Genomic DNA, 57,671 nt, shown 5'->3' with positions numbered 1-57,671 from the left:
GGCGTGAGCCAGAGATTCCGTGCGATGGTCGCCAATGATGCTGTGCAGTGCTTCCAAGTTGCGAATGGACAGCGATGCTGTCACGGCTACGCCAAATAGATCACGAAGCCAACCGCAAATATTTGTCCAGCGTACCGTGCTCACAGGCGCCAGCCAATCATGCAGCCACTCCGCATGCGGAGTGCCTTCTGGCAGCCGTACTTCCAGAATACGTCGCAAGCGATTGTCATCACACTCTCCGACGTGTACTAGCACATCGCATATCAGACCAGCCAGCCAATCCTCCGCCTCGGACGCTGGTGTGCCGCCATCGGCATAGATTGGAAGCGGCGCGGTACGTCGCGTCGGTTTGAGTGCTGGTATGGCTACTGGCTGCTGTACTTCCAACGCATCCCAGGCATCCAGCACCAACCTTTGCGTGCGATATTCACCGAACTCCTTTAGCTCTTTGTTCTTGAGTACCCGGAAGGTCTCGCTGGGGTAGTCTTCCCCCATGACGTCGGCTGGGTCGAGGATGTAGCGGAGTTCATCGCGAGTTAGACCGTAGAGTTTGGCGTAGTAGGCGTCGAGTTCGGCGCGCAGGATAGCTCGGCGGCCGGGGGCGAAGGCAAAGGGCTGCCCGCAGTATCCCAGATCTTGCGCCCAGGCGGCGAGGTCGTGGGTGGTATAGGTGAGTTCTAGGACGCGCGGGATGATAAAGTCGAGGCCGGCTTCGGTGTAGTGGCCTGGCGGCAAGATGGGAAACTGCTTCAAATAGCCGTAAGTCAGGTGCGTGCCACCCACTTTCACACGGGCACAGTAATCAAGCACCAACGAGCAGAAATTGCCCAACAAGACGGCTGTCAGGCGTGCATCCGCCGTAGTGGTGAAGAGTGGCATGGTGTGCCCCACTCCCACCCTCGGCACCACCGACGCAACCACTGTCCGTTCTACAGAGCGTAATGCAATATCCCGCCAACCCATTAACCACTTTGCTTCCCATTGCCAGGTAACTCGGCCATCGCGGTCGCATTTGCATAGGCGCTCTTCTACCTCGGCACGACTAACCCAGTAGCGTGGTGTCACGGTGAAGTCTGACGATGCCTTTTCGACATTAGTGATATCGCGGCTGTTACCGTCCTCCGTGTAGGTGGCCCAGCGGTGGTCGAACTGATGGATGAGTTTGGCCTCGAAAAGCGGCAATCGATCGTGGGCGGGCTCATTCTTGAACAGATGGCTGTCGTTCGCCATGTGGAACATGGTCATGAACGAGATGCCCCACGGGTTTTGCGCAAGCGTTGTCTTGGCCTGCTTGCCTTCCCCTTCGGTCACCGCATCGCGTATCAACACTGGCGCGGCGCGATAGAGCTTTTTGGTCAGTTCCGCATCGCGCTCGCTGCGGAATACCGGGCAAGTCCGCGTATTAGGGTTGATGAGGCGGAATTCATCTGGTGTGAGGGTGAACCATTTTGCTGGCTCGTAGAGATCCTCAATCGTCTTTGCATCAAAAAGAAATTCTGCTGCAACGGAATTTCCTAAGGTCAGCAAACAGAACGACTTTCTATCGTCTGTTGCCTTGAACCACGCACGTACCTCATAAAAGCTAATCAGCTTTGCTAATCGTCGCGCGCTGGTTAGATAGCCAAAGTAAGCCTTGGTGCTGTCGTCGGTGGCGATGCCAGTGGGCACGATGAAACCAGCACGGCCGCTGTCGGCATGGATTTGCAGAATTGTTTCAGCAAACAGCGCGTAGGTGTTCACATCGCCTACGCCCGTAAGCGGATAGCGACCTCCGTCGTCGCCTTTGACGTGGGCAAACAGGCTAGCGGCTTCCGCCGTGCGGCGGGCACTGATGAACTCCCGATACAGGCGTTGTTCGGCAGCATCTTCTTGCGTCTCATGGACCAGCTCGGGGTAGAGGTGGCGCGCCAGCATGCCTTCGCTGAGCCACTGGATGCGTTGGGCGCGCTCGGCCTTGTTACGTGCTCCCGCTACGTCGCGGTGACGGGTGGCGAAGAATTCTTCTTCTTGCAGCTTGATGCGCTCCCATGGCGGGTTGCCCAGAACGCAGTCGAAACCGCCTTGCGCAAACACCTGCGGAAAGGCCAGTGGCCAATGGAACACACGAGCTTCCGCGCAGGCTTGCCGGGCGGCTTCCAGCGCGGCCTGCTGATCGGCAGGCAGAGTACTGCCCAAGAGGGTCAAATAAAGTGTGGCCGTGGTGGGGATGGCCTGAGCATTACCTTCGGTTTTGGGCAATAGGTAGGCCCCCAGCAGCAGATCGGCGGCCTGCGCCAGCAGACCGGTGCGGGCGGTATGCAGGTAGCGCTCGTAGGCTTGAGCCTTGGCGGCGATCTGCTCGGTGCTGTCTTCGGACAGAGCTTCCAGTGCTCGCAATGCGGAGAGGCCATTGTCGTGTCGCTGCACGAACTCGGTCTGGCCGAAAGCATGTGCGGTGCGTTTCTTCTCCAGGTCTTTGAGCGCGGCGGCATTGATCTTAACCAGTGTCTTGCACAAGTCTTTGCTGTCGCCGCTAAGGGGCTTGAAAGCGTCCTTGGCAATACCATGTTCAAGCGCTTGCAGATCAATCAAGCCGAGCAGGGCATCGCCGACTTGCAGGTGGTGATCGAGAAAGCCCAGCGGACGGCCTTCTTCGTAGCCCTCCAGCCACAGGGCCATGCGCGCCAGTTCGATGGCCATGGGATTGCGATCCACGCCATAGATGCAGCGGGCCACCACTTCGCGCAGAGCATGGCGGTAGTCCTGGGGCTGGATGGCGCCTTCTTGCCCGCCCTCGAGGCTACGCAACTGGGCTAGTTTTTCCGCCAGACGACGGGCGGCGGCGAGCAGGAAGTGGCCGCTGCCGCAGGCGGGGTCGATGACCCGGATGGCGAGCAGTGCTGCTGTGGGGTTGGCCGGGTTGGCGGCCAGGCGTTGTTCGATGACTGGTTCCAGTGCACTCTTGATCAACTCCTGCACCAGACTATCGGGTGTGTAGTAGCTGCCGGTGAGTTTGCGGGCGTTGCCAGCTGTACTACCTTCCTCGGTGCGGCCGACAAAATCGAAAGTGCGGGCTGGCAGATCGATGGTGGGCACCAATTCCAGCAGGCTTTCATAGACGCTGCCCAACTCTTCCGGCCCCATGTTGCGGTAGTCCACCGGGGTCAGGCTGTTGCCCTTGCCCTGGGCGACCACCGCCCATCGTAGGTGTTTTAGGGCGGAGAGCAGATGGGCGTTATCCAGGCTGGCAGCATCCAGGTCGGGGCATTGCTCGGGGGTGAATAGGCCGCCCAATGCAGGCAGCGCCAGGCGAGGCTCGCCCTGGGCCAGACCGCGGAAAACGATGCGGATGGCCTGCCATTGATCATCGTACCGGGTGCGGGCACGGCGCTTGAGGCACAGCTCGCGCAGTCGGGCCAGGGCGTAGCCTTCGGCATAGGCGCGGCGGGCGGTCAGAGATTCGCTGCTGTCATCCTGCGGGTGCAGCACGCCACGCTCTTCGACGGTGAAGACGAAGATTAGCCGGTAAATCAGGCGCAGCAGTTGCTGGAAGTAGGCGTCCTTGCTTAGCGCGCCATTGTCTAGGGCAGTGCGCAGGGCTTGGTTGCCAGGGTGTTGCAGGAAGCCCGCACCTAGTGTCAGCAGGGCTTGTTCAACACCGTGGCGCAGGCCTTCGCGCACACGGGTGCCCTCAATCTGTCCGGCTTCGCGCCATTGTTCCCAGATACAGATGCCCTCGGCCCCGTCGGGAGAGCGGAGGTGCGGGGCGCGGCTGGCATGCAGCAGGCGCCAGACGTTGGCGAACTCGGCATAACGCTGGCCGCCGAGCAGGTCGGCTAGATCTACTTCGAGAAAGCTGGGGCGGGTCAGCGATGCGGCGTCGCGCAGCAGACGCAGTTGCTTACCGTTGCTGGCGATGCCCCAGAGATGCTCCGGGCTGGCGCTGAGTAGCTCCTGCATAGTCTGAAAAGGAGCTTTTTTGCGACTTCCGCTGCCGATGACGGCAAACTGTGAGTCGGCTTCATCCAGCCCGAGGCTATGCGGTGCGACCAGCACCGGGAAGTATCCGGCCGTGAGGCTGACTGGGTAGCACAGTTCGCCTACCTGCTGCGCTTGCGCAGGTTGCAGGGTGGTATAGCCGAAAGCGTCGCGCAGCAGTTCATGGATAAAAGCAGTGGTGAGCTGTGCAGCATCGAGGTCGGCGCGCTCCATCTGTGCGGCGAAATGCTGCCACTGGGCGCAAGCGATCTGGAAGGCGCGACTGTATTCATCCTTGAGCTTGACGCCCTTAGGCGTGCCGTAGTCGGTCTCAAGCTGGGCGCTGGCCCGGCCCTGGGCGGCTTTTTCCAATTGGTCGGGCAGAAACAGCCCGCCTTCAAGCCTGAGGGTAGGCAAGTTCAGCATGGCCTGGGTTTTGCGAATGCGTTTCATGGTTCTTCTTCTCTAGGCCAAGGCTTACAACGAGTCAGGCAATAGCACATATACGCCCATCACATCGACCGGCAGACAGGGGCTGACGCTGTACTGGCCGACGTCGCGGGTGGCCTCACGCACGCGTTGGTGGTCGGCCAGCAGGGCGTCGGCCCGCTGCAAGGCGAGCGCTTGCAATTGCTGCGGGTGCGCGGCGAGGAAGTCGAGCGCGGTGCGCACTTCGCGCTGTACGGCCTCCGCAGACAAGTTGCCACTAGGCGTACATTCGAGCAGGCGGCTCACGCCGTCGTCGACCAGCCATTGCGGAGCTTTGCGGCCCCGTACGGCCAGAGCCACGGTTTCCTCGGCCATCATCTGGAAGGGTTCGCGGCGGCGTACGTAACTGAGCTGGTGGCGCAGTCGCAGTAGGTAGAGGGTGGTAACGACTTCGACGTCTTCAGTCAGGGTGGCGGCGCAACGGGCGGCCAACGGGTTTTCGCTACCAAGCGCACCTTCCAGCAGGTGTTGGGCCAGTAGGCTCACCAGCGGGTGGCTACGGTGAAGTTCGCTGAGGTCTAAGGTCAGAGGCGCGATAATGCCTTCATCGGCCAGGCGCTGGCGCAGGGTTTCGGGCAGGTGCTGTAGCATGACGCGTGCGGCCTGCTTGCGGCCAGCCTCCAGCGGCGCCCCCAGCCGCACGCAGGCGCTTTGCAGGAAGCGCTGCACGTCGATCTGAGTGCCCAAGGCTTGCTGCTGCTTGTGCCACTCGGGCAGCACTTCGTCGGGGCGAATACGGCGCTGGGCGAACACGGTGCGGTTGGCCTTGGCTTTTTCTAGGGCGTCTTGCCATTGAGCTTGCAGTGGCTGCAATTCGACGTTGGCTTCAATAAATAGATCAGGCGTATAGGGCGTTGCCATTCGTTCGCGGCGCATAAGGGCGGCCTTGATCAGCGCCTGATTGATGCGAGCTTCGTCTTCGGGCAGCGGAACCAGCACGCCCAGCTCCTTCTGGATGGCCTCGCCTTTCTTGAGGATGACGTTGAGAACAAAGCCATCCACCGGGTTGTCCTGCCCGTACAGCATGGTGCAGCGCACCTCTTCGGCCTGTTGACCGAAACGATCGACACGGCCTTCGCGTTGTTCGTGACGGGTGGGGTTCCACGCCAGGTCGTAATGCACAACGGCGGTGAACAGATGCTGCAGGTTAATGCCTTCGGAAAGGCAGTCGGTAGCGACCAGGATGCGCTGCTCGGCATCCTCCATATCGTCCACACGCTCACGGCGTTCTTCAGGTGTGAACTCGCCGGTCACAGCCTGGACAGTGGCCTTAGGAAAGGCGGCCTTGAGACACTCGGCGACATAATGGGCAGTGGCGATGTAGCGGCAAAACACCACAGGGTGGTAGCCGCCCTTAATCAACTGGCCAGTATGCTGAATGAGCGCGGCCAGTTTGGGGTCGCCCGCTTTGCCACTGAGGCGCTGTGCATCGGCTATCAGGGTTTGCAGGCGGCTGGCATCCCGCATCTGGGTTTGTACCTGGGCAGGCGGCTCCAGGTCGTTGCTGGAGAGGTCGTCGGCTTCGCCATCGTGAAGACGTTCGTCGCTGAGGAGGGAATCATTCGGTAAGGCACCTTCAAGCCGGGTTGTTAGTGCCTTGACAGCAGCAGCGGGCGATGAAGCCACGCAGCGCAGCAATGCCAAGGTGGCGTACCAAATGAGACGGGCTGCGCCCTGTTGATCCTGCTGCTCAACGGTTTCGGCCAGTTCGCGGCAGTAGTCCTGAACGGCGTCAAAGAAAGCCCCCCATTCACCGCTGAGCTGGTAGGTGAGCTCGGTTTTCATCCGGCGGGGAAAGCCACGTCTGTCATCGGTTTCGGCCTGCCATTCAGCAATGTCCTTGCGGCGGCGCTGGACGAAGTGGCGGGCCAGCTCCTGGCGCAGCGGGTCGGAGGTGGTCATGCGACCTTGCAAGGCAGCAAAACGCGGGTCTAGCAGCGACAGCAGGTTGTAGAAGGCGGTTTCGTCGCCGGAGTGTGGCGTGGCGGTGAGCAGAATGAGGTGGCGCTGCTCATCTTTTGCCAAGCGTTGCAGCAATTCAAAGCGCAGTTGTTTGCCCACGCCGCTGCTGGCACAGGTGTGCGCTTCGTCAACGATGATGCATTCGGGGGCGGTGGCGAGGAATTGTTCGCGGTGACGTTCGCTTTTGATGTAATCCAGGCTGACGACGACTATCGGATGGTGGTCGAATAGCCGCCCGCCATGTGGCAGATCGCGCTCGATACGGGCGGCGGAAGCCGAGGTTAGCGCCACAGCCTGAAGGTTGAAGCGGGTTTCCAGCTCGCTTTGCCATTGCTCGACCAGATGCGGCGGGCAAAGGATGGCCAGGCGGCTGATTTCGCCGCGATCCATCAGTTCACGAGCGATCAGGCCGGCTTCGATGGTTTTTCCGATACCCACGTCGTCGGCAATGAGCAGGCGTACGGTGGAAAGGCGTAGCGCCATCAGCAGTGGCACGAGCTGGTAGCCGCGCGGTTCTACAGCAATATTGCCGAAAGAACGGAACGGTCCGGCTCCGGCGCGCAGGGTCAGGCGCAGCGCATCACGAAGCAACAGCGCAGAAGCGTGGTTGCCGGCGCGCGCGGGATCGGGCCACACAAAGGTGGCGGGTTCGATGGGAAGCAATTCCAGCTCAGGGATCAAAGCGATGCTTTCGTCATCTGCACAGCTCAATGGGCGCAGGCGCAACCAGTCACGACGGGAGTCACTTTGCACCACCCATTCGCGGCCACGGGCGCGCACCAGGTTGCCGGGCAGGAAGTTGTGTTCGAGGGCTGTCATACGCCTTTATACCTTGGAACCGAACACATCAGCGTGCACGGAAAATTGTTGTGACCAGCGTGAGGCATCCGAAAAGTCGAGTACCTGCCAGCCTTTGTCCTGCAATACGCTAGTGGTCTGCTCATCCACTGTGGACAGAAACACCAGGGCACGGGATGCCTTGTATTGGGCGGCTGCGATGGCTGCTCCATTGTTGACGGGCACGTTGAGCGCATCGGGTTGCAATGTGCCTGCCTGCTTGAGGGCGATCAGCCAAGCATTGAGTGGCTCGTCGGCTGACGTACTGGAGGCCACAGCGATCGTGCTGTCCATCACGGGCTTTACCTGGGCGTTGGCCAGCGCCACTAGCAACTTAAGCACATCGGCGTTGCGGCGGTTAATGTGCTCGTGGTCGGGCTGGTTGAAGTAGGACAGTAGACACTGGTAACAGCCGGCTTCGCATTGATGATTGCCGAGCTCATTACTACGCTCAAGTGACGGCAGGTCGTCCAAGGCCCAGACGCCGTTCTGAGGGGCGCGATAGTGGATTAGTTGCAGCGCCTTGTCTGCCACCAGGGCCAGATCGGCGGGACTGTTCGCCAGGCGGGTGAGGACGCCCGCACCGCCTTCGGCCGCTTCATAGAACAGCAGGGCACGACGCTCATCGGATTTCGGCAGAGGCTCGGCCACCAATTCGGACTCCTCGATCTGGAAGGTCATTTCTATGCCGCGCTTGAGCACAGCCTGCAGCGTAGCCATGGCCTCCAGCGATAACTCATGCAGAGGCGCGAGGATCAACAAATTGCGGTGATCCTCGACGAAGGGAACGATGCGCTGGCTGGGCACTTTCTCCATCAAGGCATCACCTTCGCCCCTGTCGTCTTCGGCGCCCGGTGCATCCTGCTTGCTCCACGTACCGGTTATGGGGTTGATGTAGAAGCCCAGTTGCTCCTTGTCCTTGCGCCTGCGCCAGCCACGGTTGATGCGCCAGATTTGCGCGGCGGGAGCATATGTGAGCTCGCCCAGCACGTCACCTCCTTGTTGGATCACGGCCTTCTGCTGCTGGATACGGCCATCGGGGCCGGGCAGGAAGCGGTAAGTGGTTTGCAGCTCGAAGCCCTGGCGCTGACGTTCCTCGTCGTTGATGGAAATGCGCTCGGTGGCTACTGTTTCCACGGTTTCGATGCGGTAGAGCTCGCGCACCCAATCGTGTTCGGTGAGCAAGGCTTCGCAGTTTTCGCAACAGTTAACCAGCGGCTGCTCGCCGCCAGGCTCACCGAGATGACCATAGCCACACCGGCTGCACACCAGCGAGGCAATAGTAGACAGTTGACTGTTACCGGAGATGTGATCCGTATTGCCGACGTTGAGCTTGGCGCGCACTACGCGGTACATGCGGCCCTGGTGGTAAATGAGGCTGCGTGGGCCGAACTCGGATAGGGCGAGAAAGCGCGGGCGGCTGACCATGCTACCTTCGTCATCCTTGCCATTGGCAGTCTGGCCGCCACGAGCGGGAATCCAGGCCATCAGAGGTAGGCGCGGGAAGTTGTAGCCGGGCAGGAATCCTTGGCTAGCAAGGTAACGATAGGTGTAAAAGTCGTTGTTCTGGCCGTTGCCGGACTTGAGCAGCACGGCGTACTGGCGAGCAGCATCACCATAGCGGCGCTGGGCATTCTGGCGCTCCGTGTGCGAGGCGCTATGACTCTTGACGATGCGGTCGGCCATGTCCATCTGCTGGCGTGTGGCATCGAACAGTACGCGCCAGCGCTCCAGTGCCCCAGAGAACGCCTGCGCCGCGTTGTCGATGACCTGGCGCACATAATCTTGGGTAAACCAGGAGCTGCTTTCGAGCGCCCCTGTGAGTTGGTCGATGACCCGTCCCGCGCTAACCAATGCCCGCTGTTGGACTGCAGGTGAACTCAACGCTTCGTACAGAGGCTGTTTCAGTGGTTTGCCGGACTGATCGAGATCCAGCATGGGCGCGATACTGTCATCTAGTGGCACCTGGGTACTGGCCAACCAGACCGCTTGCAAATGGCTGTCGATGAGGTCTCGGTTGGTCAGGTCAAGGGTTGGTGCTCGCACAACACCGTGCACCATCTGCTCGGCGTTGTGAAAGAACCACTGATCATGCGGACTGAGCGCCGCACAGTACGTAATGACCAGGGCCTGTTGCCCCGAGCGACCGGCTCGTCCGCTGCGCTGGGCATAGTTGGCGGGGGTCGGCGGCACATTGCGTAGGTACACCGTGTTGAGCGCGGAGATATCCACGCCTAGCTCCATGGTGGGCGAACAGAACATCACAGGCAGACGCTCCAGGGGCGCATCGTGAGCGGGGTTCTGTGCCCAGTCCTGTCTATCTTTTTCCGTGTAGCGGAAACGCTGTTCCAGCAGTTGTCGGCGTGGCGCATCCACTTGGGCCGTGTGTTCCTGAGCCTCGAAGTCGAACAGTGGATGCGAGGGTTGTTCCAGCAGGTCGGCAACGCCAAGATATAGAGCGCGAAAATACTGATTGATACGACTGCTGTCAGCTTGCGGCTGATCGGCAATCAAGCACCAGTCCAAGGCTGCCGCGTTCAGGCGCCAGCCGGAGAGCTGGGCGTCGATGGGCTGGCGCTGCACATAGCCATAGTCCTTCGCGGACTCCAGCAGGGCTTCGATCAGCCCGACCCATTCGGCATCCTTCCAGTGTGCGACGTCACTGGCACAGGTGCTGTCGCGCCAGAAGGCGGCGGTCTTGATTTGACGCAGCAGGCGGGAACGCGGGCCGCCCGTCACCAGGTCGGTACGGGGGCGGCCTTTGTATTCAGGTCGCTTACTAAGAATGAGGTAGCGGCCGGTATCGAGTTTCTCGTCGGGAGCGAAAGCCCAACGCTCACTTAGATAAGTGTGGGCGCTGGTGCGTGCCTTGTCCTGCTCGACCGGGTCAAGATAACGACTTTCTAGGCACAGGTTACGGCGGAGGGTCTCGAATAGCAGCTCGTATAGACCTCTCCGTTGCGCCGTCGTCAATTTGGCCAGAATGTTGTTGCCGGTAAAGATACTGGCGTCAGCGCAGAAAGCATCCAGATCACGATAGCGAATCTGTAACAGGCCGATCTGGTCCAGATTTGGGTTGTTGAAACGCCAGCCGCGACGCAAATCACGCATCAGCCGATAGGCGATGATAAAGCGCAAGGTGCGTTGCGCTTCCTGCCGGGCCAGCCCCATAAGCTTGGGAGTACGCAGATACTCCATCAAGGCCGCTTCATTGATTCGGTGAAAGCCCAGAGCTTTAAATACGCTTTCGGCCAGGTGCTCTTCATCAAGCTGGCCGCCACTACCCTGGAGTGCACCGATTAAACCTGCGCGTAGTGTCAACAGGAAAATGAAGTCGTTAAAATGCCCCGCCTGCAGGGCGGCATCCTGACGGTTGTCTGTGAAACCGAGCAGCTTGCGCGGGTCGGGTTGACTTGGCGACGGTGCGGGAAACGCAAAAAGCTGTTGCAAGGCCGCTAAGGCAATCATGGTAGTAGCAGAGGAACGACCTTCGCCGGATAGGCTGGAGAGACGGTTAGCATCCTTACCATGGGCTTCGTGCGTTATGCCGCAGTACAAGCAGAAGCGGAACTTGCCAGGAATGAACCAGAACTCAGTTCCAGAACCCTTTTGCCCTTTGGCATCTACAGTGACCATATAGGGAATTGCACCCTGGTAGTCACGTTTAACCTTGGGCACGCTGCGGCTTTGGTCGATCCAGTTTTCCGGCAGATCGTCCTGCATACCACCATATTGCTGCCCAGGTACCAGAGGACACAGAAAGCCATAACTGGCATCGTCCTCTGCCGCGATGTCGTCGATTTCACGCGAACTAAAGCTGACAGAGTGCTGAGAGTGCCAGACAGGCAGATATTCTTGACCACAATCGCGGCAGAAGTGGGCGGGATAAAGGAGCACATTCTCGTGCTGGCGCCCTGGGGCGAAACGCTGAGCATCCAACGTGATATGACGTTTGCCGCGTGCCTCCAGAGTGGTGAGCACCTTGCCAGGACCGCTTATAAACTGGTGAAGTTTGAATGCAAAGGGCGGCCTGCCCTGCGGCGTGCGCACGTCATGGGCAGCCACGAGAAAGCGCTGTAGAGCGGCTCGCGCAGCGTCAGGCTGGCAGCCTCCATCTTTAGCAAGGTGGCGGCTGGCTTCTTCCAGCATCATGGGCCGCGCGCGACGAGGAGGCTCGTCAACGGGGAGTTCGATACCTAGGTTCAACTCAACCCAGATGGATAGCGGATCGTTGCGAAAGGCTTCGAAGTCGGCCCAAATATCCTGCTCACGCGTAATAGCGGCTGATAGCTCAGTACGGATAGCGTTGACATCTTTGAGCGGGTTAGTGACCCGTTCCAAGGTCTCGCCAATGACATCATGCTCGCTGATCTGGGTACCAAAAAGCTTGCTGGCCACTTCCGCAACCACACGGTTGCGGTCGGCCTGGCTGCCGGAAGTGGACATGGTGGCCGAGGTGCCGATGCAGACCAATTGGCTAGCCTTTAGGCGCTCGCGCAGGCGGCGCACAAGCAAGGCAACGTCCGCCCCCTGACGACCACGATAGGTGTGAAGTTCGTCCAGGACCAGGAACTCAAGTCCTTCACAGTGTTCCACCACGCGACGGTCCACTTCGTCAAAGCGCGTGAGGATGTACTCCAGCATCATAAAGTTTGTCAGCAGAATATCAGGCGGGTTATCCGCGATGGCGCTGCGCTCAGCCTTGCTTTCCTGGCCCGTGTAGCGCCTCACGGTAAAGGGGTGAAGATCTGGCGCATACCCATGCAGAAATTTGTCGAGCTCTTCCAGTTGACTGTTGGCCAGAGCGTTCATCGGATAAATAACGATAGCCCTAGTGCGTGCTTTGCTGTCGGCTTGCTTCGCTTTGAGAATGCGATCAATTATCGGGATGAAGAAGGACAGGGACTTCCCCGACCCCGTACCGGTCGTGACGACATAGCTTTGACGCCCTTGACCTTTGGCCAAAGCTTCCAACTGGTGCTTGTAAAGATGCAGGGGCTGCGGCGAACCTTCGGTTTTCCCGACCTGAAATATCTCCGCACAGGCAGCGTGCAAAATGCCCTGGTCCACCAATTGCTGCGCTGTGCCTTGGCGTTGATAATTTGGATTGATCTGCACCAACGGCTCAGGCCAGTAGCGACCTTGAGTGTATTGATGCTCTACCTCTGCTTGGATATCGGGTGCTGCGATGCGTACGAAGCTGCGGGAAAAATTGCCATAGCGTTCAATGAGCTGGTCGCGGAATTGAAAAACGTTATCCATGGTGAGTCCTCACTGATCCGTCTTGCTGCTAGTGGCCAGAAACGCCGTACTAGCGTAGATGCCTGCCGAGATGCGCTTCCATTTTGCACCGCGCCCCTTGCCGGTCGGCTCAATCAACCTCTCTGACTTGATGGCCCGAAGCACAAGCCGCACCATATACCGGCTCACGCCGGGACAGGCATTTCGATGACGTCAAATGTGCGGCGACCAGCCGCACATTCTGCCGCGACGTGATGTCGTTGTTTGAGTGGTTCGAGGAAGCGTGGGGAGGTACTCGGGAGTGAGCGGTTGCATGGTAACGTAAGCAGAGGCACGCAAAAGTGCAAATCATAGGGTGCAAATGGGGTATTGTCTCGAAAATACCTCATAAAATTTGGCACAAGTGCCGCTGCCTGAGGAATCTTGAGCGAAATGCCCATCCTCTCCGGCAGTGATCACCCCTGCCATGTCGAATCGAATACGCTAAGTGACTCTCGACTCAGGTCTCGGTAACCAGGCCGTCACTACATATGTAAGGAGTCTTTGGCTCTTGCACATCTGCATTTCAGGCTAAACGAGCGATACCTGTCCCCTATTCCTACAACACAGGGAAGAAAAAGGGCTGACGACCTCGCGATTGGCCGCTGCGAAACGACTCCTGATAGTTGACTAAGAAAGATCACTATTCAACATTCCGCCTCAATCCCCTTACAGCGCATTCCAAACGGTATTCCACGAGAAATAAGAAACTGAAAAACCAATAATTTTCATAGGCCTATCAAATCATTTCAGATTACCCCGGCTCAAGAAAGATGTGACACGAGCCCCTACGACTCTCTTTTTTCGCACCGAGTCTCCAGCTCTTTGTTCGCGCTGCTTCCCCCAGTTATCTCGCCCAGTGAACCTGCCGCATCCCCCCAAAAAATCCACGCCCCCCTCACCTTTTTCATTGCACCCCGCAGCTATAAATCCTACCGTGCATGTCGTTTTTGGATATGGAGGCTAAGGATATGGCCCAACTCTTCCCCGCACTCAGTGCCTGCCGCTTCGACGCCCCAGGCGAAAAACGACTCGCCGAACGACTCGAAAAAAAGCTCTCAGACGACTGGTTGTGCTGGTTCAACGTGCCAGTCGGGCCAAAAGGCCTGCAACCTGATTTCGTCCTCCTGCACCCCAAAATCGGGCTGCTAGTGCTTGAGGTCAAAGACTGGAAAATCACTTCGCTGATCTCGATGACGGCCAGCGATGTAAAAAAATACGATGACGGCCAGGAAAAAACCGTCATCAACCCGCTGGCCCAAGCCCGCAAAAATGCCTTTGAAACGGTCCAGGCATTGGAAAAAGACAGCGCCTTAACCCAAGGTGTTGGGGCTTACCGGCCTGGCAAACTCATCATGCCGTACAGCTGGGGGGTGGTACTCACCGAGATCACTCGCAAAGAGTTCGATGCAAAGAAGCTCGGCGCAGCGATGGAAGGCACGCGGGTAATCTGCAAAGACGAAATGTACGAAACTGCAGACAGCACGGTATTCGAACAGCAGGTGTGCAAGATGCTCGTACATCAGTTCCCGGTGCACTTGCAGCCGGAGCAAATTGACCGAGTGCGCTACCACCTGTTTCCCGAGATTCGGTTAAACCCGGCACGTGCTCAGTTCGGGTTGTTCAGTGAACAAGATGCTCCCCTTCCCAGCCTGCTTAAGGTGATGGACCTTCAGCAAGAGCAGCTGGCACGTTCCATGGGCGATGGCCATCGGGTGATCCACGGTGTCGCCGGTAGCGGTAAAACCATGATCTTGGTCTATCGCTGCTTGTACCTAGCCCGCGTAGCTACCAAACCGGTTTTGGTCTTGTGCTTCAACAAAACGCTTGCCGCGCGTTTGAGCCAAGTACTGCAACAGCACCGTCAGGACCACAAGGTTACGATTATGGGCTTCCATGCCTGGTGCCACGGTTTACTGACCAATGCAAAGCTAAGTCTTCCTGAAATGAAAGGGGCGAAGTTCGTTCAAGCATTGGAAGAAGAAGTGCTTCGGCACATGGAAAGCGGCGCCCTAGCCCCAGAGCAATACGCCGCCATCCTCATTGACGAAGGGCACGACTTTAAACCCGAGTGGTTTCGCTTGGTCGTCCATCAGGTGGATCGCGAGCGTGAAGACCTGTTGGTACTGTATGACGACGCTCAAGCCATCTATCGCGGCAAGACGACGGGCACGGCCAAAATGGCGTTCAGCTTTGCCAGCGTAGGCATCAAGGCCTCTGGCCGGACCACGGTGCTGCGTACCAATTACCGCAACACCCTAGAAGTACTCTCGGTGGCCCATGCTTTCTCCAAGGATCTGTTAAGCGCACGTGATGCCGAAGACGATCATGTACCAGTGCTTGCACCTCAAAGTGCGGGGCGTCGGGGTGATATCCCACAGCTTTTAAGCTTCTCTCAGCCAGCACAAGAAGCACAGTGCCTGGCGATGAGGTTAAGGGCAGAACATGAAAACGGCAGAGCCTGGGAAGACATGGCGGTGATTTACCGACATACCAGTCAAGCCATCTGGGTTGAGGAGGCGCTAAAAGCGGCAGGTATTCCGTACACCAGTGCTAGGGTGATCTCTCAGCGTACAAAGCTCTATGCCGAAAACTCGGTAAAAGTCGTCAGCATGCATTCCAGCAAAGGGCTGGAGTTTGGTTTTGTGATGATCCCGCGCCTGCATGAAATGCCAGGAAAAGGTGAGGATGAGGCCGACGAGATGCGCTTGCTGTACGTGGCGATGACACGGGCAGTTGATCGCCTGGTGATGAGCCATCAAGGCCAGTCGGGGTTCACCGAGCGCCTTGGGGAGGCGGTGGCCCAGGTAAAAGCCAGCCTTTAGGCAGCTGCTTAAATCAGTACCACATTCACCATGCGTGAAGGAGCCAACGTAAGTGCCCGCCATACGGCGGGCACTTCACAATCCAGAAATCGCCTTACCAGCTATAACTCAACTTAGCCGTAACCTCCCGCCCCGGGTTGTAATAATTCGCCGTCCCCGACCCCACCACATGCTGCTCATCAAACAGATTGCTCACATTCAGCGCAAGGTCGGTCCCCTTGGCAATCTTGTAATTCAAAGCCGCATCAAACAGCGTGGTCCCATCGCTTTTCTTGGTATTGGCCGCATCCATGTAATAGGCCCCCACATACCGCGCCCCCAGCCCAACGCTCACGTCAGTATCAGGAATGCTGTAGTAGCTCCAAAGCGAGGCAGAATGCTTCGGCGCCGTGGTGAACTCTTTACCCTTCAGCGACGAGCCGTCATACAACGACCCACGCAGCACTTCAGACTCCATATACGAGTAAGCCCCGATCACGCTGATGTCTTGCGTCACCTGCGCCTTGGCTTCCAGGTCCAGGCCGCGCACGCGAGACTCACCCACCGTCTGCTGCTCGATGATGCCGCTCGGCAACACCACGGCAATGGTGACGTTCTCCTGCGTCAGGTCATAAATGGCTGCAGAGAACAACGCATCCATCCCCATGGGCGAATACTTCACGCCCACTTCGTACTGCCGGCCGGTTTGCGGGGTAACGCCAACCTGTGGCGGGGAAACGGATTCCACCATGCTCACGTAGGTCGACACTTCATCGTTGACGATGTAGGTCAACGCACCGCGGTAGGAGGTTTCGGAGAAGCTGTCGTTTTCACTCGAGGCGCCGCCGATGTACTCCTTGCTGGACAGGTCCATGGAGTCGTTACGCACACCCGCGGTAGCAATGACGCGGTCGTAGAACGACAGGTTCTGCTGCAGGAAAACAGCCTTGGTCGTGGCGTCGTTCTTTTTGCGGGTATACGGCGAGATATCGCCCGGCACGCCGGTGAAGATTGGGTTGGCGATATCGATGGAAGGCGCCAGGCCGTAGACGGAGCTTTGCTTGGTGGTCGAGTCGAGGTACTCCACCCCCACCAGGGTGCTGCTGTCGATGTGCTCGAACTGGGCATCGTATTGCAGCATCAGGTTGCCGTTGAGTTGGTCGGCATCGCTGTCGGTACCAAACACGTAGCGTGGGATCGTGGTGCCAACACGCGTAGGGCTGTCGCTCAGGTAGGCGTAGCCGAAGTCATCGCTCAGCTCGCTGTAACGCAGGTTGCTGCGCAGCACGAAGCCGTTGTCGAAGTCGTGGGTGATGTTGCCGCTGAGGCTGGTGCGCTCGACGTTGTGGAAGTTGTAGCTGGGCTCACCGTAAAAATCGCTGCGGTCGTATTCCTTGTCCAGCGGGTAGCCACCGCTGTTGGGCGAGCTGTCGGTTTTCAGGTAGTCCAGGATCACGGTGGCCGAGGTGTAGTCGGTCGGCGCCCAGGTCAGGCCACCCATCACGAAGCGGTTGTCGTCTTGCGAGTGGTCGTACTCGCGGTCGCTGTTCTGCATCTTGGCGGTGAAGCGGCCGGCGACGGTTTTTTCGTCGTTCAGCGCATCGCCAACATCAATGCCAGTCTCGGCATGGTCGTAGGAGCCGTAAGTGACGTAGCCCTGGCCGAACTGCTCGAAGCGGGGCTGTTTGGTCACGAAGTTGACCGAGCCACCGGGGTCGGCCGGGCCGAACAGGGTGGAGTTGGCGCCGCGCAGAATTTCGATGCGCTCGTAGGCGTAGGGGTCTTCGCGCACACCGCGCATCGAGCTTAAGGTCAGGCCGTCGCGGTAGGTGGTGGCCTGGAAGCCGCGGATCTGGAAGTAGTCGTTGCGGTCGTCCGAGCCGTAGAAGTCGCTGATGACGCCTGGGGTGTAGAGCAGGGCCTCTTCGGTGGTGCTGACGCTGCGCTGCTCCATTTCCTTGCGGGTAACCACCGACACCGACGCGGGCGTGTTGAGGATGCTGGTCGCGACTTTGCCACCCACCCACAGCTCTTTGGCGACCACCGAGTCGGCGTCGTCGTCAGCATTGGCTTTGACCTTGGCATTGATGATGACGGGCGCCAGGCGATAGTCCTCGGTCGCGCCAAGTTCAAGCGGGCCGGCAGGCTTGGTTTGCGGAATGATCAGGTAGGCATTCGGGCCTTGCTGCTCTGGCTGCAACTCGGTCCCCTGCAACAGTGAGGACAGTGCTACCGGCGTCTCGAGCGTGCCTTGGACGCCTTGGGTCGTGCGGTTGCCGATGCTCTGCGCATCGTAAGACAGGCTGATGCCCGCCTGGCGCGCAAAGCGGTCGAGCGCCGGCGCCAGCGGGCCCCCCGGGATGTTCCACTGCTGCAGTTGGTTGTTGTGATCAGTGGCCAAGGGTTGCGCAAGCGACGGCAAGGCATAGCTGCTGACAACCAACCCCAAGAAAGCGCCGTGCAGGGCACGATTGAAGGGGTGGCGCTGTGGAACCGGGGTCGAACTCATTTTCTCGCTCCGTGGAGTGCTGGCAGACTGGCCTGTATTCCGGCCTTCTCTACAGGCCGAACGAGAATGAGAAAACACCTCATTTATTTTCAGGTTTCTGCGCAGCACACTTCACACGCGCGCTATTGAGCCTCCCACACCGCCGTCGAGGCTTACCGTGCGCCTGCTTCCACCGTTGAATGTGCCCCGTCGTCGCGGTCATTCAACTTCAGAATGTGCGCTTTGATGGAAGTACCCGCCAGGCTGACGAACGTCATATAAAAGTCCTTACCCAGATGCAGCAATGGCGAGCCTTTCAAGGATTCGGCGGCAGCCTTTATTGCAAATACCCCGAACTGTTCCGAGATGATTTCGACGCTGCGCGCACGCTTGGAGGGCTCGTCATAGGGCTTCTGATACCAGGTGGCGATTTGGTAGTCGACATCTTCTCGTTCAAACACCGCATACACATGGCTGACCAGGGCTATGCTGGTTTCGCGAATCAAGCCAGGGTCGACATTGTGTTGTTCAAGCAGCGCTTCGATGGGCTGGTTCATGACAAACAGCAGGTCTGCATTCGTATAACCGGGCATCGGAGGGAATACGCCGGGAGGCAGTTCGATGGTTGGGGCAGGTACGTCGTCATTGTGCATGTGAAGCTCCTTCTTCAGCCTGAATTGGCGCGCAGTCAATGACATTTGCCAATTGAATTAGTTGCGCGTCAAGAAGAAACAATCGCATTGCGCCCGCGGCCTCATCACTAGCCTTCGGTTAAACGTGCATCCTGCAGGGCCGGCAGGGGTCGGCTCAGTAACACGCCGACCAGCACCGCGAACAACAGCGCCGCCACGCCCGCCACGTGCAACACGGCTTCAAACCCTCCGATGAAGGCCTGGCGGGCCAAGGGCGCCACTGCCTCACGCAGGCCAGGGTCCAGCACGGCTAAAGCCGCCTGCAGGTCGCCCGCGGCAACGCGCGTGGCCATCGTGGCAACCTCGCCCAAATGCGCGGGGGCCACGGCGGCCATGGCCTCGTGCAGCAATTGGCCGCTGCGGGCCGCCAGCACGCCGCCGAGCACACCGATGGCCAGCACGATCGCGCCAAAGCGCGTGGTGGTGCTCAGCCCCGAGGCCATGCCGGTACGCTCACGGGGCACGCAGGCCATGATGTTTTTCTGCGTATCGCCATTGAGCAGCCCTGCCCCCGCGCCCAGCACCACGCTGGCCAGGGCAAAAGCGCTGTAGCCGCCGTAGCCAGCGGCCCAGGCACACAGCAGGTTGCCCGCGCCCACCAGCAGCAGGCCAAGGGCGAACACCTGGGCCGGGCTCAGGTGAGTGGCCAAGCGCATGCCCAGGCGGGGTGTCAGCAGCATGGCCACGGCGAACGGCAGCATCCCCGCCCCCGCCGCCAGGGCCGACAGTTGCAGGCCGTTTTGCAGGTAGAGCGGCAGCAGGGTCATCATCACCTGGGCACAGGCCGCATAGCCAAACATGCCCAACAGGGCACCCACGAAACGCCCGCTGCGCATCAGCCGCAGGTCGATCATCGGCCGTGTCTGGCTGCGTTCGACCATGATGAACAGGCCGAACAGGAATGCGCTGATCAGCAGCCGCGCCAAGGTCTGGGCGCTGCTCCAACCGACTTGGTTGGCGTCGATCATTGCCCAGATCAGGTAGCCCAGGCTGCCTGCGAAGGTCAGGCTACCCCAGGGGTCGAGGCGCGCTGCAGCGCTGTCGCGGGACGGCTCGACGCTGCGCAGTACCATCACGGCCAGCACCGCCACCAATGGCAGGTTGATGTAGAAGATCCAGCGCCAGCCCAGCGTGCTGGCGATCACCCCGCCGAGCAGCGGCGCGAAGGTGATGGTGGCGCCCATGCAGGCGCCCCAGAAGGCCCAGGCGCGCAGGCGTTCCTGGGGTTCGTGGAAGCGGTGGCCGATGGCGGCGAGTGCTGAGGTCAGCAGCATGGCGGCGCCGATGCCCTTGGCTGCCCTGGCCAGGTTGAGGAACATTAAGCTCGGGGCTCCGCCGCAGGCCAGCGAGGCGATGCCGAACACGGCCAGGCCGATCAGCAGCAGGCGGCGTCGGCCAAAGCGGTCGGCCAGGCTGCCAGCTGGCAGCAGGCAGGCGGCGAAGGCCAGCAGGTAGGCGCTGACCACCCATTCGATATCGGCGAACGCGCCGGACAGGTCGCGCGCGATGCTGGGCAGGCTGACGGCGACGATGTTGGTGTCGAGGATAATCAGGGCACAGACCAGTGAGGCGGTGAGCAGGGTGAAGCGCGGGGAAGCGGGCGTGGGCATGGCAAGGCTCCGAAGGCGGGCTGGATCTTTGGGGCCGCTGCGCGCCCCTTCGCAGCACAAGGCTGCTCCTACAGGTGCAGCGCATGCCTTGGGTGCTGCGCTGTGCCTGTAGGAGCAGCCTTGTGCTGCGAAGGGGCGCGCAGCGGCCCCGGCAATATCACTCACAGCACCGATACCTTTGCCGCCATGGCACCAGCCTTGTAGTGTTGTCCTCACCCTAACGCCATCAGCCCCACGGCTTGTTAGCCACAGTGGCCCGCGTCATTAGCTTGCAGGTAACACCGCATGGAAATCCGCCATTTCCGCTACTTCCTCTGCGTCGCCCAGCACGGCCATTTCACCCGTGCCGCAGAACAGCTGGGCATCGCTCCGCCTACCCTCAGCCGGCAGATCCAGGACATGGAACGCGAGCTGGGCGTGCGCCTGTTCGAGCGCAGCCAACGCGAGGTGAACCTCACCGCTGCAGGCCAGGCATTGCTGATCGAAGCCGAACAGGCCGTACGCCAGTTCGATGCCGCACAACTGGGCGCGCAGCGTGCAGGGCGCGGCGAAAGCGGGCGTATCGAAATGGGCTATGTAGCCTCTGCCGCGTATTCGGGCATGCTGCAGCGGCAGGTGACCGGCTTTAGCGAAAGCCACCCGGACGTACGCCTGAACATCCGCGAGCTGCCCATGGCGGAGTTGCCTGGACAGGTGCGCGATGGCCTGCTCGACCTCGCCTACGTGCGCTCGCCGATGGAGCTGCCGGAAGAACTGGAAGCCATCGCCCTGCACCAGGAAGGTTTCGTTCTCGCCCTGCCTGCCAACTCGCGGATCAATGAGTTGCCACAGATCCCCGCATCCCGCCTGGCCAATGAAACCTTTATCCTCCCCGAGCAGATTTCCGGCACGCTCGAAGTCTCGGCACAAGGTGGTTTCGTACCACGGCTCGGCCCGCAACCTGGGAGCCTGGTCGCGGTCATCACCTTGGTTTCGTTGGGCCAGGGCATCGCCGTGGTGCCGGAGTCGGTTGTGCAGCGCATCAGCCTGGCGCAGGTGAATTACCGGCGTATCGCCGATTGCCAGGCCAGCTCATGGCTGAGCCTGATTCATCGGCGTTTCGAAAAGGCACCTGCGGTGATCAGGTACATCGAGATGATGCGCTGATCCCCCGCAGTAAACGTCTCACCCCATCGCCTGTATTGGGGCCGCTTTGCGGCCCATCGCGGCACAAGGCCGCTCCCACAATGTTCGCGCATGCCCTGTAAATAGGGCATAACGCGGTCGGAGTGGGAGCGGCCTTGTGCCGCGATGGGCCGCAGAGCGGCCCCGGCATTCTTAAGTGAACAGGGGTGAGACTTTTGGCTTGGACGATTAAGCCGATCCCCTCACCGACCGCGCCGCCACTGCCTGCGTATGCCCACGCGATGTGACTATCCCCAGGAAGGAAATCACGATCGCCAGGCCCAGTGTCGAGCTCACTTCCACCCGGTGCTCAGGCGTATACATCATCACCGCCAGCGCCGCGGCGATGAAGATGATCACCGCCCAGGTCAGCCATGGGAACAGCCACATGCGGAACTTCAGTTCGGCGTTCTCGCGCTCCAGGCGGCGGCGCATGCGCAGCTGGGAGATGGCGATGACCATGTACACCAGCAGGGCAATGGCGCCCGAGCTGGCCAACAGGAACTCGAACACGCCTTTGGGCGCGAAGTAGTTGAGGATGGCGATGGCCGCGCCAATCAGGGTGCTGCCAAATACCGCCGAGCGCGGCACGCCGACCTTGGAGGTCTTGTTGAGGAAGGCCGGTGCGTCACCGCGCTTGGCCAGCGAATACATCATCCGCGAGGCGATGTAGATCGACGAGTTCATGCAGCTGGTCACGGCCACCAGCACCACCAAGTCGACCATGAAGGCTGCGTTGGGGATGTTCATGATCTCCAGCGCACGCTGGTAAGAGCCCACCACCGCCAATTGCGGATCGTTCCACGGCACCACCGAGATGATCACGAAGATCGACAGGATGTAGAAGGTGCTGATCCGCCAGATCACGGAGCGGGTGGCCTTGGCGATGTTGCGGGACGGGTCGCTGGACTCGGAGGCGGCGATGGTCACGGCCTCGGTACCGATGAAGCTGAACATCACGGTGATGAAGGCACCGATGACGGCAGACCAGCCCTTGGGCGCGAAACCGCCGTGCTCAGCGACCAACGTGCTCAAACCGCTGACTTCTCGGTTTGGCAGCCAACCCATCAAGGCCGCGAAGCCCAGGCCGATGAAGCCGAGGATGGCGGTGACCTTGAGAATCGCGAACCAGAACTCGAACTCACCGTACTTGGCCACGCTGAACAGGTTGGTACCTGCCAACAGCAGCACCGAGGCCAGTGCGAAGATCCAGCTGTCCACCTGCGGGAACCAGGCGTTCAGTACATGCCCCGCCGCCAGTGCCTCGATGGGGATGACCAACACCCAGAACCACCAGTACAACCAGCCAATGGTGTAGCCAGCCCAGCGGCCAATGGCCTGGTCGGCGTAGGTGGAGAAGGACCCGGTATCAGGGTGCGCGACGGCCATTTCGCCGAGCATGCGCATGACCAGCACCACCAGGGTGCCGGCCACGAAGTAAGAAATTAGGGTGGCTGGCCCGGCCGCGGCAATCGCGTGCCCGGAGCCTACGAATAGTCCTGCACCGATGATGCCCGCGATGGACAACATCGTTACATGACGCGGCTTGAAACCTTGTGCAAGGTTGCCATCAGATCCCACGGTGTTCATTGATCTTGTTCTCTTTTTGCTGACACAAGGAAGGACGGGGGGGCAGGCGTAGGCGAACATTATCTCCTAGAGAGTCCATCGGAATGACACATCACTCACGCGCTGTTGTTGGCCTTTTGCACGCATTCAGAGCAACGCACCAGCAGAATTCGAGGTCCATTTAAGCCCCGTAAGGCGTAGGAAAATTACACGAGAACGTCCCGCAGGTGTGCGATCACGACAACGCTTTTCCATTCCCGCCAGATGTCGCGATTGGCATGTCCAAACGCGCCATCGGGCCGTCTGAAGCTATCGTTTTTCATTTGGGTGTGCATCGCCCTGCAACGCTTGCTGCATCGTCAGGGCTCGGATTCTTGCACTGTAGGAGCAGCCTTGTGCTGCGAAGAGGCCGGTGAACACAGCAGAGATTCACTGTGTGTTCACCGGCCTCTTCGCAGCACAAGGCTGCTCCTACAGAGAGGGTGTGTTGGGCGCTTGGGCAGCGCGCTAGAAAGGGCTCAGCGCACCAGGCAAGGGCGCTTGTTGTCGAACTGCCAGCCCGGTATCAGAAACTGCATCGCCACGCTGTCATCCCGCGCCCCGAGGCCCATGTTGCGGTAGCACTCGTGCGCCTTGGCCAGTTGGTCTTCATCGATCTCCACACCCAGCCCTGGGCGCGCCGGCACGCGCACATGGCCGTCGACGATACGCAGCGGCTCACGCGTCAGGCGCTGGCCGTCCTGCCAGATCCAGTGTGTGTCGATGGCGGTGATGTCGCCCGGCGCCGCCGCAGCCACCTGGGTGAACATGGCCAGGGAGATGTCGAAGTGGTTGTTGGAATGCGAGCCCCAGGTCAGCCCCCAGTCATTGCACATCTGCGCCACCCGCACCGAGCCCTGCAAGGTCCAGAAGTGCGGGTCGGCCAGCGGGATGTCCACCGATTGCGACTGGATGGCGTGGCCCATCTGGCGCCAGTCGGTGGCGATCATGTTGGTGGCGGTGGGCAGCCCCGTGGCACGACGGAATTCGGCCATCACCTCGCGGCCCGAGTAGCCGTTTTCGGCACCGCAGGGGTCTTCGGCATAGGCCAGTACGTCGTGCTTGTCACGGCACAGGGCGATGGCCTCTTTAAGCGACCAGGCGCCGTTCGGGTCGAGGGTGATGCGCGCATCGGGGAAGCGTTCGGCCAGGGCGGTCACTGCCTCCATCTCTTCCTCACCGCGCAGTACGCCACCCTTGAGCTTGAAGTCACTGAAGCCATAGCGCTGCCTGGCAGCTTCGGCCAGGCGCACGACCGCGTCCGGGGTCAGGGCCTTCTCGTGGCGCAGGCGGAACCAGTCATCGTCCGCCTCCGCTTCGCTGCGATAAGCCAGGTCGGTCTGCCGGCGGTCGCCGATGTAGAACAGGTAACCGAGCATCTTCACCGCCTCGCGCTGCTGCCCTTCGCCGAGCAGTGCGGCCATGGGCACGTTCAGGTGCTGGCCAAGCAGGTCGAGCAATGCAGATTCGATGGCTGTCACGGCGTGCACGGTGATGCGCAGGTCAAAAGTCTGCAGGCCGCGGCCGCCGGCATCGCGGTTGGCGAAGGCTTGGCGCATGGCGTTGAGCACGCGCTGGTAGTGGCCAATGGGCTGGCCTACGACCAGGCTGCGGGCATCTTCCAAGGTCTGGCGAATGTTCTCGCCACCCGGCACCTCGCCCAGGCCGGTGTTGCCAGCGCTGTCGCGCAGCACTACCACGTTGCGGGTGAAGTACGGGCCATGTGCGCCACTGAGGTTGAGCAGCATGCTGTCGTGGCCGGCCACCGGGATCACGCGCAAATCGGTGACCACGGGGGTGGTGGTGTGAACGGCGGGAGTCGTCTGCATGTTCATGGTTTTATCTCGCAGTCATCAGTGGGTCTGGCCCAGGGCCGAAGGCGCCTTGAGCTCATCGGAAGGAGCGCCCTTTGGGCGAGTGCGTACGAAGAACACGGCGATGGCTGCCAGCACCGAGGTCACCGCCAGGCCATACAAGCCGCCTTGGATCGAGCCGGTCTGCTGCTCGAGCAGGCCGAAGGTGGTGGGGGCCACGAAACCGCCGAGGTTGCCGACCGAGTTGATCAGGGCAATCACTGCCGCCGCGATGCGGGCGTCCAGGTAGCCCTGAGGGATCGGCCAGAACAGCGACGAGGCCGACTTGAAACCGATGGCGGCAAAACAGATGGCGACAAAGGCGAACACCGGCCCACCGGTGGTGGACATGAACATGCCGATGGCGGCGACCACCAGCGCGGCGGCTACCCAGGCCTGCTGGAACTTCCAGCGTGCCGAGCCGGACGCGAAGGCGTACATCGCCAGGATCGAGATCAGCCAGGGGATCGAGTTGAAAAAGCCAACCTGCAGGTCGCTGAGGTCGCCCATGCGCTTGATGATGCTCGGTAGCCAGAAGGTCGCGGCATAAATGGTCAGCTGGATGCAGAAGTAGATCAGGCAGAACAGCACGATCTGGCGGTCTTTGAGCAGGCTCCAGGCCGAGGGCTTGACGCTACCGACAGCCTCCCGCTCACGCTGCTCGCGGTCGATGGTGTGCACCAGCGCATCCTGCTCGGCCTGGCTCAGCCACTTGGCATCCTGCGGCTTGGAGTCGAGCCAGAAGAACACGAAGAAGCACAGCGTTACCGAGGCCATGCCTTCGATGAACAGCATCCACTGCCAGCCATGCAAGCCAAGGCCCTGGATTTGCATCAAGGCCCCGGCCAGCGGGCCGGAGATCAGCGACGCCAGTGCCGAACCGCTGAGAAAAATCGCAATCGCCTTGCCGCGCTCGGCGCCGGGCAGCCAACGGGTGAAGTAGTAGATCACCCCAGGGAAGAACCCGGCCTCGGCGACGCCCAACAAAAACCGCAGCACATAGAACTGGGTTTCGGTCTGGACAAAGGCCATGGCCGTGGCCACCAGCCCCCAGGTGAACATGATGCGGGTCAGCCACAGCCGAGCGCCGACACGCTGCAGGAGCATGTTCGAGGGCACTTCGAACAATGCGTAGCCGATGAAGAACAGCCCGGCGCCAAACCCATAAGCAGCAGCACTGATGCCCAGGTCGCTTTCCAGGTGCGGGCGGACGAAGCCGATGTTGACGCGGTCGAGGTAGTTGACGATGAACATGATGACGAACAGCGGCAGGACGTGGCGCTTGACCTTGGCCACGGCACTGGCCAGAGCGTCGCCATCATTCCCGGCAGACGGAGCGAGGGTGTCGTTCACTTGCGGATCTCCCACTAGTTGTTTTTATGCGGGTTGTCTGACATGACAGTGGGGTGGAGCATAAGCCTCGTGCAGTTGTACGACAAGATCGATAACGTCGACAAAAGTACAAAATACAAGCTTTAAAAATGATGATTTGCTGCGAACGCTCAAAAACAACCGCGCACGAGGCAGGCTTCTCGAACAGAAAAATAGGCGGAAAATATTTTTGTGTTTTAACTTGTCGTACAAGCTATCGATACCACGGAGCACACCATGGACTCAGCACACCCCCGCGTGCGCGGCCACAGCCGCGCCCACGACCTGGTCTCCAGCCTGACGCAGCAGATTTTGCTGGGCACCTTCAAGCCAGGCGACAAGTTGCCCTCGGAAAACACCCTGGTGCGTGAGCATGGGGTCAGCCGCACCGTGGTGCGCGAAGCCTTGTCGAAGCTGCAGGCCTCAGGGCTGGTAGAGCCCCGCCACGGGATCGGTACCTTCGTGATAGAGCGCCAGCCCCAGGCGGGGCTGCGCGTTGGCGCCGAAAACGCCGCCAGCGTGCGCGACCTGCTGGAACTGCGCATCGGCCTGGAAGGCCAGGCCGCCGCCCTCGCCGCAGTGCGCCGCGACGACGGGCACGTGGCACGCATGCGCCAGGCGCTGGACGACTATCAAGACTTGGCGGCCGCTGGCGACAGCTGCATAGAGGCCGACCGGCGCTTTCACCTGCTGATCGCCGAGGCCACCGGCAACCTGTACTTCAGCGAAATGATGGCCCAGCTCGGCAGCGGCCTGATCCCCCGCAACCGCATGGCCCTGGCCGAACGCACCGGCGCCAAGCTGGCCAGGCATGCGTACCTGGCCAACCTGGAGCATGAGGCGATACTCAATGCCATCCGCCGCCAGGACCCGGATGCGGCACGGGCGGCGATGTGCCTGCACCTGTCCAATAGCCGCGACAGATTACTGCCTGAGTGAGCCTGTAACGGCGATTACCAGGTCAGGCAGATCTTGCCGAAATGCCGGTTGCTCTCCTGGTAGCGGAACGCGTCGACGATCTGCTCCAGTTCGAAGTGCTTGTCCACCACCGGCCGCAGGCCATTGGCATCGATCGCCCGCACCATCGCCTGCTGCTGTGCACGGCTGCCGACCAGCACGCCCTGCAGGCGGATTTGCCGCACCAGTGCCTGAACCAACGGCAACTGCCCCGCTACCCCGGTGAGAATGCCGATCAACGACACATGCCCGCCGATGCGCGTGGCAATCATCGACTGCTCCAGGGTCGCCGGCCCGCCCACTTCGATCACATGGTCGACCCCGCGATTGTGGGTCAGCTCACGCACCTTCTCACCCCAGGCCGGGGTGCTTTTGTAGTTGATCAGGTGGTCGGCGCCAAGGGCCTTGAGGCGCTCGAGTTTGGCATCGCTGGACGAGGTCGCGATCACCGTGGCACCCGCCAGCTTGGCAAACTGCAAGGCGAAGATCGACACCCCGCCCGTGCCCTGCACCAGCACGGTATCGCCGGGCTTGAGGTGGTCATCGCTCATCAAGGCACGCCAGGCCGTCAGCCCTGCGGTGGTCAGCGTGGCTGCCTCGGCGTGGCTGTAACCCTTGGGCGCCAGGGTGAAGGCCGTGGCGCGGGCAGTGACCTGTTCACGGGCGTAGCCGTCGAGGCCATCGCCGGGCACCCGGGCAAACCCTTCGACATTGGCCTGGCCGTCGAGCCAGTCTGGGAAGAAAGTGCTGACGACGTTGTCGCCGACTTGGAACTCACTGACACCCGGCCCCACTGCCGTGACTTCGCCGGCACCGTCGGCCATGGGGATACGCCGCTCGCTCGGTCCCCACATGCCGCTGACCACGGCGAAGTCGTGGTAGTTGAGGGAACTGGCGTGCAGACGCACAGTGATTTCGCCGGCCTGTGGCGCAGGCGCCTCGCAGGTGCCGACCTGGACTTTGTCGTAGCCGCCGCCAGGTTGGACGTAGATGGCCTTGCTGCTCATGGCTGGGTCTCCATTCAGGGAAAAACTGCGGTTCAGCATAGCCACTGCAGGCTGCCTCCTCCCGTGTGGGAGCGGGTTTACCCGCGAAGAGGCCCGCACGGCCAACAAAAAATCAGCCAAGCATCGCGCGCAACGCTCGGCAATCCGCCGCATGCCAATCCACCAGATGCGGCCACGGGTTATCCGGCAAGTTGACCAATACGGTACGCGCCCCGGCCGCACGCCCACAATCCAGGTCAAAGCGATAGTCACCCACCATCACCAGTTCGCTGGGCGCCACACCCCACGCCTCTGCAATCTTCAGCAGGCCATCCGGGCTAGGCTTGGGTTCGGCCTCATCACGGCCAAGCACATGCTCCACCGGGAAGCAGTCGGCCAGGCCGATGGCCTCCAGGGTGACATGCGCCAACTCCCGGGCATTGCGGGTCAGGATCGCCAGCCGGCAGCCACGCCCGGCCAGTTCGCGCACCAGCTCCACCGCCCCCGTCGCGGCCGTCGACGCCAGCGCCAGGTCGCGCTCATGCTCCAGCAGCCAGGCGTGCTTGGCCGCCGCTTGCGCCGCCGGCAAGGCCGCCAGGTGGGTCAGGATGTCGTCTTCAGGCGGTATCTCCAGCGCTTCGCGAATCGCCGCAAAGTCATGCACCGCCACGGTCAGGGTGCCGTCCATGTCGAACACCCAGTTGCGTACCTCGCCCAGGCTCATGCCCAGTCCTTGCGATGGCGAATCAGGCCTTCCTGGCTCGACGACGCCACCAGTTGCCCGGCCTGGTTGAAAATGCTGCCACGGCAGAAGCCACGGGCATTGCCGGCCCACGGGCTGTCGGTGGCGTACAGCAACCACTCGTCGGCGCGCAGGTTGCCGTGGAACCACAGCGAATGATCGAGGCTGGCGATCTGCATGTCGCGCTGCCACACCGATTTGCCATGGGGCAGCAAGGCGGTGGTCAGCAGGCCGAAGTCCGAGGCGTAAGCCAGCAGGTACTTGTGCAGCGCAGGCACGTCCGGCAGGTTGCCGTCGGCACGGAACCAGGCGTACTTCACCGGGTCGCCGGGCTTGGGGTTGAACGGGTCACGCTCGGTCACCGGGCGGATCTCGATCGGCTTGGCGCACAGCACTTTGTCGCGGATGCGCTCTGGCAGGTGCTCGGCCATGGCACTGGCCAGTTCGACTTCGCTGGGCAGGTTTTCCGGGCCGACCACATCGGGCATCTGCGCCTGGTGCTCGAAGCCCTCTTCGTCGTACTGGAACGACGCGCTGCAGGTGAAGATGGTGTGGCCCTTCTGGATTGCCGTCACCCGCCGGGTGCTGAAGCTGCCGCCGTCACGCACGCGGTCCACCGAATAGACCACCGGCAAACTGGCGTCGCCAGGGCGCAGAAAGTAACCGTGCAGCGAATGCACATGGCGCGCATCTTCGACCGTCTGGCTCGCCGCCGACAATGACTGGCCCAGCACTTGCCCGCCGTACAACTGGCGGAAGCCCAGGTCCTGGCTGCGTCCACGGAACAGGTTCTCCTCGATGGACTCGAGGCTCAACAGGTCGACCAGGTCGTCCAACACATGACTCATCGGGGGTTCTCCTAGCAAGGCAACACGGCTCTACAGCGCTTTCATGAAGGCGAATGATACAGGGTTTGTCATTCGCACCGCGCATGCCCATCCATTCAGCCGCGCAGGGTCTGCTCCCAGTGTGCGCGGTCGATGCGGTACAGCACATGCGGGCGCAACGGGTGGCCGGCAGGCAGGCGCGGGTGTTCGAAACTGCCGCTCGGGTCCTGCTGCATGCCGATGGCCTGCATCACTTTCTGCGAGGGCAAGTTGCTCTCACTAGTGAACGACACCACCTCGTCCAGGCGCAATTGGGCGAAGGCACAACGCAGGCAGGTCCAGGCCGCTTCACTGGCAAACCCCAAGCCCCAGTGGCGACGCGCCAGGCGCCAGCCGATTTCTACCGCGGGCGCAAAATCGGCATCGAAGCTGACGTTCAGCAGCCCGGTCATGCCGATGAAGGCGCCGCTGTCTTTGCGCTCCAGCGCCCACAGGCCAAAGCCATGCTCATTGAAATGGCCACGGATTCGACCAATCAGCGCGGCCGCCTCCAGGCGCGTCAGGGGCGCCGGAAAATACTGCATCACGTGCGGGTCGGCGCACAGCGCGGCGAACTCGCGCAGGTCGTCGTCGTGCCATTGCCGCAGCACCAGCCGTGCGCTTTCCAGGTGAAGAATTGGGGTCATCGGGTGTGCTCCGGTTTTGCTGTCTTGCAGTTTACAGCGTAGGCGCGGGCGACGGTTTCACTCAAGCGGCGGCGCCTGAATGCAATTTTCACAACGCCTTCACCGCCACCCGACAGGCCGCTCACCAGAATGTCGCCAGCCACGACCACACCCGGCGCGGCCATGCCATCGGAGTCACGCATGCTATCGAGCAATACCCTGGGCCACCCTGCCATCCACGCCCGGCGCAAGCGACGTTTGTCACGCAAGGCCCTCGGTGCCGCTCTGGGCCTGTGCATGGTCGTGGCGGCGTTGACCACCTGGCTGGCAACGAGGACGCACATCGTGGACCTTGGCAACGAGCAACAGTTGAGTGACAGCGGCCTGCTGCAGGATTGGGCCGAAGGCGCAGTGATCGTGATGATCCGCCATGCCGAACGCTGCGACAGCGCTCCCGGGCCCTGCCTGGACGACCCCACCGGCATCACCGTGGCCGGCACCCAGGCGGCCACCCGCGTCGGCCAGGGTTTGCACACGCTGGGTTTAAGCAATGCCGATGTGCTGAGCAGCCCTAAAGTGCGGACTCGCCAGACCGCGCACTTCATTCTGGGCCAGGCCGTGCCGAGCGCTGCCTGGCTGGAGAGCTGCGACAACCAGTTCGCCGATGAAGCCCTGGCGCGCAAACGCCCTGGTCACAATCTGGTGTTGGTGACCCACAATGGTTGCATCGACCACTTCCAGCGCCAGCAGCGTGTAGTCGGTGGGGAACGGGAAAGCGGCTATGCCAGTGCGCTGTTCGTGTCGGTCGACGGCAACGGCAAGGCGCGGATTCTCGGGCGCTTGAACGAGCCGGATTGGCAGCGGGTACTGGCCAGCACCGGCAAATGACACGCTAATGCCACAAGTCGGTTGCGCGGCGCCCCACAACTGGCAAGATCAGCACTGGCCCCGATTGCGAACCGACCATGCCGTTGCCGCTGATCTACCACGATGACTACAGCCCGGAGTTCCCCGCCGAGCACCGCTTCCCGATGGACAAGTTTCGCTTGCTGCGCGACCACCTGGTCGACAGCGGCCTCACCCGTGACCAGGACCTGTTGCGCCCGCAAATCTGCCCCAACGACATCCTTGCCCTGGCCCACGACCGAAGCTACATCGAACGCTACATGAGCGGCGACCTGTCCCGCGAGGACCAGCGTCGCCTCGGCCTGCCCTGGAGCGAGGCGCTGGCCCGGCGCACCGTGCGCGCCGTGGGCGGTTCGCTGCTGAGCGCCGAGCTGGCCCTGCAGCATGGCATCGCCTGCCACTTGGCCGGCGGCACCCACCACGCCCATTACGACCACCCAGCAGGCTTTTGCATCTTCAACGACCTGGCCGTGATCAGCCGCTACCTGCTGGAAGCCGGGCGGGTGCACCGGGTGCTGATCTTCGACTGCGACGTGCACCAGGGCGACGGCACCGCGCGAATTCTGCACGACACCCCCGATGCAATTACCGTGTCCCTGCACTGTGAACAGAACTTCCCGGCCCGCAAGGCCCAGAGCGACTGGGACATCCCCCTGCCCCGCGGCATGGGCGACGCGGCCTACCTCAAGGTGGTGGAAGACGCCCTCAACTACCTGTTGCCGCTCTACCAGCCAGACCTGGTGCTGTACGACGCCGGCGTCGATGTGCACAAGGACGATGCCTTGGGCTACCTGCAGTTGACCGATGAGGGCCTGGCGGCACGCGACGAGTTGGTGATGCGCCAGTGCCTGGGCCGCGACATCCCGGTGGTGGGCGTGATCGGTGGCGGCTACAGCAAGGACCGCGTGGCCCTGGCACGGCGCCACGGCATCCTGCACCACAGTGCGGCGCGGGTCATGGGTTGTTCACAATGACTGTGGAACCGCCTGTGGATAAGCTGCTGGAAAGCGGCTGCAGCCCTTTAGCTACGCCACCTGCAGAGCATTGATCATTTTTTGATCAGTGCTTCCGCCTACCGGCCTGCGCTAGAATGCGCGTTCTTTTCCACAGCCTGCCGCCCCCATGCCCGATCTTCACCACTGCACCCCTCCCCTTGTCGCCGTCATCGGTGGCGGCCCCGCCGGCCTGATGGCCGCCGAAGCGCTGGCCCAGGCGGGCTTGGCGGTCGAGGTGTTCGATGCCATGCCCTCGGTCGGCCGCAAGTTCCTGCTGGCAGGTGTCGGCGGCATGAACATCACCCATTCCGAGCCCTACCCGGCCTTTATCGCGCGCTACGCCGAACGCCAGGGCGAGATTGACGCCCTGCTGCGCGGCTTCGATGCCGACGCGCTGCGCCAGTGGATTCACGGCCTGGGCATCGAAACCTTCGTCGGTACCTCGGGCCGGGTCTTCCCGCGCGACATGAAGGCCGCGCCCTTGCTGCGCGCCTGGCTCAAGCGCCTGCGCGACAACGGTGTAGTTATCCACACCCGCCATCGCTGGCTGGGCTGGCATGACGATGGCAGCCTGCGGATCGCTTATCCACAGGGTGAACGCCAGGTACACGCGGCCGCCGTGGTGCTCGCACTGGGTGGGGGTAGCTGGGCGCGTCTGGGTTCGGACGGTGCGTGGCAGCCGCTGCTGGCTGAGCGGGCTGTGGATATCTCGCCCTTGCAGCCGAGCAACTGTGGGTTTGAGGTCGAAGGCTGGAGCACCTTGCTTAAAGACAAGTTTGCCGGCGCACCGCTGAAGAACATTGCCCTGAGCGTGCCCGGCAGCCTGCCGCGTAAAGGTGAGTTCATTCTCACTGCGCAAGGTGTCGAAGGCAGCCTGGTGTATGCCTGGTCGGCGCCGGTGCGTGAGGCCATCACGCGTGACGGCCGGGGTGTGCTGCTGCTCGACCTGCTGCCGGGCAAGGGTGTGGATAACATCGCCCAGGCATTGGCCAAGCCACGCGGCTCGCGCTCCATGGCCAAGCACCTGCACAGCCAGTTGGGCATCGATGGAGTCAAGGCGGCGTTGTTACGGGAGCTGACCGATCAGGCCACGTTCGCAGATCCACAGGCGCTGGCGCGGGCCATCAAGGCGTTGCCGATCACCGTGGTGCGTACCCGGCCGCTGGATGAGGCCATCAGCAGTGCTGGCGGGGTGCGTTTCGAAGGGCTGAGCGAGGGGTTGATGCTCAAGGCATTGCCGGGGGTGTTCTGTGCCGGCGAGATGCTGGACTGGGAGGCGCCGACCGGGGGGTATTTGCTGACGGCGTGTTTTGCCAGCGGGCTGCGCGCCGGGCGGGCGGCGGCGCAATGGGTAGCGGGGCTGCCTGACAGGTAGCTGCCGCCCAACTTTGTGGGAGCGGGCTTGCCCCGCGAATGAGGCCACGCAGTGCATGGCACCGGCTTCGCCGGTGTTCGCGGGGCAAGCCCGCTCCCACACGGCCCCTGCAAAATCAATGAAATCTACGGCCCCCCGGCGATATCAAGGCTTACGCTTACGCGGCCCACCATTAAAGCTCGGCACCTTACGCACTGCTTTCACTGACGGCGCCGGGCTCGCCGCCTCGGCACTGTCCATCCAGCGCCCCAAACCGCGCTTCGCGCTGTTCTCTTTCGGCTTTTTAGGCTTTTTCGGTTTCTTGATCACCTGGCCACTGGCATCGGTCATCGGCACGCGGTGCTCTGGGATAAAGTCCGGCTCTTCATGCCGCGGCAAGGTCTGGCGGATCAATGTCTCGATCGACGCCAGCATCTGCACTTCGTCGGCACACACCAGCGAAATCGCCTCCCCTTTGTTGCCGGCGCGGCCAGTGCGGCCAATGCGGTGCACATAGTCTTCGGCGACGATCGGCAGGTCGAGGTTGACCACCAGCGGCAGGTCGTCGATATCCAGCCCGCGCGCGGCAACATCGGTCGCCACCAACACCTGGATCTCACGGGCCTTGAAGGTATCCAGCGCACGTTGGCGCGTGGCCTGTGGGCGATCGCCATGGATGCCGTCGGCGTTGATACCCTCGCTCAACAAGCGCTCCACCAACTGGTCGACACCGTTGCGGGTCTTGGCAAACACCAGCACCTGGCTCCAGCGCTGCTTGCGCAGCAAATGGCAGAACAGGTCGGCCTTGCGCTTTTTGTCCACAGGCACCAGCCACTGTTTGACCGTGTTGGCGGCGGCATTGCGGGGGCTCACTTCAATGCTAAGCGGGTCGTTCAGGGCCAGGCCGGCGAGGACCCGGATCTGGTCCGAGAAGGTCGCGGAAAACAGCAAGGTCTGGCGCTTGCGCGGCAGCGCGGCGTACACCGACTGCAGCTCTTCGGCAAAGCCCAGGTCGAGCATGCGGTCGGCTTCGTCGAGCACCAGGGTCTGCACCTGGTTGAACTTCACCGCGTTCTGCCGGAACAGGTCGAGCAAGCGGCCCGGGGTGGCCACCAGCAGGTCGACGCCACGGCGCAGGCGCATCATCTGCGGGTTGATGCTCACCCCACCGTACACCGCATAGGTGCTCAGCGGCAGGTTCTCGGCATACTCGCGCACATTGTTGTGCACCTGCTCGGCCAGCTCGCGGGTCGGTACCAGCACCAGCGCGCGGATCGAGTTGCTGGCAACCTTCTCACCTTCCAGCGCCAGGCGCTGCAGCACCGGCAGGGCAAAGCCTGCGGTCTTGCCGGTACCGGTCTGGGCCGCAGCCATCAGGTCGCGGCCGGCCAGCACGGCGGGGATGGCCTGGGCCTGGACCGGGGTCGGGGTGGTGTAGTCCAGCTGCTGCAGGGTACGCAGCAAGGGTTCGATCAGGCCGAGTTTGGCGAAATTCATGGCAATACCGTCAGGGGGTTCAGCGAAGGCGGCAAGTTTACCGCAACACCCCCGCCTACTTGCAGATTTCGCCCTTCAACGGTTGAGCAGGCGCTGGTGCCTTGCGCCACTGAGGCAGGCCGATCAGCACCACTGCGCCAATGATCACCGCCATGGCCACGCATTCTTCGGCGCCGATCTGTTCACCGGCGAAGACGATCCCCAACAGCACCGCCACCGCCGGGTTGACGTAGGCATAGCTGGTCGCAGCTGCCGGGCGCACATGCTTGAGCAGGTACATGTAGGCACTGAACGCCAGGATCGAGCCGAAGAACACCAGGTAGGCCAGCGCGCCCCAACCGGCAGCGGTGGGCATCTGGGTCATGCGCTCGCCCGACAGCACACTGCCCAGCAGCAACACGGCACCGCCCACCAGCATTTCGGCGGCACTGGCCATCGGCCCCTGCGGCAGCGGCAAGCTTTTGCTCCATACCGAACCAAATGCCCACGACGCCGCCGCGAACAGAATCAGCGCCGCGCCAATCGGGCTTGCCTGCAAGTTGGAGCCGAGGTTGAGCAGTGCGATACCGGCCAGCCCGAGGCCGATCCCCGCCCATTCGAGCCGCGAGTTGCGGTGCCCGAACAGCAGGCCGAAGACCAGGGTGAACAGCGGCACCGTCGCTACCGCCAAGGCCGCCACGCCGGACGCCACACCGGCGTGTTCGGCCACGGTCACGCCGCCGTTACCGCAGCTGAGCAACAGAAAGCCGATCGCCCCTGCGGCCCGCCATTGCGGCCAGGTCGGCGCCGGCACACCGCGCCAGCGCAGAAAGCCATACAACAGGCCCCCGGCGATCAGAAAGCGCACGCCTGCCATGAGCATCGGTGGCCACGATTCGACGCCGATGCGAATGAACAGGTAGGTGGACCCCCAGACCAGGTACAGGGCCATGAAGGCACCGATGAGCAGGAGTGGGAAGCGGCGGGAGGCAGGCATGGCTAAGTACTCGAAATCCGTTTACGGGTGACTTAGTTTAGAAAGGTCACTGCGTAAACTTAAGTTACAAAACCGGAATAAATGAGCGACACACTTGGTGGGGGTGCGTTGGGGTTGTGTGTTGGCCCGGGTGGTTGGTTTGAGATTTTTGGGGCGTTTGAGATCGAGCGCCGCCCGCGCGGCGCATCGCAGCACAAGGCTGCTCCCACATCTGTTTCGGGCCAGTCAGGCCTGTGGTATCTGCGCGCGACCGCCTTGTTTGCCCGACTCGATATCGCGCCATGCCCCGAGGGCCCGCGCGCCAATGCCCCAGGAATAACTCGCCCGAAACAGATGTGGGAGCAGCCTTGTGCTGCGAAGCGCCGCGCGGGCGGCGCTCGATCTCCCAGGCGCTAAAAACCTAACGCCATGCCCCTCTTCGCCCTGACGCCATCAACAAACATCTCGCGCGCCCCAACCCCGCGCTCAATGCCGCAACAACAACCGCCCCTCAATAGGCACATAACGGCTAGCCGCACGTATCAATGACATCGCCGTAAGCCCAGGCACGCCATACACCACCGCTTCGGCACCATGGCGCTGGATAACCCGCTCCAGCAACAAATCGAAGTCGCCATCACCGGAGGCCAACACCACCTGGTCCACGCGGCTGGCGGCGTCGATCACATCCAGGGTGATGCCCACATCCCAGTCACCTTTGGCCGAGCCGTCGCTGCGCTGGATGTACGGTTTAAGGCGTACCTCGAACCCGAGGTTGCGCAAGATCTGCTGGAATTGCTGTTGCTTGCTGTCACCGCGGTCGATGGCATAGGCCACGGCTTCAACGATCTGCCCTTCACGGCTGACCTCGGCCCACAACGCGGCGTAGTTGAAATGGCAGCCATGCGCCTGGCGCACGGTGTAGTAGAGGTTCTGCACGTCGGCGAACAACGCGATCTTTTTCACGGGAACCTCATGGTCTGATGGAACCGGGGCTGCCGTGCAGCCCCAAATGCCAGCAGTATGCCAGACCCGTCAGACGTAGGAGTCGTCGTCGGAGAAGAACCCGCCGTCACCACCGCCGTAATCGGTATCGGCGTAACCACCCTGGTCATTGCCCCAACCGCCGTTGTCGGCCACCTGCTGCTGCCCGCCCTGGTCGTTCCAGCCGCCGCTGTCGCTGGCCGGTGTCGGCTCTTCCTTGATCACTTCCACCACTTCCTCTGGCTGCGAGTTGTGGTTGAACAGGCTGCTGATCCCTTGGGCCAGCAACACCCCGCCGGCCACGCCGGCAGCGGTCTGCATCGCACCGCCGAGGAAGCTGCTGGCGCCCCCTCGCGCTGGCGCTGCGCCGAAGCCAGCTTGCTGCTGTTGCTGCGGTTGCTGCGGGCTAAAGCCCGGCGCCGACGGTTCACGCCAGCCACCCCCGCCAGCAACGGGCGCCGAGGGGCGCTGCGGTTGCACGGCCGGTGGCGTGTTACGCCCACCCGAACCAAAGATGCTCGACAGAAAACCACCGCCACCGTTGCTGGTGGGGCTGCTGTTACCGGCGCGGCTGGCTTCGACCTGTGCGCGAGCTTGCTGAAGCTCCGCCTCCAGTTGCTTGTTCTGCTCGTCAAGGCGCTTGATCGCGGCTTCTTGAACGAGGATCGCCTGGGCCATGTAGTAAGGCGCTGCCGGCTGCTGGCGCACATGCGCCTCGATGCACGCCTGGGCCTGCGCGTCACGCGGCTGGCTCGGGTCTTCCGCCTGCTTGATGCGGCCGAACAAGCTATCGATAAGGGTTTGTTCTTCAGTGTTCATGAAGCTACCTCATGGGGAAGCGGGACAACGGACAGCGTCAAAGATGGGGCGTTCAGGCACTGGATTCAATCACCTCGGCGGTGAAACTTTTTTCAGCAAGTGACAGCTACACGCCTGCTTTGGGCTAAAGTACACCCCTGCTTTTACTGCCATGCGATGTTGACCGATGAATCCGCTGAGCGTTCTGCGCGACTCCCTGTACTTCTTCCGCCGCCACCTGCCGAACATCCTCCCGCTGTGCCTGCCGCTGGTGGTGCTCGAAGCCTTGCTCACCCAGCTGCTGTACCGACAAATGGGCGACCAGGCGTCGCCGGCCTACGGCATGCTGGTCAGCTTGCTGTTGTACCCGCTGTACAGCGCGGCGCTGATCCTTTACCTCGACACCCGCAGCAATGGCCAGGAGATCGCCAAGCGCGACCTGTTTGCCCGGGCCGTGCAACTGTGGCCGCAGCTGGCCCTGCTGATTCTCATCAGCTCCCTGCTGATCATGGCGGGCCTGGCGTTGTTCATCTTCCCGGGCGTGTGGATCATGATCAACCTGGTGTTCGCCGAGTACCTGCTGGTACTGCGGGGCCTGCCGGTGGTGCAGTCGATGCGCGAAAGTGCGCGGATGACCACCGGCAACTTCCTGCGCATCATGATTTGCGTGCTGGCGGTGCTGGCGCCGATCTGGCTGATCGACGGGCTGCTGCTGATGGCCTTCCCAGAGCCGTCCCCCGGCATGGAACTGGCCATGGACAGCCTCAGCGGCTTCTTGCAGCTGTTCAGCACCGTGGTGCTGTACCGCCTGTTCACGCTGCTGGAGGCTAATGCCGGCGCCTGATGCCAGGCCCCTCGCACAAAGCGGGCTCCGTGGAAAACCTGCCGGCTGCCAGCATTGTCGAACATCAGTGACCGTGGTGGCTCCCGACCTTCCAATACGGAGCCTCCATGTCCACGACCACGGCTAACACCCACTGGGCAGAACAGGCCGAGATTTTCCTCGGCACGTTCCAGGTACTCGACTCGGCAACCCCGCTCGAAAACGTAGCGCAAGAGACGTTAAAATCCGTCTACCTCAGTCTGTTCAAAGACGCCGATCAGAAGGTGATAAGCGGCCAAAGTGATGGGTAATTGCTGGCCATCAGCAGCCTGCCAGCGTCTTTCGTTTTCTGTTTCACTCGAAAACGTCGAATCGCCTGCACTTCATGATCACCGGCAGTGGAGCGGACCACGACAAAACGATGGGGATCAGCCGCAACGGTTATCTGGGGCTGGACGAATACGCCAGCGTGTCCGACCCCTTCAAGCTTGAACCGCTGCATTGGAGCGACGACAGCTTGATATGCCGTTGGCGCGACCATCAAGGCCATTCGGTTAGGCTCCACCACAACCCCAAAGTGACCGCACCTAACTTTTCTTACCTGAGAGTGCTTGAGGGTAAAGAATCCATTTTCCGCCTCACGCGGGCTCGCACCTAAGCGACAGGCAGAACCTTCAGTCTGTTTCTACGAATCGCTTCGGGTAGCGCAGAACAGCCGTGAAAAGGTTCACGCTGCCCCTGCCTGCCATGCCTGTCTAACGTGCGTGCTTCCTCAGTTGAACACGAGAAAGCACCATGGACGAAGACATCCAGTCGAGCCACGCCAAGTCGTTCCGCGGCAAATTGTACATGCGGTCGGGCGGCCGTAACATTCCGCTGCGGTTGAGCCGCAGCAGCGACAATCCCACCTGGGGCACACCCGAAGAGGACTGGCTGCAAGTTGGAGGACGAGAAGATTCGCCAACTGTGGACTTCCATTTCGACTCCCAGACCGAGGATCGACTGCATTATCACCTCTGCATTCCATGGTATCCGCGCACCAAGAAACTGGGTGTTAGCCGTAACGGCTACCTCGGCTTCTACTGGAACGCCGAGGTGACCGACTTCTGGAAAATCGAACCCTTGCACATGACCGAGGAAGGCCTCGTTTGCTATCTACGTGACCACAGGGGCCACCGGGTTGGCGCCATGCACAATGATCAGCATTACAACGGGGACGGGATTGCATTTCTCAACGTAGATCATGGCGTGGTCGCCCCTTTCCTGCTCAAGCAGATCGGTTGAGGCAGTAGCTCAGGTACCCCGCGGTTTGGCCCGCGCCGTGGCTTCGGCCACCAGCGGGTCATCCGGCCAATAGTGCTTGGGATAGCGGCCCTTGAGGTCCTTCTTCACCTCGGCATAGGTCGTGCGCCAGAAGTTGGCCAAATCCTGAGTTACCTGCACGGGCCGGCGTGCTGGCGATAGCAGGTGCAACTTGACCTGCTGTCGCCCTTGGGCGATGCGTGGCGTGTCTGCCAGGCCAAACAGCTCCTGCAGGCGCACGGCGAGGATGGGCGGGTTTTCACTGTAGTCCAGCCGTATGTGCGAGCCGGACGGCACGGCCAAGTGCGCCGGCGCCCATTCGTCGAGGCGCTGCGGCAAAGGCCATGGCAACAGGTTGCGCAGCATCGACGACAGGTCCAACGCGGCAAAATGGCTCAAGCGGGACACTTTGCCCAGGTAGGGTTGCAGCCAGCCTTCCAGGGTCGCCAGCAGGGCTTCGTCGCTCAAATCTGGCCACTCACTTTGCCCGGCCTTGTCCAGGTCCAGCTGACGTAACAACGCCACCCGCGCCTGCCACTGGCGCAAATCGGGTGTCCAGGTCAGCAGGTTCAAGCCTTTACGCCGTACCAGGCCGAGCAGGGCTCTGGCGCGGGCGTCGTCGTCCAGGCCAGGCAACGGCTCGCGGCTGAGCACCAGTTCGCCGACCTTGGTCTGCCGCTCGGCGCGCAGCACCTGCTCGCGGTCGTCCCAGTCGAGGATATCAATACGCTCGACCTGCTCGGCCAGCACGTCGTCCAGCAGTGCGGGGTCGAACTCGGCAGCCAGGTAAATGCGTTCTTCCCGCTGGCCTTGGCGGCTGCCCAGGTCGGCAATCACCAGCCAGGGGCATTTCATCAAGGCATCGACCTCGGCGAAAAGGGCCGCGCGGCCATTGGCCAGGCGATACTCGGCACCGCCCTCGCGGCGCTGCTGGGCAACCCGGTCTGGGTAGGCCAGCGCCAACAGTGCGCCCAACCAGCGTGGATGATCAGGGTCGGCAACCCCAGCGCCCGCCTTGCCACGCAGCAGCCCACGGTACTGGCGGGCCAGCTGCCGCGCACGCTGCACGCCGCCCTGCCCGCCTCGGGCTGTTTTGCTTTCACCGCTGACCAGCGCCAGCCGGCTGTGCAGGTCGGCGCCACCCCCGCGCTGGATATCACGCTCACCCAACAAGGCCGCGACATCACAGGCCATGGCCGCCAAGCCCAGACCCTGCCCGCGCAGCAGCAAATGGGCGATACGTGGGTGGGCCGGCAGTTCGGCCATGGCCTGGCCGTGCTCGCTGAGGTTGTCGCGGCTGCCCGCCTTGAAGGCACTGAGCCGTGCCAACAGGTCCTGGGCCTGGGAGAACGCCGCCGCGGGCGGCTGGTCCAGCCAGCGCAGTTGATCAGGCGTGACGCCCCATCGGGCCAGTTGCAAGGCTAGGCCGGCGAGGTCGGCCTGGAGGATTTCTGCGCTGCCATGCGCCGCCAACTGGTCATGCTGGGCCTCGGACCACAGCCGGTAGCACACCCCCGGCTCCAGGCGGCCAGCCCGGCCGGCGCGCTGGGTGGCGCTGGCGCGAGAGATACGCTGGGTGTCGAGCCGCGTCATGCCGCTGCCGGGGTCGAAGCGCGGCACCCGTGCCAAGCCGGCATCAACCACCACGCGCACGCCGTCGATGGTCAGGCTGGTTTCGGCGATGTTGGTGGCCAGCACCACTTTGCGCTTGCCGGCAGGGGCTGGGTCGATCGCCGCACGCTGGGCATTGAGGTCGAGCTCGCCGTGCAATGGGCAAAGCAGGATGTCGGAACGTTCGCCCAGCATGTCCTGAAGGCTCTGATGAACGCGGCGGATTTCGGCCTGGCCGGGCAGGAACACCAGCACGCTGCCGGTCTGGTCCGCCAGCGCATGGAGCACGCACTCGACGACCCGCGGCTCGATGAACTCGCCCGGCTGGAACGGCCGACCCCAGCGGATATCCACCGGGTACATGCGGCCTTCGCTGCTGACCACCGGCGCATCGTCGAGCAGCCGCGACAGCCGCTCGCCCTCCAGCGTCGCCGACATCAGCAAGATTTTCAGGGGCGGTTCGTCACGTAGCAGTTCACGCCCATTGAGGCTCAAGGCCAGGGCCAGGTCGGCGTCCAGGCTGCGTTCGTGGAACTCGTCGAAGATCAACAGCCCCACGCCATCCAGCGCAGGGTCTGCCTGCAAGCGGCGTGTGAGGATACCCTCGGTGACCACCTCGATACGGGTCTTCGGCCCGACCTTGCTGTCCAGGCGAATACGATAGCCCACGGTCTCCCCGACCTTTTCACCCAGCTCGCTGGCCAGCCTTTCGGCCGCCGCGCGGGCGGCCAGGCGGCGTGGTTCGAGCATCACGATGGTTTGCCCAGCCAGCCACGGCGCGTCCAGCAATGCCAAGGGCACACGGGTGGTCTTGCCGGCGCCGGGCGGTGCTTCGAGCACGGCTTCGTCGCGGTTTTCCAGGGCCTGGCGCAAGGCGGGCAAAACAGTATCGATCGGTAATGAAATCATGGTGGTCCTCGAACAGTCGGGCGAGTATAACGGCGAACCCAGCCTGCTCTATCATGGTCTTAGCATCAGGTGCTGGCGCTTCGCTTGCCCTGCTGAATACCTTTTCGGAGATTTACATGCGTATCCCATCCCGTGTCATCGGCGGCGCCCTCATCGTCACCTTGCTGACCCAGCTGACGGCCTGCGGCACGCTGTTCTACCCAGACCGCCGCGGCCAGATCGACGGCAAGATCGACCCCGTGGTCGCCGCCATGGACGCCATCGGCATTCTCTTCTACGTGATCCCCGGGCTGATCGCCTTCGGCATCGACTTTGCCACCGGCGCCATCTACTACCCGGGTGGCCGCACAGCCCAGGTCGCCCCAGAGAAACTGCGCGAAGCGGTAAGCCCGGACGGTAAGGTCGACAACCTCAAGCTGCAGGCCATTCTTGAAAGCGAACTGGGCCAGCGCCTGCCGCTGAACGACCCACGGCTGATCCAGCACCGTGGCAGCGTCGAGCAACTGGCCGCCTACCAGTTGGTACCGGCTGCCTGACCCAGACAAGGACATCGCCCCGGCATGATCACCCCGGCTGAACACCAGCGCCTGCTGCGCCTGGCCACCCGCGCGTCACTGGCGGTGGCCAGCATCCTGGTCGTGAGCAAGGCGCTGGCCTGGTGGCTGAGCGGCTCGGTCAGCCTGTTGGCCGGGTTGACCGACTCGGCACTGGACGCCGTCGCCTCGTTTCTCAACTTGCTCGCCGTGCATTACGCCCTGCGCCCGGCCGATGATGACCATCGGTTTGGCCACGGCAAGGCCGAGGCCTTGGCGGGTATGGCCCAGGCGCTGTTCATCGCAGTCAGCGCGGTGCTGATCGGGGTGCAGGCAGTCGAACGCCTGCAAACCCCACAACCCTTGGGTGACACGGGCGTCGGCATCGCGGTCATGCTGCTTTCACTGGCCTTGACCGTTGCCTTGCTGGCGTTGCAGCACAAGGTTATACGCCTGACCGGCTCCACTGCGGTGCGCGCCGACTCCCTGCACTACCGCTCAGACCTGCTGCTGAACGGCAGCATCTTGCTGGCGTTGCTGCTGACCCAATTTGGCTGGTCGCAACTGGATGCCCTGTTCGGCTTGGGCATTGCCTTTTACATTCTCTGGAGTGCGCTGCAGATCGCGCGGGAGAGCACCGCCATCCTGATGGACAAGGAGCTGCCGGGCGATGTAGGCGAGGCGATGTCCGCCCTGGTGCTGGCCATCCCTGGCGTGAAGGGGGTGCATGATTTGCGTACACGGGTCTCGGGCAACCAGTGGTTCGTGCAGTTGCACCTGGAGTTGCCGGGCGAACTGGCGCTGCATGAAGCGCACAGTTTGTGCGTGACGGCATCGGAGGTAATTCGCCAGCGTTATCCACAGGCGGATGTGATGGTGCACGCGGACCCCGTGTAGGAGCGGCCTTGCGTCGCGAAAGGGGCGCGTAGCGGCCCCAGGTTTGCGGCGTAGCAGAAATCGCTGGGGCCGCTGTGCGGCCCTTTCGCGACGCAAGGCCGCTCCCACAAAGGCCGCTTCAGGCTCAGTTGATGCTGTAGCCGCGCCCGCTGAAACAGGCGCCCAGCGCACGCCGGTAGGTATCGGTCACATTCAAAGGGGGTGCATAGGCCGCCGTCGCCGGGTCAAAGCCTGACTGGGTCACCGCCCAACGGTGGCACTGGTAGCGGTCCTGTTCCTGCTGTTCCTGCCCCTGGCCATACATTGGATAAGCCACCACGTCGTAGCCGCCAACTGCGGGTGGTACAGGCGCGGGTGCAGCCATCGGCGGGTTCACCACCACATACTCGCGGCTGTCCGCCAGGTACTGGTAATAGGTATCGGCTACCAGGAAGAACAGCGCCCCACCCAGCCAAACCTCACGGGCATACGCCGGCAGGTACTCCACCCGCGCACCATAAGGCGGTGCCACGACGATGTAACTGCCGCCGTGCGGTCGATACCAATAGCCGCCCGAATAGAAGTAGTCGTGCCCGCGGTAAGGCACCTTCCAGTAGCGATCCGGGAAGCGGTCGATGGTCTGCCCTGGGCGATACTGCGGCCCTGGCCCCCAGCCATTGCCATGGCCGTCCGGGCGCCCCTGCCAGTCACCGCCCGGCCGCTGCCCCGGCCCACCGGCTTGCCAATAGCGGTTATCGCCATTGTGCCGGGGGATGTCCTGGTAATAACCCTGGCGCGGGGGCTGCGTCTGGCGTACTTCGTCGCGCGAGTTGAGCGGGGAGCGGCCCGCGGCGGCGCCGTTCGGGTCCTGTGGCCCGTTGCCGCCATGGCCCCCGCCATGCCCCTCATCAGGCCCCTGCGCCACAGCGCCAAAGCTGATGCTCAACGTAACCAAACCAACACCTGCCCACTGCCAGATGCGCGACTTCATGGTGCCCCTCTCGATCAAAATGACTGCAGCCGCTGCCAGTCTACCGCGCCGGCCACACCGGCAACTTAAAATCGCGGACATGAAAAAAGGGAGGCCGTTGGGCCTCCCTTTGGGAATTGTCGTCCGTGCTCGGCACTTGTGGCGCCGGCTCACCTCACGCCGTCTTCTGGACGGTGTGTAGCCCGGGGGCCTGGCGGATCCTGTTGGATGGCCGGGCCGCGACCGCTCGCCTAGAGCGCGTCGCCGTGGACTGATGTCCGGGCAGTGATTCTGTGGATAAAGATACCGGGCAGCGGGCGACAGAGGATTGCGAAGATTGCTCAGATAAATAGCACTTGCGCAATTTTTCACCTTAGATTGATAATTCACCGCAATCTGAACAGAAAAGGCATATTCCATGAGCAAACTTGACCGCTACGACCTGAGCATCCTCGCCGAACTGCAGCGCGATGCGCGCATTTCCAACCAGGAGCTGGCCGAACGCATCGGCTTGTCGCCTTCGCCGTGCTCGCGTCGGGTCAAACAACTTGAGGACGACGGCTACATCTCGCGCCAGGTTGCCCTGCTCGATCGCAAGAAGCTGGGGTTGAGCCTGACCGCCTATGTCCTGATCGGCATGGACCGCCACACCCCAGAGCGCTTCGAGACCTTCGAGGCCGCCATCCGCAACTTGCCCCAGGTGCTTGAATGCAGCCTGGTCACCGGTATGGACGCCGACTACCAGCTCAAGGTGGTGGTACCGGACATGGACCACTATCAGAAATTGCTACTCGGCAGCCTGACCCGCATCGAAGGCGTCACCAGCGTGCGTTCGAGCTTCGTGCTGAACCAGGTACTGGCCAGTACCGAGCTTCCATTGACCCACCTGCGTTGAATACTTCATCGCCCGGCGTATGATCGAGCGCTCAGCCTGCCTGGAGAACACTGATGGATCCCGCCGTATTCGAAGAATGGATGATGATCATCCTCGTCACCGTGTTGATCGGTTTCATGGGCTTTATCGTCTGGGACCTGGCGAAAAAGTCCAAGGCCGGGCGGTTCGGCACCCTGATCCTGTTCTTCGTGCTGGGGCTTGGGGTACTGGCCTTTATCATCAAGAGCGTGGTAGTGGCGTTTCTGGAAGGGGTGTAGGCGCAGCCTTGTGCTGCGAAGAGGCCCCTGGCCGCTCGCCAAGATCTAGGTCGAACATACCGGCCCTTTCGCAGCACAAGGCTGCTCCTACCGAGGTAGTTTGGCTGGCACTTCGCGCCAACAGCCTTGGTCCAGGCCGTCCAGCGTCCAGTCGCCAATCCGCACCCGCACCAGGCGCAAGGTGGGCAACCCCACCGCCGCCGTCATTCGCCGCACCTGGCGGTTGCGCCCTTCGCGAATCACCAGCTCCAGCCAATGGGTCGGCACGCTCTTGCGAAAACGTACCGGCGGGTTGCGCGGCCACAGTTCAGGTTCATCCAGGCGGCGGGCCTCGGCCGGCAAGGTCGGGCCGTCATTGAGCATCACCCCCTCGCTCAGGCGTTGCAACTGCTCGTCGCTCGGCTCACCTTCCACTTGTACCCAGTACGTCTTGGCCAGCTTGTGCTTGGGGTCGGCGATGCGCGCCTGCAGGCCGCCATGGTTGGTCAGCAGCAGCAGGCCTTCACTGTCGCGGTCCAGCCGCCCGGCCGGGTAAACGCCCGGGATGTCGATGAAGTCCTTGAGGGTCGCGCGCCCTTCACCATCGCTGAACTGGGTCAGCACGTCGAACGGCTTGTTGAACAGGATCAGGCGTGGCTCGGCCGGCGGCGCCTTGGGCTGGCGACGCGGGTCGGCAGGCCGCGCCTGAGGGCGGCGCGGCTTGGAACGGGGTGGCAGTGGCATGGATCCTCAGCGGAACGGCGGCTCATCGAAGCTGCGCAGTTTACGCGAGTGCAACGAATTGAGCTCGGTACGTAGCAGGTCGAGGGCGGCAATGCCGATCTTCAAATGCTGGCTGACCGCCCGGTTGTAGAACGCGTTGGCCGAGCCCGGCAGCTTGATCTCGCTGTGCAGCGGCTTGTCGGAGACACACAGCAACGTGCCGTACGGCACCCGCAACCGGTAGCCTTGGGCGGCAATGGTGCCACTCTCCATGTCCACCGCCACTGCACGTGACAGGTTGATCAATGGCCGCTCCTGGGCCCAGCGCAGTTCCCAGTTACGGTCGTCGTAGGTCAACACAGTGCCGGTGCGCAGGCGCTTTTTCAGCTGTTCGCCGCGCTCACCGGTCACTTGTGCTGCTGCCTCCTGCAAGGCCATCTGCACCTCGGCCAGGGCCGGAATCGGAATGTTTGGCGGCACCACACGGTCAAGAATGCCGTCGCGCCGCATGTACGCGTGCGCCAGCACATAGTCACCGATGGTCTGCGACTGACGCAGGCCGCCGCAGTGGCCGATCATCAGCCAGCAGTGCGGGCGCAGCACGGCCAGGTGGTCGGTGATGTTCTTGGCATTGGAAGGGCCGACGCCGATGTTGACCAAGGTCACGCCGTCGCCGTCGGCGGCGATCAGGTGGTAGGCCGGCATCTGGTAACGGTGCCAGACCACGCTGGCCACCAGGGCCTGGGTTTCGCCATGATCCATACCCTTTTCGATCACCACGTTGCCCGGCAGCACCATGCGCACGAAACGCGGGTCGTCACGCAGTTGCTCAAGGCCATGGCTGATGAACTGGTCGACATAGCGGTGGTAGTTGGTCAGCAAAATCCACGGCTGTACATGCCGCCAGTCGCTGCCGGTGTAGTGCACCAGGCGACGCAGCGAGAAGTCGACACGCGCGGCATCGAACAGCGCCAGCGGCAGGGTTTCGGTGCTGTCCCAGTCGTACAGGCCATCGGCGATATTGTCGGTGGCTGCCGACAGGTCAGTGCTGGGGAACACCCGCGCCAGCTGGGCGGCAGTGATGCCGCTGCCGGCCAGTTCGTCGCCCTGGTCGACCACGTAGGGGTACGGGATGTTCTGCTCGCTCACACCCACTTCCACTGTCACGGTGTAGTCGTGCATGAGCGGGCGCAGTTGCTCGAGCAGATAGCCACGGAACGCAGCTGGCTGGGTGACGGTGACGCTGTAGGTGCCGGCGACCTGGACCTTGGCGTAGGCACGCGTGGTGGCCGCGACCTCACCCTGGCTGTAATAGGTCAGGCGCAGCGCGGGATAACGGAACAGCCCGCGCTCGTCGGCATCGGGCTCGGTTCGGTCCTTGAGGTAGCGCTTGAGGGCTTGGCTGAGGGCACCGGTGGCCTGTTCATGCAGGGCCGCCAGACGGTCGACGGCCTGTTCTGGGGTATCAACGACTACAAAAGCGTGGCTCACACTGTGCTTCCTGTCTGGACATGCATGTGGACCATCTTGCCTGCCTTCGTGGCTAAATACACCCCCATTGATCAGTCTTGCCAGACCGGCGTGGCCCTTGCCACCAGCGCCTGAACATCCACACCCCGCGGCAGCGCGCCATAGGCCCGACCACCACCGGCCAGGCGGCTGCCGATGAACGCATCGCTGACCACCGCATTACCCGCCTCCAGCAGCAGCTTGGCCTGCAGCGCCAGTGCAATGTCCTCGGTCAGCTGACGGGCGCGGTACTGGATGTCGGTGGTGTCGGCGAACGCCCCCTTGAGGTTGCCAATGTGCGCAGCCAGCCGTGGGTCGCCATGGCCATCACCCAGCTCGGTGAACAGCGCGTCCAGCACCCCCGGCTCCTTGGACAACGCCCGCAACACATCCAGGCACTGCACATTGCCCGAGCCTTCCCAGGTCGAGTTGACCGGTGCTTCGCGGTACAACCGCGGCAGGATGCTGTCTTCGACGTACCCGGCCCCGCCCAGGCATTCGGCGGCCTCGTTGATCATTGCCGGGGCACGCTTGCAGATCCAGTACTTGCCCACCGCTGTGACCAGCCGGGCAAAATGCGCCTGCTGCGGGTCATCGAGCTGCTCCAGGGCCTGCCCCATGCGCAGGCTCAGGGCCAGCGCCGCCTCGCTCTCCAGCGCCAGGTCGGCCAGCACGTTCTGCATCAGCGGCTGCTCGTTCAATACCCGGCCGCCGACCTTACGGAACGCGCAATGATGGGCGGCCTGGGTGAGGGCCTGGCGCATCAGGGCACTGGAGCCAACCATGCAGTCGAAACGGGTCATGGCGACCATCTCGATAATGGTCGGCACACCCCGCCCTTCTTCACCCACCATCCACGCCAGGGCGCCCCGAAACTCGACTTCACTGGACGCATTGGAGCTGTTGCCCAGCTTGTTTTTCAAGCGCTGGATATAGAACTGGTTGCGGTTGTCATCTGGGCGATGGCGGGGCAACAGGAAGCAGCTCAGGCCTTTTTCGGTCTGGGCCAGGGTAAGAAAGGCATCGCACATCGGCGCCGAGCAAAACCACTTGTGCCCGACCAGTTCATACGCCTGGCCAGGGCCCGGCGCACCGACCGGGTAGGCCCGCGTGGTGTTGGCACGCACGTCGGTGCCGCCCTGCTTCTCGGTCATGGCCATGCCCAGGGTAACCCCGGCCTTGTGCCGGTCCCCGACGTTGCGCGGGTCATATTCGCAGGCCAGGATTTTCGGCAGCCAGTATTCGGCCAGTTCGGGCTGAAGGCGCAGCGCCGGCACGGCGGCGAAAGTCATGGTCAGCGGGCAGCCAGTGCCAGCTTCGGCCTGGCTGTGCAGGTAGGTCATCGACGCGCGCGCCACATGCGCACCGGCACGGGGTTCTGCCCATGGCAGAGAAGGCAGACCGTGCTCGACGGCAGTGCGCATCAGCTCGTGGTAGGCCGGGTGGAACTCGACCAAGTCAATACGATGGCCATAACGGTCGTGGCTGCTGAATTCGGGCTTGTGCGCGTTGGCCAAGAAGCCCGCAGCCATCAGCGGCCCACCGGCCAAGGCACCGTAAGCATCGATCCGCGACTCGGCCCAGCCAGCGCCAAAACGCCGCGACCACTCCTGCAAGGTTTGGTCAAGGCGGTACAGGTTGGCGCCGTCGAGGGACGGCGGCTGGTTGGTGACTTCGTGGGTTTCAGCGTACTGGTGCAGGTTCATTGGCAGCTCCTGGATCCGTGCAGGCCTGAAAGTCCCAGTGAAGCACTCCCTGGGGGTCAGTCAAAGTGACAAAAATGACTAATCGGGATGGCATTTGGCTGCGGCGGTGATTATCGGACGACATCCAAATCTGCATTTCGTGTAGGAGGTTTCCTAAACCATTCTTCCAGTGAAATGTGCCGTTTCCAGAGTGCTAGGTTCGGGCTTCCACCCTTTTAGGAAGCGTCGAACCATGAGCCAGCGTATGAACATCCTTGGCAAAGGCCAGGGACTCGACGGCGACCAGACCACCACCGGTGCCATCTGTATCGCCGGCCAGGCACGTGGGCGTGTACACGGGAGCGGCTGGCTGCTGGTGGGCGACAAAACAACACCCTGCCCACTCTGCGGTAACGAAGGGACCATCGTTGAAGGCGAAAGTCGATGGAAGCAGGACGGGATACCGACCGCCGTGGATGGCGCACTGGTCCAGTGCGGTTGCCCAATAGGCAGCAATCGGGTAGTCGCGCCCATGCACCAGCGACCTCATCCCCGAAGTACATCAGTCACATTGCCCACACCTCAGGCTGCCTCTCAAACAAACAGCAGCACACCCACCCGTCATGCTAACCAGCCCGCAGCTGCCAGGCTGCCAGAGCTAGAGCCAGGCTTTTACATCATTCCACGCAGCATGTCGTACGACCAGGTGCTAACTAGGCTGAGTGATACACAATCGGTACTGCCGGATGCCATGTTGAAAAGGCTCAACCCGACTTATCAACAAGGCTTCAAAGCCGGCGAAATTTTCATTATCGGCGACCCACGGAACGGCCACGCCTGCACTCGCCAGGAAATGCACGCGATGAGTGCGGCGGAACTTGCACGTGAAGCCTTGGCAGAGCTGACACCCGAAGAAGCCAACTTCATGATGCGTCACCAGGCCGAGATTGCCGGTTTGCTTAGCGATGTAAGCCTGGCGATGGGGGTGAGCGAGGCGATGATGGCCAAATCGCTAGATGAACTAGGCACCACACTGCGCAATATCGAAAAGCTGCATCAGCAGCAGTTCTCGAAGCATGGACACCTGCGCAGCGCGGAGTTCTTCGCCGAGCGTAAAGAACTGTTCCGGCAACTGAATGCCAAGCTGAGGGTAAGTTATCTTAACAAGCGTATGGAGCTTGGTAGTTACGACACCCTGCGTCGAGGATTGGGGATATCCAGCCGGAGCCTTGTTCATCATTGGAGCAAAGCTGGAGCACCGGGGCAGATTCCGGGGTATTCAACCCACCTGGATAAGTTGGCAAGCATGTCGAAATACCTGAAAGCTGGGGGACATATAGGCATGGCGCTCGGCGGTGGTAGTTCACTGTTAAAAATCAAGGAGGCTTGCCGAGCAGGTGATACTGAGAGCTGCAAAAAAATCAAATTAAAAGAAACTGGAAATTTTTTGGGTGGGGTAACAGGTGGCGTCATAACTGGAGCAATAGCCAGCAGGCTGGCTATCGTAGCTTGCGTGGGCTTTGGCCCCATTGGAGCAGCCGTTTGCAGTATTGCTATAACAGGTGCGGGATCAATGGCTGGTAGTGTGGGTGGAATGGCCGCCGGCGAAGAAGTCGGCGAGGTAGTCTTTGAAATCACAGAGCCAATGAGGCCTCGGGACGAGTAGAATGGATATAATTTTAAAAATAGTAAACCACCCCTTCGCCTGGAAAATAGTAGCGCTACTGGCTCCTTGGTTCATGATATTCCTAGGGATATTCATGATTGCTAGGCTGGCCTGGACCAAAAACCTTGAAACCATGCTCACTTCACTGTCGAGCAGCTATTATCTGAATTCCATTACCACTCCCTTCAAATCTCTTGGATTGAAAGGACGATTCTGGCTCGCCTGCGCAATTGGCTGCCTGCTGAGCTGGCCAACCTATGCCATTCACATCCGCTTGAACAAATTGGACAAGCGCGAGGTAGAAAACTTCCCTAAAAAACTAAAACGCCAACTAAAATCAGCCGAACTGTTGATGTTCGCTGGAGCAGCACTAGCATTTGCGAGCTATTTATACTTCAAGAAAGCGATGTAGCCCGATCAATGACGCTTTCGCATGCGGAATAGTGATTTCGTGCGCAGGAGCTTTGGCTAGTAGCGTTGCCGGCATGAAACATGGAGAATTAATCTTCGAGGACTCTGAAAATGATTGACCACCTTGACGTAAAACTAAGGCTATTGTTGTTAGGCACTCCTTTCTTCCTCGCCTTGGCCGGGCTTGTATCTGACCTTCACATCGCTTGCTCTAGTCAATATGCAAAAATGGCCAAAGCGCTCTCCCGGAGCAAATGCCTCTCCTATGCCGTCGCGCTTTGGGGTGAAAAAAATATACGTTCGAGGCTTTTGGTGATTTTTATGATCACTGGCGCCGTTACATCCCCCAAGTCCAGCATCCGCAGAGGCATACTGGATGCACGAGACTACGATCAACTACCCAGCAATCTGAGAACAAAATTAGTTGTCGCTTCATGGACGAGTACCATCGGATTTATCTGGCTTACTATCAACTACTTTTTAATATAGCCACTGCAGAGAAAATACAATGCAGACTCCCGATAAACGTCAAGCCGTACTGCCAACTTCCTCGCCTTCAACGCCAAAACACATTTAGCGCCTGTGAGATCGAGCGCCGTCCGCGCGGCGCTTCGCAGCACAATGCTGCTCCTATACACGGAACTTTCAGCGAAAACAATGAAACTACTTATGGCGACAACATCATGTTTCATGATCATGACCGGATTGGCACTTTATATCCGCTTGGCGCAACCCAAAACGCTGGAGACAATGATTTCTGCATTACCAAGCAGCTACTGGCTGAAATTGAATGTTGCCATATGGGGCAAACAAAGCCTTCGCTCACGACTACAGCTAATAGGAGTCGTATCAGCCGTATTATTCTGGCCAATAAAAAATCTGCATGCCCGCCACAACAAACTAGACCCAAAAGATATCGACAAATTCCCGAAAAACTTAAAAAAACAGCTACTGCTCTGCAATTATCTACTTTACCTAGGCGCAGCCTGCTTTGGTATAACTTACTTCATATACAGCTAGCACCACATAGGCAAAACTGCTTTGACTGGAAGCGTTGGCGGCATGAAACATGGCGAATCAATCTTCGAAGGCTCTGGAAATGATTGATCACCTTGACGTGAAACTAAGGCTATTTTTGTTAGGCACTCCTATCTGCCTCGCCTTGATCGGGCTTGCATCTGACCTTCACATCGCTTGCTCTCGCCAATATAAAGAAATGACCTCAGCACTCCAACGGAGCGCGTGTCTCCCATTTGCGACCGGCATGTGGGGAGAGAAAAAAATACGTTCCAGAATTCTAGTTATTTCTGTAATCGCTGGCGCCATTGGATCCCCCGCTTCGAGCATTCGCAGCGGACTACTGAATGAGCAAGACCACTTACAATTCCCTAGGTATTTAAGAAGAAAAATACTCATTGCATCTTCGTTAAACACTATTGGAGTTGTCTGGGTAGCGGCATATTACCTAATGAAGCTGATAAAATGAGAGAACACCAAATGAGCTCCGACCAGAAGCACCCTCACGAGTAGCCCCAAAAAACACAGCTCTATGTCATCTCCATATCAAAGCTCATGATCATGGGATCTTTATCAATGGGCCTGTACCTTTACTACTGGTACTATCGACACTGGTTACTCATCAGAGGTCAGCATGGCCTCAGACTCATCCCGCTGCTTTGTACAATTTTCGGCGCTGTAACAATCTACTTCCTAATGAAAAAAATCGTCGCGCGCTGCACTCAAGCGAACCGGCCTGTAGAAGGTAGTGCGGTCGGTGTCACTCTGATGTTTTACGCACCCATCCTGATGATAGTGGGCTGGGAATTCTATATATCCGAAAAGTTATTCGATAGCCTGCCACTCTCAGCTTTCACCCTAATCCCGATTATGCTCACACTCCTCTACACCACCTTTTTCTCGGTGGCAATGGTACAGATACAGCAATCAGTCAATGTTTGTGAGGGTGATGCGTGTGGGTTTGAAAATTCAAAAATAACTTGGGCAAATGTTCTATGGCTGATTGTCTGCTGGATGCCCATTACCGCTCTTTTTGGCTATTTGTCGGCTTACGCACCATGAATGCAGTAACCCGCGCTGCCTAGCCTTGGCTGAGGCGTATCATCCAGCAACGCCTTGGCCATGGCTCCTGTGCAGATGCGTAGGAAGAGGCTGGAGTTGTTGTAGGTCGCGGGGGCATGATTTGAGAATGCATCAGGGCTGAAAGGTGCTCGCCACAACACATTTAGCGCCTATGAGACCGAGCGCCGCCCGCGCGGCGCTTCGCAGCACAAGGCTGCTCCTACATCTGTTTCGGGCCAGTCACGCCTGTGAGGGCGGCGCGCGACCGCCTTGTTGGTCCGGCACGATATCGCGCCATGCACCAAGGGATCGCGCGGAATAACTGGCCCGGAAGAAATATAGGAGCAGCCTTGTGCTGCAATGCGCCGCGCGGGCGGCGCTCGATTTCCCAGGCGCTATACCTCCCGTGGCGGGCGCCTGTCAGCCCCAAACGCGTCCTGCCCGCTATCGATACACCTACTACTAGAAGGAGCGACGCGTCTGCTGAGAGTGCGGAGGCAACTGCACCTGCGATATCGCGACTTTCATCGTCAACTCGAACCGGCTCCCCAACCCGCGCGTAGATTCATGCGACAGCGTGGCCCCCAGCAACTCGCCCATCTGCCTGCAAATCGACAAGCCGATCCCCAGCCCGCCATAACGCCGGGTCATGGAACCGTCAACCTGGAAAAAACGCTGATAAAGCGTGGCCTGGTCGAGATCATCAAAGCCGATGCCGCTGTCACTGACCGTGAAGGTAAGCGCCAAGTTGTCCGGCCCCAGGCGCTGGCCGCGCACCTGCAGCATGACCCCACCCTGATCGGTGAACTTCAGGCCGTTGTCCAGCAGGCAACCCAGGCAACGGGCCAGTTTTTGCGCATCGGACAGCAGCGCGTCTGGCAGATCGGCAGGTATGTCCAGGCTCAGGTACAACCCTTTGCCCAGCGCCTGGCCAGCGTGTGCGGCTCGCAAGCCTTGCAGCATGTTACGCAGGCTGAAGGGCGCGGCCTGCACACGCAAGCGGCCGCCCTGCAGCTCGGAGAGGGTGAGGATGTCGTCGACCATGTCCATCATGCTCTGCGCCGACGTGACCGCTGTGCGATGGTACTGGGCCATTTCGGCCTCCATCGGCAGGGTGTGCATCAGCTCAAGCGAGCCGATCACACCATTCATCGGGGTGCGCAGTTCATGGGTGACCGTGGCCAGGAACTCGTCCTTCAAGCGGTTGCTCCTGGCCAGTTGCAGGTTCAACTGCTCCAGGGTTCGACCGGTTTCACGCAGGGTCTGCGCCTGTTGCTCGCGCAGGCTGTTGATACGGTCGGCCAGCGCCAGCGACAGCAGCGCCACCTCCAGCGCCGAGCCCAACTGGCTGGCATACATCGTGATAAACACGTTCGGCAAGTAACCCAGCACCATCAAGGTGTTGACCAGCCCGCCCAGCAAAAACGCCGACCAGGCGATGATGAACCAGCGCGCCACCCGCAAACCGCGCGACCAGGCATACACGCCAGCGGCAAAGATGCTGACGGTGAACAGCAACGCCAGCACCGTGGCCATGCGCAGGGCGATGCCATACGGCATGCTCACGGCCAAGACCATCACCAAACCACCGCCCAGCATCAGCAGTTGCAACAACCGGTCGAAGCCACGGCTGATCTTGCCCAATTGCAGAAAATGCCGGGCGAACTGGCAGCCGAACAAACCGGCAGCGCCAATGAACAAGGGCGTCGAGGCATTCGCCCACCAGGGGCTGTCCGGCCAGAAGTAGGCGACCCCCGCACCGTTCACCGAAACCTGATAAAGACCGAACGAGGCGATGTAGAGGATGTAGTAGAGGTAGCTGACATCCCGCACGCTGAGGTAGATGAACAGGTTGTACACCAGCATCACCAGCAACACGCCGTAGATCATGCCCAGTACGTACAAGCGCGTGGGCTGGTCCTCCATGTAGGCCTCGGCCGACCATAGCGCCAGCGGCGCCTGCACCGAACCCTGGCTGTGCAAGCGCAAGTAGACGGTGGTCGCCTGGCCTGGGGGCAGCGGCAACTCGAACAGGTAGTTGTTCTGCCGGATCTGCCGGCTGGCGTAAGGCAAGGCGTCGCCCGTGCGCTGGGCCAGGCGGTAGGTACCGGTGCTGTCGGGCAGGTACAACTCGAGGTGATCCAGGGGGGGGTAGGCCAGTTCCAGCAGCCATTGGCGGGGGGTGGCAGCGGCTGACGGCAGGTAACGCAGGTCGATCTTCAACCAGAACACCGACGTGGAATAACCCGCGTTCAACACAGGCTCGTGATGGGCCCGAAAGTGCTTGGCGAACGTGGGCTCACTGACTTGGGCAATGCTGGTACTGCCATCAGGGTCTTCGAAGACCTGAAGGGTTTCGCCCAGCGGAAGATGGCGGGTAGCGTCGTCGAAGTCGACCGCAACGGCCAGCACGGGCAACAAGCCCAGAAGCACAATCAGCAAATAGCGCATACAGCCCCAGCATGGCCTGTCCGGTCGCGTCGCGGTTGCCTCCCATCCGTTTGAGACGACGTAATCCGGCAGAACCCGTTTGTCGAGTTATCCGAGCACTCTAGCATAGCTTTCCTACCTGGCAATCGGCCATCTCGAATTGCGGCCCAAAGGCTCTAAATCAATACTTTCAGCAGAACAACACACCTGAATCTGACCAGTCGATCAGCAAAACTCGTTTGTAGGACGATCCCCACAAATGGGTTTGGTGGTAAGCTCGCCGCCCATGAATACCTACAGCTCCCGCCCCGTTGTCCTCTGTCTCTCCGGCCACGACCCCAGTGGCGGCGCCGGCTTGCAGGCAGATATCGAAGCCCTGATCGCCCAAGGCTGTCACGCCGCACCCGCGGTGACCGCCCTGACCGTCCAGGATACCGTCAATGTTTCCGACTTCCGCGTGCTCGACCGCGAGTGGGTGCTGGCCCAGGCCAACGCCGTGCTGGCTGACTCCACGGTAGCGGCCGTCAAGCTGGGCATGCTCGGTTCGATCGACATGGTCGACACCGTCGCCGAACTGCTTGCCGCCCACCCGCACCTGCCGCTGGTCTGCGACCCGGTGCTGCGTGCCGGTGGCGGTGGCCGCCTGGGCAAGGACGAAGTGGGTTACGCCGTGCGCGAACGCCTGCTGCCGCTGGCGACCATCGCCACGCCGAACCTGCCGGAAGCGCGCATTCTCGCCGAGCTGCCTGAAGGCACTGCCGACGAGTGTGCCGAGAAACTGTTGCCGTTCTGTAGACACCTGTTGATTACCGGGGGTCACGGCGACGAAGACGAAATCCACAACCGCCTGTACAGCCGCGATGGCCAACGCCTGACCTGGACCTGCCAACGCCTGCCAGGCAGCTACCACGGTTCCGGTTGCACCCTGGCCAGCGCCCTGGCCGGCCGACTGGCCCTGGGCGAAGCACTGCAAAGCGCTGTGCGCAGCGCCCTGGACTACACCTGGCGCACCCTGCGTGACGCCGAGCAACTGGGCAAGGGCCAGTACGTGCCGCGCCGCCTGCCCCTGGATTTCTGCTCCTGATACGAGGCTTTCAGATGAAGCTACGCGGTCTGTACGCAATCACCGACAGCCAGCTGCTCGCCGGCCGTTTTCTGTCCCATGTCGAAGCGGCCCTGGACGGCGGGGTGCGACTGTTGCAGTACCGCGACAAGAGTGACGACGCCGCGCG

The 57,671-nt window shown here is 61.4% G+C and carries 44 protein-coding genes and 1 pseudogene (2 of these 45 only partly in view); 20 read left to right on the top strand and 25 right to left on the bottom strand.

The annotated features are described in order from the left end of the window. The 4 genes and pseudogenes from GIB19_RS02245 to GIB19_RS02230 form a co-directional block, all read right to left on the bottom strand. A protein-coding gene (locus GIB19_RS02245; RefSeq protein ID WP_274883231.1) for an Eco57I restriction-modification methylase domain-containing protein crosses the window boundary here: on the bottom strand, positions 1–4,410 show its 5' portion. The gene continues 99 nt to the left of window position 1, outside the view; the window shows 4,410 of its 4,509 coding nt (coding positions 1–4,410); its start codon is at positions 4,408–4,410; its stop codon lies off the left edge, out of view. Between the two features lie 24 nt (positions 4,411–4,434). After that, positions 4,435–7,227 carry a helicase-related protein gene (locus GIB19_RS02240; protein ID WP_274883229.1) on the bottom strand — a complete coding sequence of 931 codons (2,793 nt, stop codon included), beginning with the start codon at positions 7,225–7,227 and terminating at the stop codon, positions 4,435–4,437. A 6-nt stretch (positions 7,228–7,233) separates the two neighbouring features. After that, positions 7,234–12,507, bottom strand: coding sequence for a DEAD/DEAH box helicase (locus GIB19_RS02235; protein ID WP_274883227.1), 5,274 nt, complete (start codon positions 12,505–12,507; stop codon positions 7,234–7,236). A 9-nt stretch (positions 12,508–12,516) separates the two neighbouring features. Next, a pseudogene (locus GIB19_RS02230) lies at positions 12,517–12,687 on the bottom strand (Fic family protein); the annotation flags it as partial. Between the two features lie 809 nt (positions 12,688–13,496). Here GIB19_RS02230 and GIB19_RS02225 point away from each other — a divergent pair. Further along, positions 13,497–15,350, top strand: a complete 1,854-nt coding sequence (locus GIB19_RS02225; protein WP_274883226.1) for a 3'-5' exonuclease — start codon at positions 13,497–13,499, stop codon at positions 15,348–15,350. A gap of 94 nt (positions 15,351–15,444) precedes the next feature. On the opposite strand, the gene GIB19_RS02220 is transcribed toward GIB19_RS02225, so the two are convergent. From GIB19_RS02220 to GIB19_RS02210, 3 genes are all read right to left on the bottom strand, one after another. Continuing rightward, entirely contained in the window at positions 15,445–17,838 is a 2,394-nt protein-coding gene (locus GIB19_RS02220) for a TonB-dependent siderophore receptor (protein WP_274883225.1), read from the bottom strand. Positions 17,839–17,990: 152 nt separating this feature from the next. After that, complete coding sequence (locus tag GIB19_RS02215; protein ID WP_274883224.1) at positions 17,991–18,470, bottom strand: hypothetical protein; 480 nt, start codon at positions 18,468–18,470, stop codon at positions 17,991–17,993. Between the two features lie 107 nt (positions 18,471–18,577). Further along, entirely contained in the window at positions 18,578–20,119 is a 1,542-nt protein-coding gene (locus GIB19_RS02210) for an MFS transporter (RefSeq protein WP_274883222.1), read from the bottom strand. A 285-nt stretch (positions 20,120–20,404) separates the two neighbouring features. On the opposite strand from GIB19_RS02210, the gene GIB19_RS02205 reads away from it, so the two are divergent. Beyond that, positions 20,405–21,265 (top strand): LysR family transcriptional regulator, encoded by an 861-nt coding sequence (locus GIB19_RS02205; protein ID WP_099430511.1) that lies wholly within the window; start codon positions 20,405–20,407, stop codon positions 21,263–21,265. 207 nt (positions 21,266–21,472) lie between these two features. On the opposite strand, the gene gabP is transcribed toward GIB19_RS02205, so the two are convergent. The 3 genes from gabP to GIB19_RS02190 all read right to left on the bottom strand — a co-directional run bounded on the left by gabP (position 21,473) and on the right by GIB19_RS02190 (position 26,097). Beyond that, positions 21,473–22,873, bottom strand: coding sequence for a GABA permease (gabP, locus tag GIB19_RS02200; protein WP_027595068.1), 1,401 nt, complete (start codon positions 22,871–22,873; stop codon positions 21,473–21,475). A gap of 497 nt (positions 22,874–23,370) precedes the next feature. Next, positions 23,371–24,726 carry a glucarate dehydratase gene (gene gudD / locus GIB19_RS02195; RefSeq protein WP_274883219.1) on the bottom strand — a complete coding sequence of 452 codons (1,356 nt, stop codon included), beginning with the start codon at positions 24,724–24,726 and terminating at the stop codon, positions 23,371–23,373. Between the two features lie 18 nt (positions 24,727–24,744). Then, entirely contained in the window at positions 24,745–26,097 is a 1,353-nt protein-coding gene (locus GIB19_RS02190) for an MFS transporter (protein ID WP_274883218.1), read from the bottom strand. A 255-nt stretch (positions 26,098–26,352) separates the two neighbouring features. Here GIB19_RS02190 and GIB19_RS02185 point away from each other — a divergent pair, with 255 nt between their 5' ends. Beyond that, entirely contained in the window at positions 26,353–27,054 is a 702-nt protein-coding gene (locus tag GIB19_RS02185) for a FadR/GntR family transcriptional regulator (RefSeq protein ID WP_027595071.1), read from the top strand. 14 nt (positions 27,055–27,068) lie between these two features. Here GIB19_RS02185 and GIB19_RS02180 read toward each other — a convergent pair whose 3' ends face one another. From GIB19_RS02180 to GIB19_RS02160, 5 genes are all read right to left on the bottom strand, one after another. Further along, positions 27,069–28,079, bottom strand: coding sequence for a zinc-dependent alcohol dehydrogenase family protein (locus tag GIB19_RS02180; protein ID WP_238216621.1), 1,011 nt, complete (start codon positions 28,077–28,079; stop codon positions 27,069–27,071). 112 nt (positions 28,080–28,191) lie between these two features. Then, positions 28,192–28,782, bottom strand: coding sequence for an HAD family hydrolase (locus tag GIB19_RS02175; protein WP_027595073.1), 591 nt, complete (start codon positions 28,780–28,782; stop codon positions 28,192–28,194). Further along, complete coding sequence (gene tesB / locus GIB19_RS02170) at positions 28,779–29,648, bottom strand: acyl-CoA thioesterase II (protein WP_027595074.1); 870 nt, start codon at positions 29,646–29,648, stop codon at positions 28,779–28,781. The genes GIB19_RS02175 and tesB overlap by 4 nt, the downstream gene beginning before the upstream one ends. 95 nt (positions 29,649–29,743) lie before the next feature. Next, positions 29,744–30,313 (bottom strand): GNAT family N-acetyltransferase, encoded by a 570-nt coding sequence (locus GIB19_RS02165; protein ID WP_085272361.1) that lies wholly within the window; start codon positions 30,311–30,313, stop codon positions 29,744–29,746. Beyond that, on the bottom strand, positions 30,310–30,495 hold the full coding sequence (locus GIB19_RS02160) for a hypothetical protein (RefSeq protein ID WP_027595076.1): 186 nt from the start codon (positions 30,493–30,495) through the stop codon (positions 30,310–30,312). The genes GIB19_RS02165 and GIB19_RS02160 overlap by 4 nt, the downstream gene beginning before the upstream one ends. On the opposite strand from GIB19_RS02160, the gene pmrG reads away from it, so the two are divergent. From pmrG to GIB19_RS02145, 3 genes are all read left to right on the top strand, one after another. Next, a complete protein-coding gene (pmrG, locus tag GIB19_RS02155; protein WP_027595077.1) occupies positions 30,494–31,180 on the top strand; it encodes a lipopolysaccharide core heptose(II)-phosphate phosphatase PmrG in 687 nt (228 codons plus the stop codon). The two genes, GIB19_RS02160 and pmrG, sit on opposite strands and share 2 nt — an antisense overlap. A 77-nt stretch (positions 31,181–31,257) precedes the next feature. Beyond that, on the top strand, positions 31,258–32,172 hold the full coding sequence (locus GIB19_RS02150; protein WP_186682994.1) for a histone deacetylase family protein: 915 nt from the start codon (positions 31,258–31,260) through the stop codon (positions 32,170–32,172). Between the two features lie 148 nt (positions 32,173–32,320). After that, complete coding sequence (locus GIB19_RS02145) at positions 32,321–33,568, top strand: TIGR03862 family flavoprotein (RefSeq protein WP_274883209.1); 1,248 nt, start codon at positions 32,321–32,323, stop codon at positions 33,566–33,568. Between the two features lie 144 nt (positions 33,569–33,712). On the opposite strand, the gene GIB19_RS02140 is transcribed toward GIB19_RS02145, so the two are convergent. The 4 genes from GIB19_RS02140 to GIB19_RS02125 all read right to left on the bottom strand — a co-directional run bounded on the left by GIB19_RS02140 (position 33,713) and on the right by GIB19_RS02125 (position 37,802). Beyond that, a complete protein-coding gene (locus tag GIB19_RS02140; RefSeq protein WP_085272358.1) occupies positions 33,713–35,044 on the bottom strand; it encodes a DEAD/DEAH box helicase in 1,332 nt (443 codons plus the stop codon). Positions 35,045–35,099: 55 nt separating this feature from the next. Next, entirely contained in the window at positions 35,100–36,020 is a 921-nt protein-coding gene (gene yedA, locus GIB19_RS02135) for a drug/metabolite exporter YedA (protein WP_085272357.1), read from the bottom strand. Between the two features lie 465 nt (positions 36,021–36,485). Next, a complete protein-coding gene (locus GIB19_RS02130; RefSeq protein ID WP_027595082.1) occupies positions 36,486–36,965 on the bottom strand; it encodes a LabA-like NYN domain-containing protein in 480 nt (159 codons plus the stop codon). A gap of 69 nt (positions 36,966–37,034) precedes the next feature. Next, on the bottom strand, positions 37,035–37,802 hold the full coding sequence (locus tag GIB19_RS02125) for a DUF2076 domain-containing protein (RefSeq protein WP_027595083.1): 768 nt from the start codon (positions 37,800–37,802) through the stop codon (positions 37,035–37,037). Positions 37,803–37,968: 166 nt separating this feature from the next. Between GIB19_RS02125 and GIB19_RS02120 the strand changes: the two genes are divergently transcribed. The 4 genes from GIB19_RS02120 to GIB19_RS02105 all read left to right on the top strand — a co-directional run bounded on the left by GIB19_RS02120 (position 37,969) and on the right by GIB19_RS02105 (position 39,888). After that, on the top strand, positions 37,969–38,625 hold the full coding sequence (locus tag GIB19_RS02120) for a YciC family protein (protein WP_274883201.1): 657 nt from the start codon (positions 37,969–37,971) through the stop codon (positions 38,623–38,625). A 107-nt stretch (positions 38,626–38,732) separates the two neighbouring features. Beyond that, positions 38,733–38,915, top strand: a complete 183-nt coding sequence (locus GIB19_RS02115; RefSeq protein WP_225876667.1) for a hypothetical protein — start codon at positions 38,733–38,735, stop codon at positions 38,913–38,915. A 74-nt stretch (positions 38,916–38,989) separates the two neighbouring features. Further along, a complete protein-coding gene (locus GIB19_RS02110; RefSeq protein ID WP_274883199.1) occupies positions 38,990–39,262 on the top strand; it encodes a hypothetical protein in 273 nt (90 codons plus the stop codon). 137 nt (positions 39,263–39,399) lie between these two features. Further along, positions 39,400–39,888 (top strand): hypothetical protein, encoded by a 489-nt coding sequence (locus tag GIB19_RS02105; protein ID WP_099430520.1) that lies wholly within the window; start codon positions 39,400–39,402, stop codon positions 39,886–39,888. A gap of 9 nt (positions 39,889–39,897) precedes the next feature. On the opposite strand, the gene hrpB is transcribed toward GIB19_RS02105, so the two are convergent. After that, on the bottom strand, positions 39,898–42,426 hold the full coding sequence (gene hrpB, locus GIB19_RS02100; RefSeq protein ID WP_274883195.1) for an ATP-dependent helicase HrpB: 2,529 nt from the start codon (positions 42,424–42,426) through the stop codon (positions 39,898–39,900). A gap of 116 nt (positions 42,427–42,542) precedes the next feature. Between hrpB and GIB19_RS02095 the strand changes: the two genes are divergently transcribed. Then, positions 42,543–42,962 carry a hypothetical protein gene (locus tag GIB19_RS02095; protein WP_027592641.1) on the top strand — a complete coding sequence of 140 codons (420 nt, stop codon included), beginning with the start codon at positions 42,543–42,545 and terminating at the stop codon, positions 42,960–42,962. 24 nt (positions 42,963–42,986) lie between these two features. Then, positions 42,987–43,856 (top strand): cation diffusion facilitator family transporter, encoded by an 870-nt coding sequence (locus tag GIB19_RS02090; RefSeq protein WP_099430522.1) that lies wholly within the window; start codon positions 42,987–42,989, stop codon positions 43,854–43,856. 124 nt (positions 43,857–43,980) lie between these two features. Here GIB19_RS02090 and GIB19_RS02085 read toward each other — a convergent pair whose 3' ends face one another. Further along, positions 43,981–44,826, bottom strand: a complete 846-nt coding sequence (locus GIB19_RS02085) for a DUF6515 family protein (RefSeq protein ID WP_099430523.1) — start codon at positions 44,824–44,826, stop codon at positions 43,981–43,983. Positions 44,827–45,223: 397 nt separating this feature from the next. Here GIB19_RS02085 and GIB19_RS02080 point away from each other — a divergent pair, with 397 nt between their 5' ends. After that, positions 45,224–45,700, top strand: coding sequence for an Lrp/AsnC family transcriptional regulator (locus tag GIB19_RS02080; RefSeq protein WP_003249795.1), 477 nt, complete (start codon positions 45,224–45,226; stop codon positions 45,698–45,700). Between the two features lie 53 nt (positions 45,701–45,753). After that, the gene (locus GIB19_RS02075) at positions 45,754–45,957 is read left to right on the top strand and encodes a DUF2788 domain-containing protein (RefSeq protein WP_027592638.1); all 204 of its coding nucleotides are present in this window, start codon (positions 45,754–45,756) and stop codon (positions 45,955–45,957) included. An 87-nt stretch (positions 45,958–46,044) separates the two neighbouring features. Here the strand turns inward: GIB19_RS02075 and GIB19_RS02070 are convergent, their stop codons facing one another. From GIB19_RS02070 to GIB19_RS02060, 3 genes are all read right to left on the bottom strand, one after another. Then, on the bottom strand, positions 46,045–46,680 hold the full coding sequence (locus GIB19_RS02070; RefSeq protein WP_274883170.1) for a pseudouridine synthase: 636 nt from the start codon (positions 46,678–46,680) through the stop codon (positions 46,045–46,047). Positions 46,681–46,686: 6 nt separating this feature from the next. After that, positions 46,687–48,150 (bottom strand): AMP nucleosidase, encoded by a 1,464-nt coding sequence (gene amn, locus GIB19_RS02065; protein WP_027592636.1) that lies wholly within the window; start codon positions 48,148–48,150, stop codon positions 46,687–46,689. Positions 48,151–48,221: 71 nt separating this feature from the next. After that, on the bottom strand, positions 48,222–49,874 hold the full coding sequence (locus GIB19_RS02060) for an acyl-CoA dehydrogenase family protein (protein WP_274883169.1): 1,653 nt from the start codon (positions 49,872–49,874) through the stop codon (positions 48,222–48,224). A 232-nt stretch (positions 49,875–50,106) separates the two neighbouring features. On the opposite strand from GIB19_RS02060, the gene GIB19_RS02055 reads away from it, so the two are divergent. The 4 genes from GIB19_RS02055 (at position 50,107) to GIB19_RS02040 (ending at position 54,009) form a co-directional block, all read left to right on the top strand. Further along, the gene (locus GIB19_RS02055) at positions 50,107–51,519 is read left to right on the top strand and encodes a PAAR domain-containing protein (protein ID WP_274883168.1); all 1,413 of its coding nucleotides are present in this window, start codon (positions 50,107–50,109) and stop codon (positions 51,517–51,519) included. A gap of 1 nt (position 51,520) precedes the next feature. Beyond that, positions 51,521–51,931: a hypothetical protein gene (locus GIB19_RS02050; RefSeq protein WP_099430526.1), complete on the top strand. Its 411-nt coding sequence runs from the start codon at positions 51,521–51,523 to the stop codon at positions 51,929–51,931. A 433-nt stretch (positions 51,932–52,364) separates the two neighbouring features. After that, the gene (locus GIB19_RS02045; protein WP_274883165.1) at positions 52,365–53,033 is read left to right on the top strand and encodes a hypothetical protein; all 669 of its coding nucleotides are present in this window, start codon (positions 52,365–52,367) and stop codon (positions 53,031–53,033) included. Between the two features lie 490 nt (positions 53,034–53,523). Then, positions 53,524–54,009 (top strand): hypothetical protein, encoded by a 486-nt coding sequence (locus GIB19_RS02040; RefSeq protein WP_274883164.1) that lies wholly within the window; start codon positions 53,524–53,526, stop codon positions 54,007–54,009. Positions 54,010–54,471: 462 nt separating this feature from the next. Here the strand turns inward: GIB19_RS02040 and GIB19_RS02035 are convergent, their stop codons facing one another. Then, a complete protein-coding gene (locus GIB19_RS02035) occupies positions 54,472–56,460 on the bottom strand; it encodes a sensor histidine kinase (RefSeq protein ID WP_274883162.1) in 1,989 nt (662 codons plus the stop codon). A 265-nt stretch (positions 56,461–56,725) separates the two neighbouring features. On the opposite strand from GIB19_RS02035, the gene GIB19_RS02030 reads away from it, so the two are divergent. Continuing rightward, positions 56,726–57,523, top strand: a complete 798-nt coding sequence (locus GIB19_RS02030) for a hydroxymethylpyrimidine/phosphomethylpyrimidine kinase (protein WP_085272375.1) — start codon at positions 56,726–56,728, stop codon at positions 57,521–57,523. 14 nt (positions 57,524–57,537) lie between these two features. Beyond that, positions 57,538–57,671, top strand: partial view of a thiamine phosphate synthase gene (gene thiE / locus GIB19_RS02025; protein ID WP_027592630.1) — the 5' portion only. The gene runs 490 nt beyond the window's last position; only the first 134 of its 624 coding nucleotides appear in the window; the start codon lies at positions 57,538–57,540; the stop codon falls past the right edge of the window.

Origin of the sequence: Pseudomonas sp. ITEM 17296 (genome assembly GCF_028895205.1) — a bacterium.
Classification (GTDB): domain Bacteria; phylum Pseudomonadota; class Gammaproteobacteria; order Pseudomonadales; family Pseudomonadaceae; genus Aquipseudomonas; species Aquipseudomonas kermanshahensis.
The sequence above is the reverse complement of the archived record's forward strand: the minus strand, read 5'-3'. Positions and strand labels throughout refer to the sequence as shown.

Coding starts and splice junctions, on each gene's coding strand:
- GIB19_RS02215 (WP_274883224.1), bottom strand. CDS start 18,470: ATGCACAATGACGACGTACCTGCCCCAACCATCGAACTGCCTCCCGGC.
- GIB19_RS02045 (WP_274883165.1), top strand. CDS start 52,365: ATGGACGAGTACCATCGGATTTATCTGGCTTACTATCAACTACTTTTT.
- GIB19_RS02175 (WP_027595073.1), bottom strand. CDS start 28,782: ATGAGCCTGGGCGAGGTACGCAACTGGGTGTTCGACATGGACGGCACC.
- GIB19_RS02050 (WP_099430526.1), top strand. CDS start 51,521: ATGGATATAATTTTAAAAATAGTAAACCACCCCTTCGCCTGGAAAATA.
- GIB19_RS02075 (WP_027592638.1), top strand. CDS start 45,754: ATGGATCCCGCCGTATTCGAAGAATGGATGATGATCATCCTCGTCACC.
- GIB19_RS02085 (WP_099430523.1), bottom strand. CDS start 44,826: ATGAAGTCGCGCATCTGGCAGTGGGCAGGTGTTGGTTTGGTTACGTTG.
- GIB19_RS02185 (WP_027595071.1), top strand. CDS start 26,353: ATGGACTCAGCACACCCCCGCGTGCGCGGCCACAGCCGCGCCCACGAC.
- tesB (WP_027595074.1), bottom strand. CDS start 29,648: ATGAGTCATGTGTTGGACGACCTGGTCGACCTGTTGAGCCTCGAGTCC.
- GIB19_RS02095 (WP_027592641.1), top strand. CDS start 42,543: ATGCGTATCCCATCCCGTGTCATCGGCGGCGCCCTCATCGTCACCTTG.
- GIB19_RS02165 (WP_085272361.1), bottom strand. CDS start 30,313: ATGACCCCAATTCTTCACCTGGAAAGCGCACGGCTGGTGCTGCGGCAA.
- GIB19_RS02110 (WP_274883199.1), top strand. CDS start 38,990: ATGATCACCGGCAGTGGAGCGGACCACGACAAAACGATGGGGATCAGC.
- GIB19_RS02205 (WP_099430511.1), top strand. CDS start 20,405: ATGGAAATCCGCCATTTCCGCTACTTCCTCTGCGTCGCCCAGCACGGC.
- GIB19_RS02070 (WP_274883170.1), bottom strand. CDS start 46,680: ATGCCACTGCCACCCCGTTCCAAGCCGCGCCGCCCTCAGGCGCGGCCT.
- GIB19_RS02040 (WP_274883164.1), top strand. CDS start 53,524: ATGGGCCTGTACCTTTACTACTGGTACTATCGACACTGGTTACTCATC.
- GIB19_RS02220 (WP_274883225.1), bottom strand. CDS start 17,838: ATGAGTTCGACCCCGGTTCCACAGCGCCACCCCTTCAATCGTGCCCTG.
- GIB19_RS02060 (WP_274883169.1), bottom strand. CDS start 49,874: ATGAACCTGCACCAGTACGCTGAAACCCACGAAGTCACCAACCAGCCG.
- GIB19_RS02055 (WP_274883168.1), top strand. CDS start 50,107: ATGAGCCAGCGTATGAACATCCTTGGCAAAGGCCAGGGACTCGACGGC.
- GIB19_RS02140 (WP_085272358.1), bottom strand. CDS start 35,044: ATGAATTTCGCCAAACTCGGCCTGATCGAACCCTTGCTGCGTACCCTG.
- GIB19_RS02080 (WP_003249795.1), top strand. CDS start 45,224: ATGAGCAAACTTGACCGCTACGACCTGAGCATCCTCGCCGAACTGCAG.
- yedA (WP_085272357.1), bottom strand. CDS start 36,020: ATGCCTGCCTCCCGCCGCTTCCCACTCCTGCTCATCGGTGCCTTCATG.
- GIB19_RS02180 (WP_238216621.1), bottom strand. CDS start 28,079: ATGAGCAGCAAGGCCATCTACGTCCAACCTGGCGGCGGCTACGACAAA.
- GIB19_RS02240 (WP_274883229.1), bottom strand. CDS start 7,227: ATGACAGCCCTCGAACACAACTTCCTGCCCGGCAACCTGGTGCGCGCC.
- GIB19_RS02160 (WP_027595076.1), bottom strand. CDS start 30,495: ATGCGTGACTCCGATGGCATGGCCGCGCCGGGTGTGGTCGTGGCTGGC.
- GIB19_RS02225 (WP_274883226.1), top strand. CDS start 13,497: ATGGCCCAACTCTTCCCCGCACTCAGTGCCTGCCGCTTCGACGCCCCA.
- GIB19_RS02120 (WP_274883201.1), top strand. CDS start 37,969: ATGAATCCGCTGAGCGTTCTGCGCGACTCCCTGTACTTCTTCCGCCGC.
- GIB19_RS02235 (WP_274883227.1), bottom strand. CDS start 12,507: ATGGATAACGTTTTTCAATTCCGCGACCAGCTCATTGAACGCTATGGC.
- GIB19_RS02210 (WP_274883222.1), bottom strand. CDS start 20,119: ATGCCCACGCCCGCTTCCCCGCGCTTCACCCTGCTCACCGCCTCACTG.
- GIB19_RS02150 (WP_186682994.1), top strand. CDS start 31,258: ATGCCGTTGCCGCTGATCTACCACGATGACTACAGCCCGGAGTTCCCC.
- gabP (WP_027595068.1), bottom strand. CDS start 22,873: ATGAACACCGTGGGATCTGATGGCAACCTTGCACAAGGTTTCAAGCCG.
- GIB19_RS02145 (WP_274883209.1), top strand. CDS start 32,321: ATGCCCGATCTTCACCACTGCACCCCTCCCCTTGTCGCCGTCATCGGT.
- pmrG (WP_027595077.1), top strand. CDS start 30,494: ATGCTATCGAGCAATACCCTGGGCCACCCTGCCATCCACGCCCGGCGC.
- GIB19_RS02090 (WP_099430522.1), top strand. CDS start 42,987: ATGATCACCCCGGCTGAACACCAGCGCCTGCTGCGCCTGGCCACCCGC.
- GIB19_RS02125 (WP_027595083.1), bottom strand. CDS start 37,802: ATGAACACTGAAGAACAAACCCTTATCGATAGCTTGTTCGGCCGCATC.
- GIB19_RS02105 (WP_099430520.1), top strand. CDS start 39,400: ATGGACGAAGACATCCAGTCGAGCCACGCCAAGTCGTTCCGCGGCAAA.
- gudD (WP_274883219.1), bottom strand. CDS start 24,726: ATGAACATGCAGACGACTCCCGCCGTTCACACCACCACCCCCGTGGTC.
- GIB19_RS02035 (WP_274883162.1), bottom strand. CDS start 56,460: ATGCGCTATTTGCTGATTGTGCTTCTGGGCTTGTTGCCCGTGCTGGCC.
- GIB19_RS02115 (WP_225876667.1), top strand. CDS start 38,733: ATGTCCACGACCACGGCTAACACCCACTGGGCAGAACAGGCCGAGATT.
- hrpB (WP_274883195.1), bottom strand. CDS start 42,426: ATGATTTCATTACCGATCGATACTGTTTTGCCCGCCTTGCGCCAGGCC.
- GIB19_RS02030 (WP_085272375.1), top strand. CDS start 56,726: ATGAATACCTACAGCTCCCGCCCCGTTGTCCTCTGTCTCTCCGGCCAC.